This window comes from Pseudorhizobium halotolerans, from assembly GCF_902153235.2.
Classification (GTDB): domain Bacteria; phylum Pseudomonadota; class Alphaproteobacteria; order Rhizobiales; family Rhizobiaceae; genus Neorhizobium; species Neorhizobium flavum.
Window position 1 is genome coordinate 57672 of record NZ_CABFWE030000004.1, and the last position, 55369, is coordinate 113040.

Annotated in this window: 57 protein-coding genes (2 of these 57 only partly in view); 18 read left to right on the forward strand and 39 right to left on the reverse strand. The window is 62.3% G+C overall.

Annotation, left to right across the window (positions count from 1 at the left end):
- The 6 genes from FN060_RS03550 to FN060_RS03575 form a co-directional block, all read right to left on the reverse strand.
- On the reverse strand, window positions 1-43 hold the 5' portion of the coding sequence (locus tag FN060_RS03550) for a YfbR-like 5'-deoxynucleotidase (RefSeq protein ID WP_142587115.1). It extends 536 nt beyond the left edge of the window; 43 of the gene's 579 nt are visible here — the first part of the coding sequence; its start codon is at window positions 41-43; its stop codon lies off the left edge, out of view.
- A 32-nt stretch (window positions 44-75) separates the two neighbouring features.
- Entirely contained in the window at window positions 76-921 is an 846-nt protein-coding gene (gene ygfZ / locus FN060_RS03555; protein WP_142586895.1) for a CAF17-like 4Fe-4S cluster assembly/insertion protein YgfZ, read from the reverse strand.
- Between the two features lie 73 nt (window positions 922-994).
- A complete protein-coding gene (locus tag FN060_RS03560; RefSeq protein ID WP_142586896.1) occupies window positions 995-1723 on the reverse strand; it encodes a hypothetical protein in 729 nt (242 codons plus the stop codon).
- Between the two features lie 16 nt (window positions 1724-1739).
- Window positions 1740-1997: a hypothetical protein gene (locus FN060_RS03565; protein ID WP_052637754.1), complete on the reverse strand. Its 258-nt coding sequence runs from the start codon at window positions 1995-1997 to the stop codon at window positions 1740-1742.
- Window positions 1998-2098: 101 nt separating this feature from the next.
- The gene (locus FN060_RS03570; protein ID WP_142586897.1) at window positions 2099-2524 is read right to left on the reverse strand and encodes a TIGR02301 family protein; all 426 of its coding nucleotides are present in this window, start codon (window positions 2522-2524) and stop codon (window positions 2099-2101) included.
- Window positions 2525-2547: 23 nt separating this feature from the next.
- Window positions 2548-2976 (reverse strand): NUDIX hydrolase, encoded by a 429-nt coding sequence (locus tag FN060_RS03575; protein WP_142586898.1) that lies wholly within the window; start codon window positions 2974-2976, stop codon window positions 2548-2550.
- A gap of 73 nt (window positions 2977-3049) precedes the next feature.
- Here FN060_RS03575 and FN060_RS03580 point away from each other — a divergent pair, with 73 nt between their 5' ends.
- The 3 genes from FN060_RS03580 to FN060_RS03590 are packed head-to-tail and all read left to right on the forward strand — an operon-like array spanning window position 3050 to window position 4810.
- Entirely contained in the window at window positions 3050-3373 is a 324-nt protein-coding gene (locus FN060_RS03580; RefSeq protein ID WP_142586899.1) for a YnfA family protein, read from the forward strand.
- 42 nt (window positions 3374-3415) lie between these two features.
- Window positions 3416-4171: an SOS response-associated peptidase gene (locus tag FN060_RS03585; RefSeq protein ID WP_142586900.1), complete on the forward strand. Its 756-nt coding sequence runs from the start codon at window positions 3416-3418 to the stop codon at window positions 4169-4171.
- Window positions 4172-4198: 27 nt separating this feature from the next.
- Complete coding sequence (locus tag FN060_RS03590; protein WP_142586901.1) at window positions 4199-4810, forward strand: LysE/ArgO family amino acid transporter; 612 nt, start codon at window positions 4199-4201, stop codon at window positions 4808-4810.
- A gap of 6 nt (window positions 4811-4816) precedes the next feature.
- Here FN060_RS03590 and FN060_RS23350 read toward each other — a convergent pair whose 3' ends face one another.
- From FN060_RS23350 to FN060_RS03610, 6 genes are all read right to left on the reverse strand, one after another.
- Window positions 4817-4945, reverse strand: a complete 129-nt coding sequence (locus FN060_RS23350) for a hypothetical protein (protein ID WP_280514316.1) — start codon at window positions 4943-4945, stop codon at window positions 4817-4819.
- Window positions 4946-5093: 148 nt separating this feature from the next.
- Window positions 5094-5915 carry a CDP-diacylglycerol--serine O-phosphatidyltransferase gene (gene pssA, locus FN060_RS03595; protein ID WP_142586902.1) on the reverse strand — a complete coding sequence of 274 codons (822 nt, stop codon included), beginning with the start codon at window positions 5913-5915 and terminating at the stop codon, window positions 5094-5096.
- 16 nt (window positions 5916-5931) lie between these two features.
- Window positions 5932-6630 carry a phosphatidylserine decarboxylase gene (locus FN060_RS03600; protein ID WP_077547869.1) on the reverse strand — a complete coding sequence of 233 codons (699 nt, stop codon included), beginning with the start codon at window positions 6628-6630 and terminating at the stop codon, window positions 5932-5934.
- 123 nt (window positions 6631-6753) lie between these two features.
- On the reverse strand, window positions 6754-6882 hold the full coding sequence (locus FN060_RS23355; RefSeq protein WP_268877001.1) for a hypothetical protein: 129 nt from the start codon (window positions 6880-6882) through the stop codon (window positions 6754-6756).
- 13 nt (window positions 6883-6895) lie between these two features.
- Complete coding sequence (locus tag FN060_RS03605) at window positions 6896-8785, reverse strand: ABCB family ABC transporter ATP-binding protein/permease (RefSeq protein WP_142586903.1); 1890 nt, start codon at window positions 8783-8785, stop codon at window positions 6896-6898.
- A gap of 139 nt (window positions 8786-8924) precedes the next feature.
- Window positions 8925-10676: an Ig-like domain-containing protein gene (locus FN060_RS03610; RefSeq protein ID WP_142586904.1), complete on the reverse strand. Its 1752-nt coding sequence runs from the start codon at window positions 10674-10676 to the stop codon at window positions 8925-8927.
- A 162-nt stretch (window positions 10677-10838) separates the two neighbouring features.
- Here FN060_RS03610 and FN060_RS03615 point away from each other — a divergent pair, with 162 nt between their 5' ends.
- Complete coding sequence (locus FN060_RS03615; protein ID WP_142586905.1) at window positions 10839-11447, forward strand: LOG family protein; 609 nt, start codon at window positions 10839-10841, stop codon at window positions 11445-11447.
- 27 nt (window positions 11448-11474) lie between these two features.
- Here FN060_RS03615 and rarD read toward each other — a convergent pair whose 3' ends face one another.
- Window positions 11475-12386 (reverse strand): EamA family transporter RarD, encoded by a 912-nt coding sequence (rarD, locus tag FN060_RS03620; RefSeq protein ID WP_142586906.1) that lies wholly within the window; start codon window positions 12384-12386, stop codon window positions 11475-11477.
- Between the two features lie 137 nt (window positions 12387-12523).
- Between rarD and FN060_RS03625 the strand changes: the two genes are divergently transcribed.
- A complete protein-coding gene (locus FN060_RS03625) occupies window positions 12524-13399 on the forward strand; it encodes a protein-L-isoaspartate O-methyltransferase family protein (protein ID WP_142586907.1) in 876 nt (291 codons plus the stop codon).
- On the opposite strand, the gene cimA is transcribed toward FN060_RS03625, so the two are convergent.
- From cimA to FN060_RS03690, 13 genes are all read right to left on the reverse strand, one after another.
- Window positions 13400-15016 (reverse strand): citramalate synthase, encoded by a 1617-nt coding sequence (gene cimA / locus FN060_RS03630; protein ID WP_142586908.1) that lies wholly within the window; start codon window positions 15014-15016, stop codon window positions 13400-13402.
- A gap of 36 nt (window positions 15017-15052) precedes the next feature.
- Window positions 15053-16015, reverse strand: a complete 963-nt coding sequence (pip, locus tag FN060_RS03635; RefSeq protein ID WP_142586909.1) for a prolyl aminopeptidase — start codon at window positions 16013-16015, stop codon at window positions 15053-15055.
- A 147-nt stretch (window positions 16016-16162) separates the two neighbouring features.
- Entirely contained in the window at window positions 16163-16645 is a 483-nt protein-coding gene (locus tag FN060_RS03640; protein WP_210310722.1) for a GFA family protein, read from the reverse strand.
- Entirely contained in the window at window positions 16642-17124 is a 483-nt protein-coding gene (locus FN060_RS03645) for a GFA family protein (RefSeq protein ID WP_142586910.1), read from the reverse strand. The genes FN060_RS03640 and FN060_RS03645 overlap by 4 nt, the downstream gene beginning before the upstream one ends.
- Window positions 17121-18506 (reverse strand): cysteine--tRNA ligase, encoded by a 1386-nt coding sequence (gene cysS / locus FN060_RS03650; RefSeq protein WP_142586911.1) that lies wholly within the window; start codon window positions 18504-18506, stop codon window positions 17121-17123. Before cysS ends, FN060_RS03645 begins: the two co-directional genes overlap by 4 nt.
- A gap of 215 nt (window positions 18507-18721) precedes the next feature.
- Entirely contained in the window at window positions 18722-19462 is a 741-nt protein-coding gene (locus FN060_RS03655) for an SDR family NAD(P)-dependent oxidoreductase (RefSeq protein ID WP_142586912.1), read from the reverse strand.
- Between the two features lie 98 nt (window positions 19463-19560).
- The gene (purF, locus tag FN060_RS03660) at window positions 19561-21063 is read right to left on the reverse strand and encodes an amidophosphoribosyltransferase (protein ID WP_077547049.1); all 1503 of its coding nucleotides are present in this window, start codon (window positions 21061-21063) and stop codon (window positions 19561-19563) included.
- A 135-nt stretch (window positions 21064-21198) separates the two neighbouring features.
- Window positions 21199-21801 (reverse strand): CvpA family protein, encoded by a 603-nt coding sequence (locus tag FN060_RS03665; RefSeq protein WP_142586913.1) that lies wholly within the window; start codon window positions 21799-21801, stop codon window positions 21199-21201.
- Window positions 21802-21886: 85 nt separating this feature from the next.
- A complete protein-coding gene (radA, locus tag FN060_RS03670) occupies window positions 21887-23290 on the reverse strand; it encodes a DNA repair protein RadA (protein WP_142586914.1) in 1404 nt (467 codons plus the stop codon).
- 84 nt (window positions 23291-23374) lie between these two features.
- Window positions 23375-24535 carry an alanine racemase gene (gene alr / locus FN060_RS03675; protein ID WP_142586915.1) on the reverse strand — a complete coding sequence of 387 codons (1161 nt, stop codon included), beginning with the start codon at window positions 24533-24535 and terminating at the stop codon, window positions 23375-23377.
- A 99-nt stretch (window positions 24536-24634) separates the two neighbouring features.
- Window positions 24635-26137: a replicative DNA helicase gene (locus tag FN060_RS03680; protein ID WP_142587118.1), complete on the reverse strand. Its 1503-nt coding sequence runs from the start codon at window positions 26135-26137 to the stop codon at window positions 24635-24637.
- Window positions 26138-26354: 217 nt separating this feature from the next.
- Entirely contained in the window at window positions 26355-28403 is a 2049-nt protein-coding gene (locus FN060_RS03685) for a TRAP transporter permease (RefSeq protein WP_142586916.1), read from the reverse strand.
- Window positions 28404-28489: 86 nt separating this feature from the next.
- Complete coding sequence (locus FN060_RS03690) at window positions 28490-29464, reverse strand: TAXI family TRAP transporter solute-binding subunit (RefSeq protein ID WP_142586917.1); 975 nt, start codon at window positions 29462-29464, stop codon at window positions 28490-28492.
- A gap of 287 nt (window positions 29465-29751) precedes the next feature.
- On the opposite strand from FN060_RS03690, the gene ugpB reads away from it, so the two are divergent.
- The 4 genes from ugpB to FN060_RS03710 all read left to right on the forward strand — a co-directional run bounded on the left by ugpB (window position 29752) and on the right by FN060_RS03710 (window position 33923).
- Window positions 29752-31062: a sn-glycerol-3-phosphate ABC transporter substrate-binding protein UgpB gene (ugpB, locus tag FN060_RS03695; protein ID WP_142586918.1), complete on the forward strand. Its 1311-nt coding sequence runs from the start codon at window positions 29752-29754 to the stop codon at window positions 31060-31062.
- A 69-nt stretch (window positions 31063-31131) separates the two neighbouring features.
- Window positions 31132-32013: a sn-glycerol-3-phosphate ABC transporter permease UgpA gene (gene ugpA, locus FN060_RS03700; RefSeq protein WP_052637777.1), complete on the forward strand. Its 882-nt coding sequence runs from the start codon at window positions 31132-31134 to the stop codon at window positions 32011-32013.
- Window positions 32014-32022: 9 nt separating this feature from the next.
- On the forward strand, window positions 32023-32871 hold the full coding sequence (gene ugpE, locus FN060_RS03705; RefSeq protein ID WP_142586919.1) for a sn-glycerol-3-phosphate ABC transporter permease UgpE: 849 nt from the start codon (window positions 32023-32025) through the stop codon (window positions 32869-32871).
- Window positions 32871-33923 carry a sn-glycerol-3-phosphate import ATP-binding protein UgpC gene (locus tag FN060_RS03710; RefSeq protein ID WP_142586920.1) on the forward strand — a complete coding sequence of 351 codons (1053 nt, stop codon included), beginning with the start codon at window positions 32871-32873 and terminating at the stop codon, window positions 33921-33923. Before ugpE ends, FN060_RS03710 begins: the two co-directional genes overlap by 1 nt.
- Window positions 33924-34008: 85 nt before the next feature.
- Here the strand turns inward: FN060_RS03710 and rplI are convergent, their stop codons facing one another.
- The 6 genes from rplI to FN060_RS03740 form a co-directional block, all read right to left on the reverse strand.
- A complete protein-coding gene (gene rplI, locus FN060_RS03715) occupies window positions 34009-34584 on the reverse strand; it encodes a 50S ribosomal protein L9 (RefSeq protein ID WP_052637780.1) in 576 nt (191 codons plus the stop codon).
- 23 nt (window positions 34585-34607) lie between these two features.
- Window positions 34608-35576 carry a DUF2232 domain-containing protein gene (locus FN060_RS03720; RefSeq protein WP_425312135.1) on the reverse strand — a complete coding sequence of 323 codons (969 nt, stop codon included), beginning with the start codon at window positions 35574-35576 and terminating at the stop codon, window positions 34608-34610.
- A 155-nt stretch (window positions 35577-35731) separates the two neighbouring features.
- Window positions 35732-35980 (reverse strand): 30S ribosomal protein S18, encoded by a 249-nt coding sequence (rpsR, locus tag FN060_RS03725; protein WP_052637782.1) that lies wholly within the window; start codon window positions 35978-35980, stop codon window positions 35732-35734.
- A 22-nt stretch (window positions 35981-36002) separates the two neighbouring features.
- Window positions 36003-36464: a 30S ribosomal protein S6 gene (gene rpsF, locus FN060_RS03730; protein WP_052637783.1), complete on the reverse strand. Its 462-nt coding sequence runs from the start codon at window positions 36462-36464 to the stop codon at window positions 36003-36005.
- A 294-nt stretch (window positions 36465-36758) separates the two neighbouring features.
- Entirely contained in the window at window positions 36759-37031 is a 273-nt protein-coding gene (locus FN060_RS03735) for a hypothetical protein (RefSeq protein ID WP_142586922.1), read from the reverse strand.
- Window positions 37032-37231: 200 nt separating this feature from the next.
- A complete protein-coding gene (locus tag FN060_RS03740; RefSeq protein ID WP_142586923.1) occupies window positions 37232-38275 on the reverse strand; it encodes an aldo/keto reductase in 1044 nt (347 codons plus the stop codon).
- A 177-nt stretch (window positions 38276-38452) separates the two neighbouring features.
- On the opposite strand from FN060_RS03740, the gene fabD reads away from it, so the two are divergent.
- The 7 genes from fabD to gmk all read left to right on the forward strand — a co-directional run bounded on the left by fabD (window position 38453) and on the right by gmk (window position 44932).
- Complete coding sequence (gene fabD, locus FN060_RS03745; RefSeq protein WP_142586924.1) at window positions 38453-39397, forward strand: ACP S-malonyltransferase; 945 nt, start codon at window positions 38453-38455, stop codon at window positions 39395-39397.
- 23 nt (window positions 39398-39420) lie between these two features.
- Window positions 39421-40158: a 3-oxoacyl-[acyl-carrier-protein] reductase gene (gene fabG / locus FN060_RS03750; RefSeq protein ID WP_142586925.1), complete on the forward strand. Its 738-nt coding sequence runs from the start codon at window positions 39421-39423 to the stop codon at window positions 40156-40158.
- A gap of 276 nt (window positions 40159-40434) precedes the next feature.
- Window positions 40435-40671, forward strand: coding sequence for an acyl carrier protein (locus FN060_RS03755; RefSeq protein ID WP_029618457.1), 237 nt, complete (start codon window positions 40435-40437; stop codon window positions 40669-40671).
- Between the two features lie 106 nt (window positions 40672-40777).
- Entirely contained in the window at window positions 40778-42040 is a 1263-nt protein-coding gene (gene fabF, locus FN060_RS03760) for a beta-ketoacyl-ACP synthase II (RefSeq protein ID WP_142586926.1), read from the forward strand.
- Between the two features lie 128 nt (window positions 42041-42168).
- On the forward strand, window positions 42169-43350 hold the full coding sequence (mltG, locus tag FN060_RS03765; RefSeq protein WP_142587120.1) for an endolytic transglycosylase MltG: 1182 nt from the start codon (window positions 42169-42171) through the stop codon (window positions 43348-43350).
- 25 nt (window positions 43351-43375) lie between these two features.
- Window positions 43376-44266, forward strand: coding sequence for a YicC/YloC family endoribonuclease (locus tag FN060_RS03770; protein WP_142586927.1), 891 nt, complete (start codon window positions 43376-43378; stop codon window positions 44264-44266).
- Window positions 44267-44269: 3 nt separating this feature from the next.
- Window positions 44270-44932: a guanylate kinase gene (gene gmk / locus FN060_RS03775; RefSeq protein ID WP_052637791.1), complete on the forward strand. Its 663-nt coding sequence runs from the start codon at window positions 44270-44272 to the stop codon at window positions 44930-44932.
- Window positions 44933-44982: 50 nt separating this feature from the next.
- Here gmk and rsmA read toward each other — a convergent pair whose 3' ends face one another.
- From rsmA to FN060_RS03810, 7 genes are all read right to left on the reverse strand, one after another.
- Window positions 44983-45810 (reverse strand): 16S rRNA (adenine(1518)-N(6)/adenine(1519)-N(6))-dimethyltransferase RsmA, encoded by an 828-nt coding sequence (rsmA, locus tag FN060_RS03780; RefSeq protein ID WP_142586928.1) that lies wholly within the window; start codon window positions 45808-45810, stop codon window positions 44983-44985.
- Window positions 45810-46832, reverse strand: coding sequence for a 4-hydroxythreonine-4-phosphate dehydrogenase PdxA (gene pdxA, locus FN060_RS03785; protein ID WP_142586929.1), 1023 nt, complete (start codon window positions 46830-46832; stop codon window positions 45810-45812). Before pdxA ends, rsmA begins: the two co-directional genes overlap by 1 nt.
- 15 nt (window positions 46833-46847) lie before the next feature.
- Window positions 46848-47783: a SurA N-terminal domain-containing protein gene (locus FN060_RS03790; RefSeq protein ID WP_142586930.1), complete on the reverse strand. Its 936-nt coding sequence runs from the start codon at window positions 47781-47783 to the stop codon at window positions 46848-46850.
- A gap of 108 nt (window positions 47784-47891) precedes the next feature.
- Window positions 47892-50231 (reverse strand): LPS-assembly protein LptD, encoded by a 2340-nt coding sequence (locus tag FN060_RS03795; RefSeq protein ID WP_142586931.1) that lies wholly within the window; start codon window positions 50229-50231, stop codon window positions 47892-47894.
- Complete coding sequence (gene lptG, locus FN060_RS03800) at window positions 50231-51319, reverse strand: LPS export ABC transporter permease LptG (RefSeq protein ID WP_142586932.1); 1089 nt, start codon at window positions 51317-51319, stop codon at window positions 50231-50233. The genes FN060_RS03795 and lptG overlap by 1 nt, the downstream gene beginning before the upstream one ends.
- Window positions 51316-52485: an LptF/LptG family permease gene (locus tag FN060_RS03805; RefSeq protein ID WP_142586933.1), complete on the reverse strand. Its 1170-nt coding sequence runs from the start codon at window positions 52483-52485 to the stop codon at window positions 51316-51318. The genes lptG and FN060_RS03805 overlap by 4 nt, the downstream gene beginning before the upstream one ends.
- A gap of 90 nt (window positions 52486-52575) precedes the next feature.
- Complete coding sequence (locus tag FN060_RS03810; RefSeq protein WP_142586934.1) at window positions 52576-53403, reverse strand: phosphatase PAP2 family protein; 828 nt, start codon at window positions 53401-53403, stop codon at window positions 52576-52578.
- 140 nt (window positions 53404-53543) lie between these two features.
- Between FN060_RS03810 and FN060_RS03815 the strand changes: the two genes are divergently transcribed.
- Window positions 53544-55034 carry a leucyl aminopeptidase gene (locus tag FN060_RS03815; protein WP_142586935.1) on the forward strand — a complete coding sequence of 497 codons (1491 nt, stop codon included), beginning with the start codon at window positions 53544-53546 and terminating at the stop codon, window positions 55032-55034.
- A 3-nt stretch (window positions 55035-55037) separates the two neighbouring features.
- Window positions 55038-55369 carry the 5' portion of a DNA polymerase III subunit chi gene (locus FN060_RS03820; protein WP_142586936.1) on the forward strand. Its footprint extends 118 nt past the window's final position, so 332 of the gene's 450 nt are visible here — the first part of the coding sequence; it begins with the start codon at window positions 55038-55040; its stop codon lies off the right edge, out of view.

Here is a 55369-nt window from a genome sequence, read left to right on the forward strand (position 1 = left end):
GCGGCGAGGGGTCGAGCAGGTCGAGGCGGCGGCCGGACAGCATGCGCTGCCAGGCGCGGGGCGATCTGGTGCCGCTCACGAGCCAGCCTCTTGTTCATCGGAGGGGAAGTCCAGGCCGCTCCAGGCGGGAAGCCGGACGGTCACGGGCTTTCCCCCCGCAAACACGGGCGTGCCGGCGGCGATCGCCGCGCCGATGCGATCTGTTCGAAGGATGGCAAGGCCAGCGCGCCCGCATACCGTGCCGAGCGTGCCGGCGGGCTTTCCTCCGGCGATGATCTCCGTTCCCGTCGGCGGAAGCGGCTCGTCCGCCGCAATCTGCACGAGGCGGCGTCGCGCCGTGCCGCGATGCTGCATGCGGGACACGACCTCCTGGCCGACATAGCAGCCCTTGCGGAAAGAAAGCCCGCCGTTGAGGTCCATCAGGATATCGTGCGGAAACGCATCCTGGAGTGCGTAGTCCACGCCCGAAGCGGCGACACCGGCCTCCACCCTCAGTGACTCGTAGTCCCCGTCGGCGAAACCCGTGTCGACCAGCCCGGGCATACGCGTGAGCGCGATGGCGGCGTGATCGAAGCGCGAATCGGTAACGCCGCTCGCCACTTCATCCTCTCCCCAGACGACGGTCGCTCCCTGCTGCTCCAGGACCGCGATCTCGACGGCGGCCCGCAGCTTGTACATGGTCAGCCGACGCACGAGCGCGTCCTGCTGCACGGCATCCGTCTCGATCAGGAAGCCGTCGCCATCCCGCCAGATGGAGAAGTCGAACAGGATCTTGCCCTGGGGTGTCAGCAGCGCCCCGGGTTTTGCGACCCCGTCCGGCATCGAGACGATGTCGGTCGTGATGAGGTTCTGCAGGAAGTGCTCCGCCTCCGGGCCGGAAATGCGAAGGAAGCGTCGCTCGGGAAGATGGGCCGCTGGCATGTCAAAATCTCGGATTGTCAGACCCAAGAGTTAGGCGTTCAGCCCGGATGGGGCAAGACCGCAGGAGGCTCGATCAGTCGCCGCCGGTGAGGGACTTCCACTCCCCGTCGGGCGTGATTGCCAGGCGGTAGAAGTTGTAGTTGCCGCCTTCCTCCATTCCCATCAGGTCGCCGGCAGTCACAATCCGCAGCAGTTCCACCCGCTCCGGCGGCGTTAGGGATGCCAGCGGCTTTCCAGCAAAGTATGGCCACACATAGGCTTCCTCCTCCGTGCCGGCATCCATCCGGACCGCTCCGCTCGATAGGATGTCGAGGAGAATTGCGAGGATCTCCAGGCCTTCCGGATCGCCGGAATAGCTTCGCAACGCGTCGATGGGGTCGCTGATGTCGCCGTTGATGATCGTCTGCCGAGGACCGGTCGTCAGCGGCCGCAGCCGCTCGATGTCTCCGGAAGCCGCGGCCTCCACGAGCAGTTCGCGCATGCGGCGGACCGGTTCCGGCAGGAGTGCGGGATCAAGGATGATCTCGGCGGCGACGGGTTCGCCTGCCTCCGGCGGCTCCACGTCCTGCGCGTCGTCGTTGCGCGGCACGGACCGGTTGATCAGGGGCTCGGGAAGAGGCAGGCCAGGGGCCACATCCTCGCTCTCTTCCAGCGTTTGGTCGCGGCTATCCTGACCGCGATTGGTGCCGAATTCGGACAGTGCGACCGTGGAGACGGGGAAAAGAACAACAAGCAGCAGCGCGCCGAGCGCACTTATGCCGGCGGCAAGGCCTTTCTCGAAGCTTCCCGGTGCCTGGTGCATCGGAACGCCCTGCGCGTTATTGAAGACTGCGTTCCGGAGAGAATTCGCCCGCCAGCATCCGCTCGCGAAGGGTCTCCAGCATGGCTTCGGCGCCCATTTCGCCGTGGATGCGAATCGTCTCGCGCATGGCGAGCGCAAAAGCCGCATCGGCGATGATCTCGGGTTCGATCCCGTCCGCCATGCCGTCCGCCCAGGCCTCGTTCTGGTATTCCAGCGCAACCTGCATCTTCTCATGGACAATCATGTCGTCGATTTCGTTGCGGCCTGTCTGCATCATGTCTTCCTCGGTGACCCGTGGGTTACTTCGTCGTTAAGGACTCTAGCAGCCTTTTACCAAAACGACACGGTCTGCTGGCGAAGGAGGTAAATAATACCCTAATTTCCGAATCTGGCGGCAATTTCTCCGGCGAGTGTTGCGCCTTCGTTACGGTGGCGCTCTTCTGCCGTCCGTGCCGCGTCGGTGCATGTGGTATGAACGGCGGCGAAGGAACGGTAGCCGCGATTGAAGGCAGCCGTAAGGCGCTCCCGTCGTTTCGGCTCGCTTTCGGTATCTGCGTTCAGCAGATCCTGCATCGCTGTCCGCCAGTCATCCGAAGTATCTCCGCAAAGCGTCCGCAGGTAATGCAGGGAACCGAGGATTTCGGCGAGCCGTGAAAGCTGCTGGTCGTAAGGTGCTGGCTTGTCTTCCTGAGCGGGCGCGGTCGTGGCTGCGGGAGGCGCGGCCTCTTGCGCCGCCAGCGGCGGAATGACGAGCGTAATCAGGCTCAGGAGTGTCGCGCCGGCTAGCAGTCTTGAACGCATGGTTTCTCTCGCTGTGGCTCGGCTCAGCCCGGTCCTGCGGTTAGCTTCTCGACGCAATCGAGCACGCTTGCCGGAACCGGGAGCGCCCGAATCTCCTCCAGCGTATACCAGCCATGGTCGACGGCATCATCCCCGGCAATGGCTTCCAATGATGCGTCAGCTCTCACCCGGAAGACCGACAGCAGGAAATGCGTCTCGATCATGCCATTCGCTTTCTCGGTTTTGAGATCGTAGGTGGCGAAGAGCACGGGGTCGTGTGCTTCGATGCCGGTCTCCTCGAAAAATTCTCGAAGCGCCGTCTGCTCCGGGCTTTCGCCCTGCTCGGCGCGCCCGCCTGGAAAGGCAAACATGTCGGCCGCGGGCGGATTGCGCCGGCGGATCAGCAGGAAGCGGCCATTTCGCTCCAGGATGGCGGAGGAGGCAAGGGCGGGCTGCGCCGGAGGTGCTGTCATGCGAACTTGGTCCCTGATCTGCCCTAGCGTAGAACGAATCGCTGGAAACGGGAACGGAGCGGAACAGACATTGATGAAGGCATATCTTCTCTTTTCCGTGGCGGCGCTTGCGGAGATCGCCGGCTGCTTCGCCTTCTGGGCCTGGTGGCGGCTGGACAAGCCGGTGTGGTGGCTGGTGCCGGGCATGATGTCGCTTGCTGTCTTCGCAGCAGCCCTCGCGCTTGTGCCGAGCGAGGCCGCCGGCCGAACCTACGCCGCCTATGGCGGCATCTATATCGTCGCCTCCATTCTGTGGCTTTGGCTGGTCGAAGGGCGTCTCCCGGATCGCTGGGACGTTTCCGGCGGCCTTGTATGCCTCGCCGGAACCACGCTCATCCTGTTCGGACCCCGGCCCTGAGCCTTCCTTGACCGCTTGCGAAGGTGGTGCGATGACAATTGCATGTGTGGACGCTATGCGCTGACCGCGACGCCGGAAGATATCCTTCACTTCCTGAGCGTTATCGACATCGAAGACTTCCCGGCACGCTTCAACATCGCGCCGACGCAGCCGATTCTCGTCGTTGCCGCGGAGGACCATCACGAGCCGGGCAGCAACCTGCCGCCGCGACGTGCGCTCCTGGCGCGCTGGGGGTTCATTCCGGGCTGGGTGAAGGATGTCCGCAACTTTCCCCTGCTGATCAACGCCCGCGCGGAAACTGCCCAGGAAAAGGCATCCTTCCGCGGCGCCATGCGCCACCGGCGCATCCTCGTTCCTGCCTCGGGATTTTATGAATGGCGTCGGCCAGCCAAAGAAACGGGTCTGCCCGCGCAGCCGTATTGGATTCGCCCGCGCAAGGGTGGACTCGTGGCGTTCGGTGGGCTGCTGGAGACCTATGCATCGGCGGACGGGTCCGAACTCGACACGGCCGCGATCCTGACAACAAAGGCAAACGCAGCCATTGCGGGCATTCATGATCGCATGCCGGTCGTTATTCAGCCGGACGATTTCTCGCGCTGGCTCGACTGCAAGACGCAGGAGCCGAGGGAGGTGGCCGACCTGATGCAGCCTGCGCCGGACGACTTCTTCGAAGCCCTTCCGGTCTCCGATCTTGTCAACAAGGTCGCCAACATGGGTCCGGAACTCCAGAAGCCGATCATCCTGGCGGAACCCCAGGACCCGCCTCCCAAGGCTACAGCCCAGATGTCGCTCTTCTGATTCAATCCTGAAACTTGGACGTCTTCCATGCTCTCCGCAGCACTCTCGGGCTTCGCGCTCGGCGCCTCGCTCATCATCGCCATTGGCGCGCAGAATGCCTTCATCCTCCGGCAGGGCCTGATCCGCAGCCACGTCTTCATCCTGTGCCTGATCTGCGCGCTCTCTGATGCCTTGCTCATTGCCGCGGGCGTTGCCGGGGTGGGGACGATCGTGGCGCAATCGCCAACGCTGATCATGGTCGTCACGGTTGGCGGTGCGGTTTTCCTTGCCACTTATGCCTTCATGGCATTTCGCCGTGCCTTGCGGCCGACGGCCATGGCGGCGGGTACGCCGGAAGGACTGCCGCTGAAGACAGCGGTGGCGACCTGCCTGGCCTTCACCTTCCTCAATCCCCACGTTTATCTGGATACTGTGGTTCTGCTGGGAAGCCTGTCTGCCGCTTTCGAAGGATCCGAACGTGCGGCCTATGGCGCGGGAGCCGTCGTCTCTTCCTTCGTCTGGTTCTTCGCCCTGGGCTACGGCGCCCGCCTTCTTGCGCCGCTGTTTGCCAGACCCGCCGCATGGCGGGTCCTGGATGTTCTGATCGGACTCGTGATGAGCCTATTGTCGATCGGGCTGATCGTCAGCCTGGTCAAATAAGCCTGATCAGCCGGCAGGCTTCAGGACCTTCTTCGGCTTCAGCATAAGCGCTGCGGCGACAACCGCCTTCAGGGCCAGCGGGCGAAAGGGAGGCGTCTGCTCAGGTTTAGGGGCGGTAACGGGGTCTTTGCTCATGGTGGTCTCCTCGCCATGCGATCTGGTCTTGCGGCAGAGGATCTTGTCTTCAAACTCGGCGGAATAGTGGCGTAACGGCAGGCAACCTTTCACCTGCTCGCTTTGGTCGCACCTTGAAGCGAAACTGATGCAAACCTGCCGCAGTGCCTTAAACGGATGCGTTGTCGTCCTCGATCGTCAACGTTCCGTACCGTCGCTGCCAAAGCCGCGCGCTGAACGGCAGGAAGGCGAGGTAGGCGAGGACGCTGACGACGAGCACCTGCCATGTGTAGCTCATCAGCAGTGCGACATAGAGGACGACCACCAGAAGGATGGGAAACATCAGGTCTCGGCGCACCTTCGTCTGGGATTTGCCCGACCAGACCGGCAGGCGACTGACAAGCAGGTAGCCGATCAGGATCGTGTAGGCGACGCTGCCGTAGACGAATACCGGGGAGGGATCCACACCGAGGAAACCCAGGTAGACCGGCAGCAGCACCAGCACCGCACCCAGTGGGGCGGGCACGCCGACGAAGAATTCCGACTGCCAGGCCGCCTTTTCCTGACGCTCTTCCATGACGTTGAAACGCGCGAGCCGAAGCCCCGCGGCAATCGCGTAGATGAGGGCTGCGATCCATCCGAAGGAGCGGGCATGGTCGAGCAGGAAAGCATAGGAGACAAGCGCCGGTGCGACGCCGAAGTTAATGATGTCGGCGAGCGAGTCCATCTGCACGCCGAAGCGGGAACTAGCCTTGAGAAGCCGCGCGACCCGCCCGTCGATGCCGTCGAGGAAGGCCGCGAGCAGCACCATCGCCACCGCCAGTTCATAGCGTCCCTCGAAGCCGAGCCGGATTCCGGTCAACCCGGCGCAGATGGCAAGAACCGTGATGAGGTTCGGCACCATCAGCCGCACGGGTATTTCCCGCAGCCGGGGGCCCCGTCCGCTCGTGTCGGACCGCGGTGTCTCTGGCGGGGAAACGGGGCTCTCCATGCGCTCTCCTCTTGCTTTAGCTGCGGCGGCTGATGGTCGGACCCTTGATCGAGCCGAATTCGGCAATGACGGTCTCGCCACCATAAGTCATCTGGCCGACGGAAACACGCGGCTGCGCCGTCGCCGGCAGCAGGACATCGAGACGGGAGCCGAAGCGGATGAGCCCGAAGCGTTCGCCGGCGTTGAGCGGCTCGGTCGGCTTCACCCAGCAGACGATGCGGCGCGCGACGAGGCCGGCGATCTGGACGACGCCGATCTTGCCGTGATGCGTCTCGATGACCATCCCGTTGCGCTCGTTGTCTTCGCTCGCCTTGTCAAGTTCGGCATTGATGAATTGGCCCGCCCGATACTGGATCTCCGTCACCTGTCCGCGCATGGGGGAGCGGTTGATGTGGCAGTCGAAGACGTTCATGAAAACGGAAATGCGCAGCATTGGCTCGCTGCCGAGATTGAGTTCAGCTGGCGGCACCACCATCTGGACGGACGAGACGCGGCCGTCTGCGGGACTCAGAACGAGATCGTCATCCTGCGGCACGACGCGTTCGGGGTCACGGAAGAAATAGGCGCACCAGAGCGTCAGCACGAGGCCGATCCAGAACAGCGGCTCGGCAATCCAGCCGAGGATCAGCGATGCGATGAAGAAAGCCGCAACGAAAACGTAGCCTTCCTTATGGATCGGCACGAGCGTATTGCGAATGGTGTCGAACAGATTGATCAACCCGGATCTCCTCAAGATGTCAGCTTTCGCTGACTACAGGCAAACAGTTTGGGGGGCAATGCGGTTCCGCCGCATCCACCGGGGACATGGATCTGCGTATCGGATGCGCCTGCATGGCCCTCATTGTGGATCGACCCATCCAAGCCAGGTCGTGAGCGCCAGCAGCGGCGAACCGTAGAAGATCAGCACGAGCGCATAGGCAAGCGCGACGGCGCCGGCAATCATCATCCGCTTGGTCGAATATCTCATCCTATCCGGCCCTTCATTCTGCCGCGGGAGCGCCGCGAGCGATAACGCCCATGTCGTCGCTCTCCCGGACCTTCCTCAGCTGTTCTTCGGCCTGCGTTGCCTCACGCTGGCGGTTCCACATGGAGGCATAGAGCCCGTCCTGGGCGAGCAGGTCTGCATGGGTGCCGCGTTCGGCTATGCCGCCGTCGCGTAGCACGATGATCTCATCGGCATTGATGACCGTGGACAGCCTGTGGGCGATCACCAGCGTCGTCCGGTTCTTCGACACGACGTCCAGCGCCGCCTGTATCTCATGCTCCGTCGTGGTATCCAGCGCGGAAGTCGCCTCGTCGAGGATGAGGATCGGCGGAGCCTTGAGGATCGTCCGGGCAATTGCCACGCGCTGCTTTTCGCCGCCCGAAAGCTTCAGTCCCCGTTCGCCGACCATCGTGTCGTACCCATGCGGCAGGCTCTCGATGAACGTCCCGATTTGCGCCACCTCGGCAGCGGCGGTGACCTCATCCTCGGTTGCCCCCGGGCGGCCGTAGCGGATGTTGTAGGCGATGGTGTCGTTGAAGAGGACCGTATCCTGCGGCACCATCCCGATCACAGCCCGAAGCGACTTCTGGGTCACTCCGCGGATGTCCTGACCATCGATGGTGATGGCGCCCGCCTGGACGTCGTAGAAGCGGTAGAGCAGGCGCGAGATCGTCGACTTGCCGGCACCCGAGGGCCCGACGATCGCGACCGTCTTTCCGGCCGGCACCTCGAACGAGATGCCCTTGAGGATCGGCCGTTCCGGATCATAGGAAAAGTGGACGTCGCGGAAGGCGAGGGCACCCTGGCGGATCTGCAACGGCTGGGCGTCCGGCTTGTCGACCACTTCCGCCTCGACCTCCAGGAGGTCGAACATCTGCTCGATATCTGTCAGCCCCTGGCGGATTTCGCGGTAGACGAAGCCGATGAAGTTGAGCGGCACGGAAAGCTGCAGCAGCAGTGCATTGACGAAGACGAAATCGCCGATGGTCTGCTCGCCCCGCTGGACGGCCATGGCAGACATCACCATCATCACCGTCATGCCGAGGCCGAAGATGACGCCCTGGCCGAAGTTGAGCCAGCCAAGCGAGGTCCAGACCTGTGTTGCCGACTTCTCGTAGCGCGCCATGGAGGCATCGAAGCGCCGTGCTTCCATCTCCTCGTTGCCGAAATACTTCACGGTCTCGAAGTTGAGGAGCGAATCGATTGCCTTGGTATTGGCGTCCGTGTCGCTGTCGTTCATCGACCGGCGGATGGCGATGCGCCAATCGCTCGCCCGCACCGTGAACCAGACATAGGCCCACACTGTCACGGCGGTGATGGCGACGTAGGAGAAGCCGTAGCTCAGCCAGAAGATCACCGCGGTCAGCAGGAACTCGATGAAGGTGGGCACTGAGTTGAGAATGGTAAAGCGGACGATGGTCTCGATGCCCTTCGTGCCGCGCTCGATGATGCGCGACAGGCCGCCGGTCTTGCGCTCCAGGTGGAAGCGCAGCGACAGCTTGTGCATGTGCACGAAGGTCTTGTAGGCGAGCTGCCGCACGGCATGTTGGCCGACGCTGGCGAACAGCGCATCGCGCAACTGGTTGAGGCCCACCTGGAATATGCGGGTGAGGTTGTAGGCGATCACCAGCACGACGGCGCCGAGAAGGAAGGCCGGCAGTATACCGGCCATGTCAAGTCTGCCATTCAGTGCATCAGTGGCCCACTTGAAGAAGTAGGGGACCCCGAGCAGGACGAGCTTGGCGAGAAACAGGAAGACGGTTGCCCAGATCACGCGGCGTTTCAGGTCGCCGCGCCCGTGTGGCCACATATAGGGCCACAGGTTCACCAGCGTCCCAAGCGGATTGCTGGAATCCGCCGAAACGGTCTTCTTTGCTATTGCCATCTAAGTCTCCGGAGGGCGGCTTCCGCCTGTTGCGGACTTAAGGTGCGGGCACAGGCGATGCAAGAGGACGCGACCGGGAGCGGGTCTGTGCAAGGCCGGAAAGGAAATGTCCCGACCTTGAACATATCAAGGTCGGGGGTTAGCGCTGCTGCTTCTGCAGGCGCTTGCGGTGCAGTTCTTCCGCATCCGGGAGCGCCTCGTCCGGCACGCCGAAGATCTGGCCGGGCTCGATCAGGTCCGGATTGTTGATCTGGTCCTGGTTGGCGAGGTAGATCGTGGTGTAGCGGACGCCCTGGCCGTAGACCCGCCGTGAAATCTGCCACAGCGTGTCGCCGCGGCGGATGATGACGGAATTCCGCGCCTGCGTCAGCGGTGCCTGCTCAATGGTCTTAGGGCCTGTCGCCGCCGCCTGTTCGGAGGCTCCGTTACCGATGTCACCACTCTCGGCGATCACCGGTCCTACGGCGGCTTCGATTGTTGAAGCGAGCTCGGGAAGCGCAGTTCCGACAGCCTCTGGCTGAGCCGGAAGGCCATCGATCGCCGCTAGCGCCTCGCCGGCCTGTCTTGCGGCTTGGTCGACTATGTCGCGCGCATCCGCGCTTGCCCCGGCCGGCAGCCGGTATTCGGATAGCGACTTGAGCGCGATGACGGTGCCTGACCGTGCCGCGGCGAGTTCTTCCGCGGAGGGCTGCCTTCCGTTCTCATAGAGTCCCTTCAGCAGGGCGAATGCCCGTGCTGCTTCGTTGCGAAGTTTGTCGAAAGCGCCGTCATCGATCGCCGAGACCGAGCCTGGGCCATTCTGCCCGGCTACGGCCGCGACCTGGGCACCAGCCGGCCGGTTGAACGGAACCTCGACGCGAAGCGCGGTCTTGCCTGCGCCGTCCATCAGTTCGACCGCGATCGTATGATTGCCGACCGGCAGATCGATGACACCCTCGATGACGAAGTTGCCGTCATTCGTGGCCTTGGCCCGCCCGACGGTCTGGTCGTTGGCAAAACCGAGAAGGGAAGCGCCGGAGGGGGCGCGACCGGCGATGAACAGGCGGCTGCCTTCGATCTCGACGGCGCTGATCTGAATATCGGCCACAGGAGTCTGAGCACGGGGCGATTCGGGCGCGGCGGCCGGAAGGGTCGGTGAGATCGGTGGCGCCGTAGCAACGAGGTCGGAGGCGGCGCCGGGCAGTTCGGGAAATGCAGGCGACGCGTTGCCGGTATCGACGGACGCTAAATCCGTATCCGTGTTGCCCGCTGCCGGAACGTTTATCAGGCGGCTGGCCTTGCCCGGCTTGGTGACCATGGCGAGCAGCTTGCCATCCTCGGTTTCCGGTACCGAGACGGTCGCTGTTTCATCAGAGAGTACCGTCTCGCCATTCTTGCCGGTCGCGCGCAGGACCAGTTGATGGTCGCCGGCCGGCAAGGGCTGATCGAGCACAATCGCGAAATCTCCGCTTGGGCCTGCCTTGATGGCGGCGATGATCTTGTCGCCGGCTGCGACCTCGACCGTCGCATCGGGTTCAGCACGGCCGGCGATCACGGTGGACCCGTTCGGCTCGACACGCAGGACATCGAATGCGGGTGCGGCGGAAGTTGCGGGTGCCTGCGATGCCGCCTCGGGGACGGGAGCAGAGGCAGGCGGCTGTGGGGCGTCGGCAGGGGTGGCAATCGGCGGCGCCGAGGCGACGTCGGTCGAGGCGCCCGTCGCCGGTGCAGCGCTTCCGATCTCCGTCTCCTGTTTCTGGGTCACCGCCTCCTTGACCATCTCGCCGGCTTCGTTGATCTTGTCGGTGAGTTGCTGGCCTTCGTCGGAGATCCTGGGCAGCACGAAGAAGACCATCAGCAGCGTCGCGACTGCGAGTACGGAAAGAGCCAGCCAGCCGGCGCGGTTTCTCATGTTCATTCGTCTCCGGGCGGATGTGCCACCAGTTCGGATTACCCGTTTCCTACTGGCTTAACAAGCTTTTCGCTCTTCGCGGGCTTGCCGTTCCGGCCGTTTCCCGCCACTTTTGCAGATGACCGCATTCGCGGCTCGCTCTCATGTTCGTTTCTGGAGTCGATGGTGTCCATTCAGTCAATCTGCGTCTATTGCGGTTCCCAGCCTGGCCGCGACCCTGCCTACATAGCGGCCGGCCACGCGCTCGGAAAATCGATCGCCGCCCACGGCCTGCGCCTCGTCTATGGCGGCGGTACCAAGGGCATCATGGGCGCAGTCGCCGCAGGCGTGCTAGCCAATGGCGGGCAGGTGACAGGTATTATACCAGAGTTTCTCGTGGATATGGAGGCCACCCGTCATTCTCTCGGCCAACTCGACGAACTGATCGTCACGGAGGACATGCATGCTCGCAAGCACGCCATGTTCGAACGTTCGGATGCGTTCGTTACCCTTCCGGGCGGCATCGGCACTCTTGAGGAGATCGTCGAGATCATGACCTGGGCGCAGCTTGGCCGGCACGAGAAGCCGATGGTCTTCGCCAATATCGGCGGCTTTTGGAATCCGATGCTCGATCTCGTCGACCACATGCGGGAGCAGGGGTTCATCCACCGCGCGCACCTCGTCCAGCCTCTGGTCATCGATGATGTCGAGGACATCGTACCCGCGATCCTGGATCGGGCCAGCGACGTCACCCTGACCCCTGGGGAGGAAGCGGTGATTTCAAGGCTCTAGGGAAGCATTGGTCCCCAGGTTGGGTCCTCAGTTGCCGCGGGCCTGCATCAGCATCGACCAGCTGTAGATGGCGAGCGCCGACCAGATCAGAACGAAGGCGCCGAGCTTCACCATGCTGAGCGGCTCGTGGAACACGAAGACCGCGATCAGGAAGATCATGGTCGGCGCGATATACTGCATGATGCCGATGGTCGAGAGCCGGAGCAGCTTTGCGCCATTGGCGTAGATCATCAGTGGTCCCGCGGTGATGACGCCGGTCGCCGCAAGAAGGAGCGTGTCCGACGTGCTGGAGTGGATGAGATGCCCGCTGCCGGACATTTCTGCATAGACGATGTAGGCGAGGGCGAACGGCGTGAGGATCAGCACCTCGAGGAAGAAGCCCTGGTTTGGCCCCACGGGAAGCGTCTTGCGGAAGAAGGCATAGAACCCCCAGCTGACCGTCAGGACCAGCGAAGCCCAGGGAAGCCCTCCGGCGTCGTAGGTCAGGATCGCGACAGCGACGACCACCAGGGCGATCGCGACGAGTTGTACGGGCTGCAGGCGCTCCTTGAGCAGCGCGGCCGCCAGGAAGATGCTGAACAGCGGGTTAATGAAATAGCCGAGCGCGGTGTCCAGCGCGCGATCGACCGAGATCGCCCAGACATAAACGCCCCAATTGACGGTAATCAGCGCCGCGGTCAACCCAGCCATCATAAGCGTCCGCGGAGACCGGAACGCAGCCTTCAGCTCCGATGTCCGGCGCAGGATCAGCAGCACGATCCCAGCGACCGGAACTGACCAGACCACCCGGTGCGCCAGGACTTCGAAAGGCGACATGTGTGCAACCGCCTTCATGTAGATCGGCAGGAAACCCCACAGCAAATAGGCCGTCAGCGCGAAGGCGAAGCCGCGGGCGGAATCCTCGTTCTCGGCCGGGGCGGGCGCGTCTGTGGTGGCCATGGATGTTTCCGATCGTCTTTTCTGCTTATGGTTGCCATCTACTCCTCACACCAAGAAGGAACCAATTCATTTGCGTGAAGAGTTGATCGAAGTCATGAATTCCAGGCAGTCGCCATGCCAGCAAAACAGGAGGCCTCATGAAATTCGAAGAGCAGCCCCCTCATCGCCAGCTATTTGCGCGGCAGGTGCTCGCGAAGGCTGGGGTGGCCAACGACCCTCGCCTGCTCGATGCTCTGGCATCCGTCGAACGGGAGCCTTTCTTCGGACCTCCGCCGTGGTTCTACAGTGATTTCTCGACCTACCGCGAACTGGCCTCGCACGACCCAGTCGTTCTCTACCAGGACATGCTCGTGGCGCTGGATCCGGCGCGCCACGTCAACAACGGGGTCCCCTCCCTCCACGCCGGTGCGCTGAACCAGCTGGGAGTTCGACCGGGGGAACGGGTCGCCCATCTCGGCGCCGGGACCGGTTACTACACTGCGATACTCGCTGAACTGGTCGGGCCGTCAGGTCATGTCACCGCCGTTGAGTACGACGGGGAGTTGGCCGGCAAGGCAGCAGGGGCCCTCCATAACCGAGCCAATGTCACGGTCATTCACGGTGATGCCCTAGTATTTCCGCAAGCGGCTGTCGACGTCGTCTATGTCAACTTCGCGCTGGACCATCCGGCTGCGGCCTGGGTCGATCAACTTGCGCCCGGCGGTCGCCTCCTGTTCCCGCTGGGGATCCCGGCCCGTAGTGCCAACGGGGAGCAGTTGCCGTTTACGAGCATGGCCGGGTTTCTCCTGATCGACCGGCGCCCGGCAGGCTACGGTGCCCGCTTCCTGCAGCCGGCGTCTTTCGTGTTTGCCGAAGGGCAAGAGCCGCCGCCGGCCAGCCGTCGGGAGGGCCTGGAGGCGGCCTTCCGGCGCCGCATCGCGGACCAGGTGCGGCAGTTGCGGTGGCGCCGTCCGCCGGAGGACGACGAGTGGTATTCGGAAGAGGGTTGGGGCCTCTCGAAGCGCGAGCCGTAGCTATTCCGCTGCGATCCGCCCCGCCATGTGGCGGTTCTTCATCAGCTTGTAGACGATCGAATCGGTCAGTGCCTGGAAAGAGGCGTCGATGATGTTTTCCGACACCCCGACCGTCCACCAGCGCGTTCCGTCGCCATCGGTCGATTCGATCAGCACGCGCGTGATGGCGGCAGTGCCGCCGTTGAGGATACGCACCTTGAAGTCGGCGAGGACGAGGTCGGAAATCTCGGCCTGATATTTTCCGAGATCCTTGCGCAATGCCAGGTCGAGCGCGTTTACCGGGCCGTCACCCTCGGCGACCGACATGACCTGCTCGCCATCGACATCGAGCTTCACCACCGCTTCCGAGACAGTCTTGATGCGGCCATTGGCGTCGAAGCGTCGCTCCACCATCACCCTGAAGCTGTCGACGGTGAAGAATTCCGGAATGGTGCCCAGCGTCCGGTGGGCGAGAAGCTCGAAGCTGGCGTCGGCACCCTCATAGGCATAGCCGGTTGCCTCTCGCTCCTTGACGACGGAAATCAGCAGGTCGAGCTTCGGGTCGTCCTTGCCAACCTCGATGCCGCGTCGCTTCAGGGCATTGATGAAGTTCGACTTGCCGCCCTGGTCGGAGACCATCACCTTGCGGAAGTTGCCGACGCTTTCAGGCGCCACGTGTTCGTAGGTTCTTGGGTCCTTGAGCAGTGCGGAGGCATGGATACCGGCCTTCGTCGCAAAGGCGGAGGCGCCGACATAGGGTGCCTGATGGTTCGGCGACCGGTTCAGCAACTCGTCAAAGGCATGGCTGAGATTGGTGAGCCCCTCAAGCCGCACCGCGTCGATCCCGGTCTCGAAGCGGCTGGAATAGCCCTCCTTCAGCGACAGGGTGGCGATCAGCGTCACCAGATTGGCGTTGCCGCAGCGTTCGCCGATGCCGTTCAGCGTTCCCTGGATTTGCCGACAGCCCGCCTCGACGGCGGCGAGCGAGTTGGCGACCGCCTGGCCGGTATCGTCATGGGCGTGGATGCCGAGGGATGATCCCGGAATGCCTACTGCGATGACCGCGCCGACGATCTCCCGAATCTCTGCCGGCTGGGTGCCGCCATTGGTGTCGCAAAGCACGACCCAGCGCGCCCCCGCCTCGTAAGCCGTCCTTGCGCAGGAAAGCGCATAATCGGGATTTGCCTTGTAGCCGTCGAAGAAATGCTCGCAGTCGACCAGTGCTTCCTTGCCAGCGGCTCGTGCCGCCTCGACGCTCTCCTGGATCGACTGAAGGTTCTCCTCGTTGGAGCAGCCGAGGGCGACGCGGACATGGTAGTCCCAGCTTTTTGCGACGAAACAGATCGCGTCGCTGCGAGCCTGCAGCAGCGTTGCAAGTCCAGGGTCATTGGAGGCGGAAACGCCGGCCCGCTTGGTCATCCCGAACGCGACAAAGCTGGCCCTCTGCGTCCGCTTATCCGAAAAGAAGGCGGTATCGGTCGGATTGGCCCCGGGATACCCGCCTTCGACATAATCGAGACCGAAATTGTCGAGCATGGCCGAAATCGCAATCTTGTCCTCGACGGAAAAATCGACGCCTGGTGTCTGCTGCCCGTCCCGGAGCGTCGTGTCGAAGAGATAGATGCGTTCCCGCGTCATGTGCCGTCCTCCGCCGCCTGTTGCGGCCATTGAACCCTATGCCGTCTTTCCGGCGAACCGGTCCGTCGCCCTGATCAGCTGGTCGGTGATGCCCGGTTCGAGATAGGCATGGCCCGCACCTTCTACGATGTGGAAATCAGCCTGGGGCCAGGCCTTGTGCAACTGCCAGGCATATTTCAGCGGGCAGGGCATGTCGTAGCGCCCGTGAATGATGACGCCCGGGATATTCTTGAGCTTGTGCGCGTCGCGCACGAGCTGACCTTCCTCCAGCCAGCCCGCATGCACGAAATAGTGGTTCTCGATGCGGGCGAAGGCGATTGCGTAGTCGGGGTCGTGAAACTGCGCGGAATAGTCCGGATTCGGCAGGAGGGTGATCGTCTCGCCTTCCCAGGTGCTCCAGGCAAGGGCGCATTCGCGCTTCTTCGCCTCGTCATCCCCCGTAAGGTACTTGCGATAGGAGGCCATCAGGTCGCCGCGCTCGGCTTGCGGGATCGGCGCAATGAAGCGCTCCCACTTGTCGGGAAACATCTCCGAAACGCCGAACTGGTAGTACCAGAGGAGTTCGGCGCGGGTCAGCGTGTAGATGCCGCGAAGCACAAGTTCCGTCACCCGTTCCGGATGCGTTTCCGCATAGGCAAGGGAAAGCGTCGAGCCCCACGAGCCGCCGAAGACCTGCCAGCGCTCCACGCCCATCATCTCGCGCAGCTTCTCCATGTCGGCGACGAGGTGCCAAGTCGTATTGGCCTCCAGCGATGCATAGGGCGTCGATTTTCCGCAGCCGCGCTGGTCGAACAGCAGGACGTTGTAGAGTACCGGATCGAAGAGACGCCGGTTGCCCGGCCCGAAGCCGCCACCAGGGCCGCCATGCACAAATACGGCAGGTTTGGCGCCTCGCGTGCCGACGCGCTCCCAGTAGATCGAATGGCCGTTACCAACATCGAGATGACCTGACTCGTAAGGCTCGATTTCCGGGTAAAGGGTGCGAAGGACCTGCGTCATGTCTAAGCTCTTTTGGAGGTAAGGTACCCGGCACTGTTCAGCCGAGGAATGCGTAAGCGAGGATGGCGGCAGTGATCAGCGTCACCAGCAGGCCTTTTCCAATCAGCCCGTAGAGCAGCCATTTCGGCATCTTGTTCGGGTTGTCGGTCATGGCTTGTCTCCTTCGGGCCAAGTCTCGGTATCGTGGTCGGGATGCTGGTAGGAGACGATCTCGGCGAGAAAGGGCGCTGCTTCGATATCATCCGTTGTGTGACGTTTCGGCAGCTCGTGCAGCCGATCCACGAAGCCCAGCTTCCCCTCGGTGCCGTACTGAATGGTCGGTGGAAGCCCTGACGGATCGTCGAACGCCCCTGTCGCGATCGCCACGCCCTCGGCAGCCTCGTAGGTGAGGGGAGTGCCGCACCCTGGGCAGAAGCCGCGCTTGACGTGGTTCGACGACTGGAAATGCTTGGGCTCACCGCGGGTCCACGCGAGTTTCGCTTCACCGATATCGATCAATGGTGCGTAAAAGGCTCCGAAAGCCTTCTGGCACATGCGGCAATGGCAGATCGAGGACCCCTTGACCTGCCCGGTGATCCGGAAGCGGGTCGCACCGCACTGGCACCCGCCGGTGTAAACGGGAATTGTCATGAGCGTCCCTCCGATGACCACTTGTCCGTATCGTGATCGGGATGCTGGCGGCTGCTCGCTGCAATGTCGGCATCGTCCTCTGCCGATGTGTCCATGCGCTCGTCGTGGGGCAACGTGTCGAGCTCGCCGAACCACCGCATCTTGCGAACGAGGTTCGTCTGCAGTTCAGGCTTCACGCTCTCCGGATCATCCAGCGAGCCCAGCGTGATGCTGATATGGTCGTGCCCGCCGTCATAGAAGAGCGGCGTTCCGCATTGTCGGTAGAAGCCACGGCGGACGGTGGCGGAGGACTGGAACCAGGTGGGCTCGCCGCGGGTCAGCGTGAAGTTCTCGTACTTCACGCCTCCGAACGGCATGAAGTAGTTTCCTGCCGCCTTCTGGCACATGCGGCAATGGCAGACATGCGGAAAGCCGATCTCGCCCTCCGCGCGGTACCGTACGGCGCCGCATTGGCAGCCGCCCATGTGAACCTGCGTCATCTCCTGACCTCCCAGGTCGTGACCCGTTCTCCACTCGCCGGGTCCTTGCCGTCCTTGAGCTGGATGCCCTTGGCTGACAGATCATCGCGGATCTTGTCGGCCTCGGCAAAATTCTTCGCCTTCAGCATTTCAAGCCGCATTTCGACGAGCGCATCGACGGCGGAGGCGACCGCCTCGTCGATTTCCGTCTTTTTCGGAACGACGCCAAGAAGGGCGGCGCTCGCTGCGAAGGCAGGCAACTTGGACGGATCAGCTTTGGCGGCATGAGCCAGGGCATGGAGTTCCTGCACTGCTGCAACCGTGTTCAGATCATCCGAAAGCGCATCGAGGATCGTCGGATCGGGTTCGCCTTCGAACGCCTCCGGAATAGGCCACTTGGCGATCAAACGCTCCGCCTCCTCCAGCCGCTTGACCGAGAAATCAATCGGCTCCCGGTAGTGGGTCATCAGCATGGCGAGCCGCAGCACCTCTCCGGGCCACTGGCGCCCGCCAAACTTATCCGTGTGCAGGAGGTCATGGATGGTGATGAAGTTGCCTTCCGACTTCGACATCTTGCGGCCTTCCACCTGCACGAAGCCGTTGTGCATCCAGACATTCGCCATCACGTCCGTGCCGTGGGCGCAGCGTGATTGGGCAATCTCGTTCTCGTGGTGCGGGAAGATCAGGTCCAGCCCGCCGCCGTGGATGTCGAAAACCTCGCCGAGATAGCGGCCGCTCATGGCGGAGCACTCAATATGCCAACCGGGCCGACCGCGGCCCCAAGGGCTGTCCCAGCCCGGCTCGTTCTCGGAGGAAAGCTTCCAGAGCACGAAGTCGCCCGGGTTCTTCTTGTGCGCGTCGACGGCGATGCGGGCGCCGGCCTGCTGCTCGTCGAGCGGGCGCTTCGAAAGCTGGCCGTAATCACTCATCGACTTCGTATCGAACAGCACTTCGCCACCGGCCACGTAGGCGTGGCCCTTGGCGACCAGCCGCTTGATGATCTCGATCATCTGCGGGATGTTGTCGGTTGCACGCGGCTCGATGTTCGGTTCGAGGCAACCGAGAGCCTTCGCGTCTTCGTGGAACTGGGTCTCGGTCTTTTCCGTCACGAGCCGGATCGCCTCGTTCAGCGGCAGTCCGGGATGGTCGCGCAGAGCCCGTGCGTTGATCTTGTCGTCGACGTCGGTGATGTTGCGGGCATAGGTGACGTGATCGGCACCATAGACATGGCGCAGCAGGCGGTAGAGCACGTCGAAGACGATCACCGGTCGCGCATTGCCGATATGGGCATAGTCGTAGACCGTCGGGCCGCAGACATACATGCGGACATTCTTCGCGTCGATCGGCCGGAACTCGGCCTTCTCGCGGGTCAGTGTATTGTAGAGCTTGAGCGCAACGCTCATCGAATTCTCCTGACAGCAAGCCGCCGGCGGGACCGGGTCGTTTGTCTTCAGGCTTTTCGAGAGACGAAAACGGCCGGGCCAGCGCGGTGCGCTAGCGAATAATGATCCCGCAAATGGAAATCGCCGTTTTCATGCGTGTGTTATGGCGCGCGGCGAGGCGACGGTCAAGGCAGTCGGAGGCAAGTATTGCGCTCCGGCCGCCCCTGCCGCAACGATCATTCCGGCATGCGGTAGTCGACGAACCTGTTCTCGCGCACCACGAAGAGCCGCCCGGTCTCCTTCATCTCCGGAGAGGCGAGGGGCAGGATGGCCTGCGCCACATCTGAAGGATGTGGAAGCGTGTTCGGGTCTTCGCCCGGCATCGCCTGTGCACGCATGGAGGTCCGCGTCGCGCCCGGATCGATGGAGTTGACGCGCAGAGCCGTTCGCTGCTGTTCGGCGGCCCAGGTTCTGGCCAGTGCCTCGACGGCCGCCTTCGACGCGGAATAGGCGCCCCAGAATGGCCGGCACTTGTGGGCCGCGCCGGAGGAGAGGATCAGCGCCCGTCCGGCGTCCGATTTCAGGAGCAGCGGCTCGACGGAGCGGATCAGCCGCCAGGTGGCCGTGACATTAGTCAGCATCACCTTCTCGAACACTTTCGCTTCGATATGCCCGATCGGCGAGATCACGCCCAGGATGCCGGCATTGGCAACGAGGATGTCGAGCTTGCCCCAGCGTTCGAAGATCGACCCGCCGAGCTGGTCGATGGCCTGCAGGTCGGTCAGATCGAACGGTACGAGCGTGGCGGATCCGCCTTCGGCCTTGATTGCATCGTCCAACTCTTCCAGTCCGCCGACGCTGCGGGCGCAGGCAATGACATGCGCCCCCGCCTTTGCCAGTTCCAGTGCGGTGAAATAGCCGATGCCGCGCGAAGCGCCGGTCACCAGAGCGATCCTGTCCTTCAGGTTGATCGTCATGTGCTGTCCCGTTTCCTGCCGCGGCAAGGAAAGAGGCCGCGTTGCCGCAGCCTTCTAGTGCCTTTGGGCTCAGATGGAAACAGGCGAGTTGCCGCGGTTCAGCCGTTGCTGGCGAGCATCGAGACCTTGTTGCCCATGGCTTCGCCGTTCTTGTCGAGGAGCCGGGTGGGGTAGTCGCCGGTGAAATAGTGGTCGGTGAACTGCGGACGGGCCGGATTGCGCGGCTCGCCGCCAACGGCGCGGTAAAGTCCGTCGATCGACAGGAACTGCAGCGAATCGGCGCGGATGTATTCGCACATCGCCTGCAGGCTGTCATACTGGTTGGCGAGCAGCTTGTCGGCGTCCGGCGTGTCGATGCCGTAGAAGTCGGGATAGTAGATCATCGGGCTGGCAACCCGGATATGCACTTCCTTCGCACCGGCATCTCGGATCATCTGGACGATCTTCAGCGAGGTGGTTCCCCGCACGATCGAATCGTCCACCAGCACGACACGCTTGCCCTCGATCATCGCCCGGTTGGCGGAGTGCTTTAGTTTTACTCCGAAGGCGCGGATCTGCTGCGTCGGCTCAATGAAGGTGCGGCCGACATAGTGGTTGCGGATGATCCCGTATTCGAACGGGATGCCGCTCTGCTGAGCATAGCCAAGCGCCGCTGGCGTGCCGCCATCGGGCACGGGGACGACGACATCGGCCTCCACCGGCGCTTCCTTGGCGAGGTTCATCCCCATGTTCTTGCGCGCCACATAGACGCTGCGTCCGCCGACCACCGAGTCCGGCCGTGCGAAGTAGACATATTCGAACAGGCAGAGGCGTTCCGGCTGCTGGTTGCCTGCCTTGCGCGCGTCGATCTCGATCGAGCCGTCCGGCTGGACTTCGCAGATGATGACCTCACCGTTCTCCACGTCGCGGATGTACTTCGCGCCGATGATGTCGAGCGCACAGGTCTCGGAGCAGAAGATCGGCTTGCCGTCCAACTCGCCCATGACCAGCGGCCGGATGCCGGTCGGATCGCGGGCGGCGATCAGCTTGGTCCGGGTCATCGCAACCATCGAATAGCCGCCCTCCATCTGCCGGATCGCGTCGATGAAGCGGTCGGCCGTCGAGGTATAGCGCGAGCGGGCGATGAGGTGGAGGACGACTTCCGTGTCGGAGGTCGACTGGCAGATGGCGCCGCCGGCGATCAACTGGCGACGCAGCGTCAGGCCGTTGGTAAAGTTGCCGTTGTGGGCAATCGCAATGCCGCCCACCTCGAGTTCGGCGAACAGCGGCTGGACGTTGCGCAGCGCCACTTCGCCGGTGGTCGAATAGCGGACGTGGCCGATGGCGATGGTGCCGGGCAGTTTCGCGAGGGTGACCGGGTCGGTGTAGTGGTCGCCGACGAGGCCCATGCGGCGTTCCGAGTGAAAGCGCTGGCCGTCGAAGGAGACGATGCCGGCTGCTTCCTGGCCGCGGTGCTGCAGGGCGTGCAGACCGAGTGCCGTCAGTGTCGCTGCTTCGGGATGGCCGAGAATGCCGAAGACGCCGCATTCCTCGTGAAGCGTGTCACCGTCGAGATCACCACGAAGGTCATCTGCGGTTGTCTGCGAAACCGGCTCGTTCATCTGCTGGCCCTTGCCTCTCGGAAAAATGGAAGAGCCGGCCGGGGAGGAGGTCCCCCGTCGCCAGCTCGGTCCAGTGTATTCATCAATACTAGCACAAGTGGTGATGCCTGGCCGCGCATCAAGCGCGAGAAAACGTCAATTATTTGTCGCAGGGGCGTCTTCGGCCGGAGCGGTCTCCGCCGGCGGTTGGCCCTGGGCAGGTGCGCCATCGGCCGGTACCTCCTCCTGACCGGTGATGCGGGCACGGATCTGCGGCTCGATATCTTCCGGCAGCACGGCCTGCAGGCGCCCAACCAGCGTGTCTAGGAAGGGCTTCGACTTCGACTGGCTCACCCATTCCGGCTGTGAGCGGACATCGACCAGCCAGTTCCAGAAGGCGACGGCGACGACCAGCAGCAGGATGCCGCGCGCGGCGCCGAACAGGAAACCGAGGCTACGATCCAGCGCGCCGATGCGGCTGTCGATGATGAAGTCGGCGATCCGCGAAGTGATGAAGGAAATGATGATCAGCGCGACGAGGAAGATGATGCCGGCAGACCCGGCGATCGCGATGCGGTCGTCCGTCGTGTAGTTCTGCGCGTAGGGCACGAGCAGTGGATAGAGGTAGTAGGCGGCCGCCACGGAGCCGACCCAGCTTGCGATCGACAGCACCTCGCGGGAAAAGCCGCGAACCATGGCAAGCACGGCAGAAAACAGCGTGACGCCGATGACGATGCCGTCAAAGATCGTGATGGGCATGTAAGATGTACTCCAAGACTTGGCCGTGGCCACGGCCCCCCGCGTTCCGGCTGTCTCTTACAACAGTGGTGCGGGTAACGGAAGATCAATCATCTTCTTGCGTTTTCGCAAGCCGGGTAGCGGAGCCAGCGATGCGGCTTACGAGGTCGGGCAGATCCTCGATCTCCGTCCAGCGGCTCGCGGAGGACTTCGGAAGTTCGGCAGAGCTTGCCGGCAACAGGGCACCTGCGAAGCCGAGTTTCTCCGCCTCCTTCAGGCGCTGCGCGGTCTGGGAGACCGGCCGGACGGCCCCCGAGAGGCTGATCTCGCCGAAATAGACGCAGTCGGAGGGGAGGGCGGTCCCGGCGAGCGACGAGACCAGTGCCGATGCCACGGCGATGTCCGCAGCCGGCTCGGTGATCCGGTATCCGCCTGCGACATTGAGGTAGACGTCATGCTGGCCCAGCCGCACGCCGCAATGTGCCTCGAGCACGGCGAGAATCATCGCCAGCCGCGACGAATCCCAGCCCACGACCGCGCGTCGTGGCGTTCCGAGCGATGTGGGTGCCACCAGCGCCTGAACCTCGACCAGCACCGGACGCGTTCCCTCCATCCCGGCAAAGACGGCAGCACCCGGAGACTTTGCGTTCCGCTCCCCGAGGAAGAGCTCGGATGGATTGGTGACCTCGCGAAGCCCTATGTCGGACATTTCGAAGACGCCGATCTCGTCAGTCGGGCCGAAGCGGTTCTTGACGGTGCGCAGGATGCGGTAGTGGTGGCCGCGGTCACCCTCGAAGTAGAGCACCGCGTCGACCATGTGCTCTACGACACGTGGCCCGGCGATCTGGCCTTCCTTGGTGACATGCCCGACGAGCACCATGGCCGCCCCTGTCTGCTTGGCGAAGCGGATCATCGCCTGCACGCCGGTGCGAACCTGCGTGACGGTGCCGGGAGCGGAATCGGCTGTGTCGCTCCAGAGCGTCTGGATGGAATCGATGATGACGAGGTCTGGCCGCTTGCCTTCGGCTAGAGTGGCAAGAATGTCCTCCACGTTGGTCTCCGCCGCGAGCAGCACCTCCGTGTCCGCTGCACCGAGCCGCTGTGCCCGCAGCCGCACCTGTGCAACGGCTTCTTCACCCGAGACATAGATGACCCGATGGCCTCGTCGTGACAGGGCAGCCGCGGCCTGCATCAAGAGCGTAGACTTGCCGATCCCCGGATCGCCGCCGACCAGCACCGCCGAGCCACGGACAAAGCCGCCACCGGTGACGCGGTCGAGTTCGGATATGCCGGAATGGATGCGAGGAGCTTCCTCCGTCTCGCCGGAAAGCGTGGTGAGCGCAACAGGTCGGCCCTTCTTCGGCGCCCGCGATGGGCCGCCGCCGATCCCGCCCATCGGGTCTTCCTCGACGATGGTGTTCCATTCGCCGCAGCCATCGCATTTCCCGACCCAGCGCGAGTGGACGGTGCCGCAGTTCTGGCACACGAATTGGGTCTTGGGCTTGGCCATGGATCTGTCGCCGCTCAGCTTACGAAAGGAACAAAAAAGGAACAAAAGCTGTAGCGTAGCAGGCTGGCCTTGGCAAGACCGCCGTCATTCCGCTTCGAGGTAACGGCGCTCGTGGCGCAGGCCGAGGCTCGTCAGCATTTCGTAGCCAATTGTTCCCGCGGCGCGGGCGACCTCATCGACCGGCATGTTCGGGCCGAACAATTCGATGTAGTCGCCACTGCGCACAGCGCCGTCTGGGACGTCGGTCACGTCGAAGATTGTCAGGTCCATGGTGATGCGTCCGACGACCGGCACGTGATGACCGGCAATGAAGCCGAAGCCGCCCGCGATCCCGCCGGTACGAAGGGGGATGCCGGATCCGGACAGCGCGCGGAGGTAGCCGTCTGCATAGCCCACGGACGCGATCGCAAGCCGGCTGGCGCGTTCCAACTGATGGGTGGCGCCGTAGCTGACGGTACCTCCGACTGCTGCCTCCCGGATCTGTACAATCCTCGCTTCCGCTGTCGCCACCGGCCGCAACGGCTTCATGCCGTTCACGGCCTCGCCGCCGTAGAGCGCGATGCCGGGCCGGGTCAGGTCGAAATGGTATTCGGGGCCGAGGAAGATCCCGGCCGACGCCGAAAGACTTGATTCGATACCTTCGAATGCGGCGCTAACCTGCCGGAAAGATTCGAGCTGTGCCTTGTTGCTGGCCGCCGATGGCGTATCGCCGCTGTGGAGGTGTGACAGGACCAGCACTGGCGAGAAGCTGGCGGGACGCGACACATCTTCCGCCAGCGCCAGCGCGTCCTGCATCGGGAGGCCGAGACGATTGAAACCGGTGTCCACCTGCAGCGCGCAGGGGTAGTCCCCGTATTCCGCAATCACGCCCATCCAGAAGGCAAGCTGTTCCTCGGAGGCGATTACCGGGACCAGGTCGTTCTCGAAGAACATCCGCTCCTGCCCGGGCCATATTCCCGAGAGCACGAAGATGCGGGCCTCGGGTGCGTATGCGCGCAGCGTCACGCCTTCCTGCACGATCGCGACGAAGAAATCGCGCGCGCCGGCCTCGTAGAGCGTCGCTCCGCAGTCCTCCAGGCCCAGGCCATAGGCATCTGCCTTGACCACGGCGGCAGTGCGCGCACTACCCGAGCGTTCCGCCATGTCCCGCCAGTTTTCGGCAAGGGCCCCGAGATCAACAGTCAGTCGCACCGGGGCGATGTCGAACGGATCTGGAAGTTCAGGCATTTCATCTGGATCGATCATGAAAGTCACGTGAAGCTGGAGACGATGCGTGGTTGGGCGCGGCTGCAGGGCTAGCCGCTGCCGCCACTCTTGTCCACCTGCTAGCTGCTGGCTTTCGTCTCAGTGCTCTTCGTATTGGGTGAAGCTCGGGTCGGCGAGGTCCGCAAAGCGCGTGTATTCCGACTGGAAGGCGAGCTTGACGGTGCCGGTGGGACCATGGCGCTGCTTGGCGATGATCACGTCAGCCGTGCCCTTCACCTTGTCCATGTGGGCTTCCCATTCCGGATACTTGGGGTCATGCGGATCCCGCGGCTCCATGTTCTTCACGTAGTATTCCTCGCGGAACACAAAGAGCACCACGTCGGCGTCCTGCTCGATCGAACCCGATTCACGAAGGTCGGAGAGCTGCGGGCGCTTGTCTTCGCGGCTTTCCACCTGACGCGACAGCTGCGAGAGCGCGATGATCGGCACGTTCAGTTCCTTGCCGAGCGCCTTGAGGCCCGTGGTGATCTGGGTGATCTCCTGCACGCGGTTGTCGCCGCCCTTGCCGGAGCCGGTCATGAGCTGGATATAGTCGACCACGAGGCAGTCGAGGCCGCGCTGCCGCTTCAGGCGACGCGCACGGGCGGAAAGCTGGGCAATCGAGATACCACCCGTCTGGTCGATGAAGAGGGGGACCTTCTGCATCATCTGGCTGCAGGCCACGAGCTTTTCGAAGTCAGCTTCGGTGATGTCGCCGCGGCGGATCTTGGAGGAGGAGACTTCCGTCTGCTCCGAGATGATACGGGTCGCCAACTGTTCGGCGGACATTTCGAGCGAATAGAAGCCGACGACGCCGCCATTCTTCGCCTTGGAGCTGCCGTCGGCCTGGACCTCCGGCTCGTAGGCGGCGGCGATGTTGTAGGCGATGTTGGTTGCAAGCGAGGTCTTGCCCATGCCCGGACGTCCGGCAAGCACGATCAAGTCGGACCGCTGCAGGCCGCCCATCTTCCCGTCCAGCGACATGATGCCTGTCGAGATGCCCGAAAGATGCCCGTCGCGCTCGAAGGCGGCGCCGGCCATGTCGATCGCCTGAGCGACGGCATCGTTGAAGGACTGGAAACCGCCGTCGTAGCGGCCGGTCTCGGCCAATTCGAAAAGCCGCCGCTCCGTATCCTCGATCTGTGTCTGCGGCGGCATGTCGAGCGGCGCGTCATAGGCGATGTTGACCATGTCCTCGCCGATGGTGATCAGCGCGCGGCGAAGCGCCAGATCGTAGATCGCGCGACCATAATCCTCGGCGTTGATGATCGATACGGCCTCGGCCGCCAGACGGGCGAGGTACTGAGCCACCGTCAGGTCGCCGACCCGCTCGTCGGCCGGCAGGAAGGTCTTGATGGTGACGGGGTTTGCCGTCTTGCCCATGCGGATGATGTCGCCGGCAACCTCGAAGATCTTCCGGTGCAGCGGCTCATAGAGATGCACCGGCTTCAGGAAGTCGGACACCCGGTAATAGGCATCGTTGTTGACGAGGATGGCGCCCAGCAGCGCCTGCTCCGCCTCGATGTTGTTGGGGGCTTCCCGGTAGTGGGGCTCGGCATCCTTGTTGCTGAGCGCCGTCAGCTTGCGTACTGCGTCCTGCATGGCATCCATTCAATGTCTTCGGGTTCGGCGCGATCATACAGAAGATTGCGGCGGAGCGAGGGACGACCGGCGAACTAATCAGCGCCATAGCCGATCTCCACAGCCTGCGTCCGCCTGTGGAAAACTAACGCGCCGAACCGAACGAGATGATTTGACCGTGGCAGATCTGCCGGGGATCGCCACGGGTATTGATCATGATACTTGCCCGGCTGATTCGCTACAAGGCGAGAGCGCCGCTCCGGTAGGCCGTGAACTGCCGGAAGAGCACCGGCAGGGCGAGCGCCACGCCGACAAGCGAAGACGTCAATTCGGGCACCACGAGCAGAATGGCCGCAAGAATCAACAGGGGCCGCTCCCATGAGACCGTTCGGACCAGCATGTAGCCGGAGAGGGCGGCACCCAGGAAGGTGATGCCGAGCGTGCAGCCGATGAAGGCAACGAGGAAATTGCTCCAGGTGAAGTCCGCGGTCACCAGCAGCAGCGACGGCGAGAAGACGAAGACGAAGGGGACGAGGATCTTGCCGAGCCCGAGCCTGAACGCGGTATTGCCCGTCTTGAAGGGGTCAGCCCCGGCCATCCCCGCAGCCGCGTAGGCGGCAAGCGCCACCGGCGGTGTGATGTCGGCGAGCACCCCGTAGTAGAAGACGAAGAAGTGCGCCACGATCGGCTCGACGCCGAGCATGCCGAGCGTCGGGGCGGCGATCGTCGCCATGATGATGTAGTTTGCGGTGGTGGGGATGCCGCAGCCCATCAGGATACAGACGACACCCGTCATGATCAGGGTGAAGAGCAGCGTCAGCGCCTGCGGCCCGAACCAGTCGGCCGGCATGAACGTGCCGATGAAGGTAGCGATCTGGGCGGCCGTGGTCGTCACGATGTAGGAGATCTTGAACCCGACGCCGGTGAGCGTAACGACGCCGACGACGATGCCGACAGTCGCCGCCGCGGCACCGACCGCAAGCGCATACTTGGCGCCGTCGCGAAGGCTTTCGAAGAGCTCCGTGAATGACATGCGGCGACGCGGATTGAAGAGGCCGACGAGAACGCAGAGGGTAATGCCCCAGAAGGCGGCGAGGTATGGTGTGTAGCCGGACAGCAGAACCCCGATCAGCACGACGAGCGGGATTACCGTCGGCCAGTCACGCTTGAAGGCTTCCGTGAGGTCCGGCATCTCCTCGCGCGTCATGCCGCGCATGCCGCTGCGCTTTGCTTCGAAATGCACCTGCACCAGAACGCCGAAGAAGTGCATGAAGGCAGGAACGATGGCTGCAAGGATGATCGTCGTGTAGGGAAGGTTGAGGAACTCGATCATCAGGAAGGCGGCAGCCCCCATGATCGGCGGGGTGATCTGGCCCCCGGTGGAGGAAGCCGCTTCGACTGCGGCCGCGAAGGGACGCTTGTAGCCCATGCGGATCATCGCCGGGATGGTGAGCGAGCCAACCGTCACCGTATTGGCGACGGAAGAGCCGGAGATCATGCCAAATAGCGCGGAGCCGAAGATGGATACCTTGGCGGGGCCGCCGGCATAGCGCCCCGCTACCCATGCAGCACAATCCAGAAAGAGCTGGCCAAGGCCGATGCGGGTCGCGAAGACGCCGAAGAGCACGAAGTGAAACACGTAGGTCGCGACGACGCCGAGGGCGATGCCGTAGATGCCCTGGCTCGTCAGGTAGAGATGGTTGATGAGTTGCGAGACCGTGGCGCCCGGATGCACCAGGATGCCGGGCATGGATGGCCCATAAAGCGAATAGGCCATGAACAGGATGGCGATGATCGGCAGCGGCCAGCCGACGGACCTGCGGGTTGCCTCCAGAAGAACCAGGATGAGGATGCCGCCAAGAACTACGTCCGTCGTCGTTGGATTGCCGACCCGGAAGGCCAGATCATCAAGTGGAATGAAGGGGACATGCATGACGGCGACCACGGCGCCGATGGCGAGTGCCCAGTCGAAGAGCGAGATGCCCAGCGGCCGGATCAGGCCCGCATTGGCGGGTTGGTCATAGCCTTTGCGGGAGAAGGGAAAGACCAGGAAGATGAGGCCGAGCACGAAGGAAAGGTGGATGCCTCTGTGCAAAACTTCCGACAGCAGTCCAAAACCGGCTGTGTAATAGTGGAAGATGGATAGCGCCACCAGAAGCGCCCCGACGAGCCGTGCGGCGAGGGGAGCAAGCGGCCGGAAACGGATCTCCGAATCGAACTGCTCCTCCAGCTCGCGAGCTTTCGCTTCGTCCAGTTCCATCGGAGCGATCTTGTCGCCGTCGGCCATCGGTCTTCCCCCGGTTCTTGTCTTTCAACGGAAAGCGGCGGTCAGCTCTGGGCAGACCGCCGCTGTCTCTGTCAAGCGCGATGCGCTTACTTCAGGACGCCCGCTTCCTTATAGAAGCGTTCTGCACCCGGATGCAGCGGAATGCCGAGGCTGGTCGTGGCATTTTCCAGGGTGATCATCTTGCCCTTGGCATGACCGGCATCGAGTTCCTTGCGGGAGTTCTCGTTCCACAGCGTCTTGGTGATGTTGTAAACGAGATCGTCCGACTGCTTGGCGCTGGTTACCCACTGCGCAGCAACCGAGATCGTCTGCGTTTCCCCGACGCCGCTGTAGGTTTCGGCCGGTACTGTGTCCTTCGAGAAGAAGCTGTACTCTTCCAGCAGCTTGTCGACTTCGGGGCCGCTGATCGGCACGAGCGAGATGCCCGCCGAGGTGGCGAGCTCGGAAACCGCGCCGGTCGGATAGCCGCCGACGAAGAAGTAGGCGTCGAGGCCGCCGTCGCGCAGCAGGTCGCCGGCGGGGCCGGGCTTCAGGTGCTCGGCCTGGATGTCGTCTTCGGTGAGGCCGTAGGCGCCGAGAACGATGCGGGCATCGACGATCGTGCCGGAGCCAGGCTCGTCGATCGACACGCGCTTGCCCTTCAGGTCGGCAATCGAGTTGATGCCTGCATCCTTGCGGGCCACCACATGGATCGTCTCGGGATAGAGCGTCGCGATCAGACGCAGATCTTCGACCTTGCCCTTGCCTTCATAGAGGCCGGTTCCCGTGTGGGCCCAGTAGGCGACGTCGGACTGGGTGAAGCCGGACTCCATCGAGCCGCCCTGGATGGCGTTGATGTTGGCGACGGAGCCGTTCGAAGCGACCGCCGTTGCGACCAGTCCTTCGACACCCTTGCCCTCGGCGCCGGAGATCGCGTTGGCGATCAGGCCGCCGATCGGATAGTAGGTTCCTGCGGTGCCGCCGGTGCCGATGCGGAAGAAGGCGGGCGATTGCGCGAGCGCGACACTGGCGCCGATTGCCACTACGCCGGCGATGGCGAGAAAACTCTTCTTCAGTTTCATTGGGGTTCCCTTTCTCCTGTTTCCGCCACCATGGATAAGGTCACGCCCGGATGTCAACTCTTGGCACCTCGCTGGCGCTCTATTCAGGTCCATAGGTGCGAACAGGGTAAACACGAGCCCGTTCGAAAAAGAAACGAAAGGGAATCGAAAGTCGCTAGCGATTATCCCATTGTCAAAGCGCGCGTTTTTGAGTTAGCTGATTTAGGTTTGAACGATTACGGTGAGGCAACAGGTGAAAACGGGCCCCGCCGTGAAAAGCCAGTCAGTCATCGAAAGGGAGGAAGACCATGAAAACTACGAAGATCGCTGCTTCGGCAGCCACTGCGAGCCTTGCGCTGCTCTGGGGATCCAGTGCGCTGGCCGTGACGGAACTGCAATGGTGGCATGCCATGACGGGCGCCAACAATGAGGTTGTTGACACGCTCGCCAAGGAATTCAACGAGAAGCAGAGCGACTACAAGATCGTTCCCGTGTTCAAGGGCACCTATCCGGAAACACTGAACGCTGGCATCGCCGCTTTCCGCGCCAAGAACGCGCCGGCAATCATCCAGGTCTTCGACGTCGGTACGGGCGTCATGATGGGCGCTGAAGGTGCGGTCGTTCCGGTTGCCGAAGTGCTCGAGAAGGGCGGCTATACGTTCGACAAGTCCAAGTATCTTCCGGGCATCGTCGCTTACTATTCCAAGCCTGACGGCACGATGCTGTCCTTCCCCTACAACTCGTCCTCGCCGATCCTCTATTACAACAAGGACGCCTTCGAGAAGGCCGGGCTCGATGTCGACAACCCGCCGAAGACCTGGCCGGAAGTCTGGGAAGCTGCCCGCAAGATCAAGTCGAGCGGCGCTGCCGAATGCGGCTACACCTCGACCTGGCTGACCTGGATCCAGACCGAGAACTTCTCGGCGTGGAACAACCTTTCCTACGGCACCAACGAGAATGGCCTGGCTGACACCAATGTCGAGCTGAAGTTCAACGCGCCGCAGTTCGTCGAGCACTTCCAGTCGATCGCCGATCTCGCCAAGGAAGGCGTCTTCCGTTATGGCGGCCGCACGTCTGAAGCGAAGAACCTCTTCCTCTCCGGCGAGTGCGCCATCCTGACCGAATCCTCCGGCGGTCTCGGCGACATCGTCAAGAGCGGCATGAACTACGGTATCGGCCAGCTTCCCTATTACGAGGGCGAAGGTCGTCCGCAGAACACGATCCCGGGTGGCGCCAGCCTCTGGGTCTTCGGCGGCAAGACGGACGAAGAGTACAAGGGCATTTCCGAGTTCTTCAACTTCCTGTCACAGGTCGACATCCAGGCGCGGCTGCACCAGGTTTCCGGCTACCTTCCGGTGACGATGGAAGCCTATAACGCCACGAAGGATTCGGGCTTCTATGAAAAGAACCCGGGCCGCGAGACGCCGATCCAGCAGATGATGGGCAAGGAGCCGACGGAAAACTCCAAGGGCGTGCGTCTCGTCAACCTGCCGCAGGTTCGCGACATCATGAACGAAGAGTTCGAAGCCATGCTCGCTGGCCAGCAAGACGCGCAGGCAGCGCTCGACAAGGCAGTCGAGCGCGGCAACGCCGCCATCCAGCAGGCACTCGGCAACTAAGCCCGCCAATGACATGCCGTCCGGACAGATCGTCCGGACGGCACTTCTGTTTTCTGAAGGGCCGCGCTTTTGCAGAACGTCGTCTTCCCCAACAAGATACTGCCGTATTTCCTGGTCGCTCCGCAGATCATCCTGACGGTTGTCTTCTTCTTCTGGCCCGCTAGCCAGGCACTCTACCAGTCCGCCATGCGCGAGGATCCCTTCGGCTTGCGGAGCACTTTCGTCGGCCTTGCCAACTTCACGGCGATCTTCAACGATCCCAACTACCTTCACTCGCTCCAGGTCACCGTGGTGTTCAGCCTCCTGACCGCCCTGTTGGCGATGGGGACGGCGCTTCTGCTGGCAACGGCGGCCGATCTTGTCGTGCGGGGCCGCGGCTTCTACCGCACCTTCATGATCGTTCCCTATGCGGTCGCTCCCGCGGTGGCCGGCATGCTGTGGCTTTTCATGTTCAACCCGGCCATGGGCACATTCGCTTACCTCCTCCGCCGCAATGGCGTGATGTGGGACCCGCTTCTCGACGGCAACCAGGCAATGCTGCTCGTCGTCGTCGCGGCGGCGTGGAAGCAGATCAGCTACAATTTCCTGTTCTTCGTTGCGGGCCTGCAGGCGATCCCGAAGTCGTTGCTCGAGGCGGCGGCAATCGATGGCGCGCGCGGCACTCGGCGCTTCTGGACCATCATCTTTCCGCTACTTGCCCCGACCACGTTCTTCCTGCTGGTCGTCAACACGGTCTACGCCTTCTTCGACACGTTCGGCATTATCCATGCCGTCACCGGTGGCGGCCCCGCCAAGGCCACGGAAACGCTTGTCTACAAGGTTTATAATGATGGCTTCGTGAACCTGAATCTCGGCTCTTCCGCCGCCCAGTCGGTCGTGCTGATGGTGATCGTGATCGCGCTCACGGCCTTCCAGTTCCGCTTCGTCGAGAAGAAAGTGCATTATGGTTGAGGCCCGCGCATGATCGAGAACCGCCCCGTCGCGAGGCTGATGGCCCATTTGATGCTCGTCATCGGCATCATCATCGTCGCTTTCCCCATCTATTACACCTTCGTCGCCTCGACGATGACGTCCGTGGAGATCATCCGCCCGCCGATGTCGCTGCTGCCAGGCGACCATCTGGTGGAGAATTATACGGGCGCCATGTCCGGCGGCCTGGAGCAGGTCGTGGGCGTCAGCCTGGAGCGGCTGCTGTTCAACACCTTCGTGGTGGCGATGGCGATCGCGATCGGCAAGATCATCATCTCCTTCCTGTCGGCATTTGCGATCGTCTTCTTCCGCTTTCCGTTCCGGATGGGCTTCTTCTGGATGATCTTCATCACCCTGATGTTGCCGGTGGAGGTTCGCATCCTGCCGACCTACAAGGTGATCGTCGATCTCGGGTTGCTGGATACTTATGCAGGCCTGACGCTACCGTTGATGGCATCCGCGACGGCCACTTTCCTGTTCCGGCAGTTCTTCCTGACGATCCCGGGGGAAATGGTCGAGGCGGCGCGCATCGACAACGCAGGGCCCTTCCGCTTCATGAAGGATATCCTGCTGCCGCTGTCTAAAACCAATATCGCAGCGCTCTTCGTGATCCTCTTTATCTACGGCTGGACGCAGTATCTCTGGCCGCTCCTCGTCACCAACGACGCGAAGATGAACACGATCATCATCGGGCTGCGGCGCATGGTCGATTTCACCGACGCGTCCACCCCGTGGAACTACGTCATGGTAACCGCGGTGCTCGCCATCATCCCGCCTGTGCTGGTGGTGATTCTGATGCAGCGCTGGTTCGTCAAGGGTCTTGTGGAGACTGAAAAGTAATGGCCGGAATTGAACTGAAGGATGTCCGCAAGGTCTATGGCGGCAATATCGAGGCGATCAAAGGCGTGTCGCTGAAGATCGAGGACGGCGAGATGATCGTCCTGGTCGGCCCGTCCGGCTGTGGTAAGTCAACGCTCTTGCGCATGATCGCCGGCCTGGAGAGCATCTCGGGCGGCGAGATCGTTATCGGTGACAGGGTCGTCAACCAGTTGGAACCGTCGCAGCGCGACATCGCAATGGTCTTCCAGAACTACGCGCTCTATCCGCACATGTCCGTCAGACAAAACCTCGCCTACGGCCTGAAGAACCGCAACACGCCGAAGGACGAGATCGACCGCCGGATTACAGAAGCGGCGAGGGCGCTGGAGATCGAGCAGTTCCTCGAGCGCAAGCCGCGCCAGCTGTCGGGTGGCCAGCGGCAGCGCGTGGCGATGGGACGTGCGATCGTCCGCAAGCCTGCGGCCTTCCTGTTCGACGAGCCGCTGTCGAACCTCGACGCCAAGCTGCGCGTCCAGATGCGTGTCGAGATCCGTCGCCTCCAACGCTCTCTCGCGACGACCAGCGTCTACGTGACCCACGACCAGATGGAGGCGATGACGCTCGCCGACCGGCTGGTGGTGCTCAATGGCGGAAAGATCGAGCAGGTCGGCACGCCGATCGAGCTCTATGAGCGCCCGGCCTCGACCTTCGTCGCGACCTTCATCGGTTCGCCGTCGATGAACCTCCTGAAGCGCAAGGCGGTTGAAGGGAGTGGCTGGTCGCTCTCCAGCGGTTCGGGCGTGGCGGTGAACGTGGATACCGTGGGTATCCGCCCCGAAGACATCGTCATCGCCGACGAGAATGCGCCCTCGGATTTCGTGGGCGAGGTGAAGGTGGATGCCGTCGAGTTGGTGGGTGCCGAGAGCTACGTGCATGCCTCGCTCGCCGACGGCAGCCCCATCGTGTTCCGCGTTGCCGGTCGTTCCCAGATCGGCATCGGTGAAACGATCCGCATCGCCGCGGCACAGGCCGACATCCACATGTTCGACGAAGCCGGAAAGCGCCTCGCCTAGGCAACTCCCAGCCTTTCGGAACCGGAATGAAAAAGCCCTCGGCGGAGTCTCCGCCGAGGGCTTGTTCTTCACGTCGCTCTGAAGATTATTCTTCGTCGCCTTCGCGATCGGCGTCCGGATCGAAGAAGTCTTCCGGACGAAGTGCGTCTTCGTCGACACCGTAGATGGCATCTGCAGAGGTGAGGGTCTCGCCCTTCGCCTGGCGCTCGGCTTCTTCGACCGTACGGGCGACGTTGATCTCGATCTCGATCTCGACTTCCGCGTGCAGCAGGAGCGTCACCTTGTGCAGGCCGATTGTCTTGATCGGCAGGCTGAGGTCGACCTGATTGCGGCCGATGTTGAAGCCTTCGGCAGCCAGCGCCTCGATGATGTCGCGAGCAGCGACCGAGCCGTAGAGCTGACCGGTTTCGCCGGCGGAACGGACCATGACGAAGGTCTTGCCTTCAAGAGCGTCGGCAACCTTCTGGGCTTCCGAACGGCGCTCGAGGTTGCGGGCTTCGAGGGTTGCACGTTCTGCTTCGAAGCGCTTCTTGTTGGCGTCGTTGGCGCGTAGCGCCTTGCCCTGCGGCAGGAGGTAGTTGCGGGCGTAGCCGTCGCGGACCTTTACAGTCTCGCCCATCTGGCCGAGCCGGGCAATCCGTTCAAGGAGAATGACATCCATGGGTTTGTCCTTTCGAGTTTCAGTTAGCTTGGATTTTCGGGTTGATCGTCGCGTGCCGGCGTGAGCGCAACCGCCCGCCGGGTATCGGCCAGGCCGAGCACGAGGATGAGGAATGCCGGCAGAACCAGCAGCGAGGAGATGTAGGCGAGCACCAGCACCGGCAGGCGCCAGTCCTTGCCCTTGCTCCGGAAATGTAGTGACGCGAAGCCGGCCATCAGGAAGCCGCCAGCGAATGCACCGAAGACGGTGGCGCCGATCATGGCCGGCACGCCGCCTAGGAACGTCAGGAGGATGCCTCCGAGGAGCACGAAAAGCGCATTGCGGTTCATCCTGAGCGCCGACGGCATGTCCTCGCGTGGACGAAGGGCGCGGGCGGAGCGAGAAACGACGCGAATGGCGATGTAGAAGGCAGCAAACAGCATCAGCACCCATAGGCCCGCCTGGACCATGGGAAGCATGAGCACGAACATCTGCTTGGTCTGCTCAAGGCTTGCCGGGTCAGGCGCAAAGGATGGATCCTGCGCCTGGAAAGCCGTGGTCATCATGTCGACCAGTTCGTTGGTCAGGTCCGGGCCGTAGCCGATGACGACGCCGAGCGCGATCATTCCCAATGTGACGAGGCCGCAGAGATGCAGCAGAATGTCCGACAGCGGATACCAGGCGAGCAGCCGGTCGGGGCCACCGATTTCAGAAGCGGGGCGGGCAAGATTTGCCAGGTGCGACAGCCACCCTGCGGGAACGAGGGTGAAGACGGCCATGGTTGCAGCAAAGGGAGGGGAGACCATAAGAGCCCCGAGGGCACCGGCCGTGATGATTGCCGTGATGGCGGCGCGATTACCCCAGCCGAGGCCGGCAATCAGGATCGGCAGGGCCGATGCGGCATAGATGACGACGGCAAAGGACAGCTGTGCCATCGCACCCAGCGCGAGCAGCGTAGCAACGACGCCGGCGAGGATGCCGACTGGCAGTACTGTCTGGTTCGAAGTTTTCACGGTCTCGCTGTCCTGCCACATCAAGCAGTTAGGGGACTGGCCTGAATCGATCTCTCAGGTCCTTCATCCCCAACATGGGATCTCGATTATTCCGATCCGCGCCCATCGCGGAAGGGAGGAGATCCGCCGACGATGACGGCGGATCTCGAAGTCTATTATGCTACGACGTAGGGCAGCAGGCCGAGGAAGCGGGCGCGCTTGATGGCCTTGGCCAGTTCGCGCTGCTTCTTCTGGGAGACGGCCGTGATGCGGGACGGTACGATCTTGCCGCGCTCGGAAATGTAGCGCTGCAGGAGACGGACGTCCTTGTAGTCGATCCGCGGTGCGTTGGCGCCCGAGAAGGGGCAGGTCTTGCGACGGCGGTGGAACGGGCGGCGTGCGGGAGCAGAGGATGCTTCAGCCATTGTGTTTTCTCCTTAAGCTCGATTACGCGCGGTCTTCGCGCGGACGACGCTCGAAGCCGCCTTCACGCGGGCCACGATCTTCGCGAGGGCCACGGTCCGGACGGGGGCCGCGATCGCGGTCACCGAAGCCGGGGCGGTCGCCACGCGGACGGTCGTCGCGGTCACGCTTCTGCATCATCGCGGACGGGCCTTCTTCGTGCTTCTCGACGGCGATCGTCATGTAGCGAAGAATGTCTTCGTTGATGCGCATCTGGCGTTCCATCTCGTGCACGGCAGCAGCCGGTGCGTCGATGTCCATCAGGGCGTAGTGAGCCTTGCGGTTCTTGTTGATGCGGTAGGTGAGGGACTTGAGGCCCCAGTTCTCGATGCGCCCGACTTTGCCGCCGTTAGCTTCGATGACGCCCTTGTACTGTTCGACGAGGGCATCAACCTGCTGAGCGGAAACATCCTGCCGGGCAAGGAATACGTGTTCGTAAAGAGCCATGTAAGCTTTGCCTTTTCTTGCGGTTGTGTTCACCCGGACCTCGGCGGCTAAGCCTCAACGACTGCTCCTGAGAGGCGTTACGCCCAGCAAGAAAAGTTGTTTGATCGAGACGGTCGAGAGCGGAGACACGGGAGGCCTGAACCCTGTGGTTCATGCAGCCCGGTTGCCCGGGCCTGCCCTCCGTTCAGCCACCAGCCAGAAAGACCGGGTGTTTCGAACAGGCGCGCTTATACGGATTTCTGGCGGGAAAGCAAGCCATCGGTCGTCGTTTCCCTGAACCCGCCGATCGACTCGTCAGCCGTTGGCTGAGGACGGGCCACTCCATTCATCTGAAGAATGGCGTGGCGGGGCAGTGTGCGGTAGTTTGCCGAGCAGGTCGCCGTCTTCCACGAGTTCGCTTGCCATCTCGGCCAGCGCCAGCACGATCTCTTCCGGTTTCCAGCCAGCATTGACACACCTGGCGATGTGGGCCCGCAGTGGCGCTCGTACGCTGAAGTCGAATTCCAAGGCACGATCGCCTGCCGGGATGGTGGCAGTCGGCTGATCTTCGTGAATTTCCTGAGTCATGGCACAAGGAAGCCGCATCACCGTCGGGTTGGCAACTGAAACCCGGAAACAGGGTTGCGGGGTAAGGTTAACGTTCTCATTTCAGGCGTACGTCGCCTATCCTTCGCCGGCTCCGGATGGTTAACGTCCAGTCTGGAGTAGAAGCAGCGCCAAGGGCTCCGTCCGTGAGCCGAGGAGGTGGCCGAACGGAGCCTGCCGTTTTACATCGGCATCGGATACTGCCGGTGCGCCTTTGCGATGTCCTTCAGTACGTCGTCGCTCAACTTGAGATCCTTCGCGCCGATCGCCGTCTGGAGCTGTTCCATGCTCGTCGCCCCGATGATCACGGAAGCCATGACGGGACGACTGAGACAGAAGGCGAGAGACATCTGCGTCAGATCCAGGCCATGCTTTCCGGCGATTTCCTTGTAAGCCTTGACCGCAGGCTCCTGGTGTGGCTGCAGGCGGCCGCCGAGATCGCTGTTGATCGTCGCGCGCGATCCCTCGGGGCGGGCGCCGTCGAGATACTTGCCGGTTAGCAGGCCGGCAGCCAGTGGCGAATAGGCGAGCAGCCCGACATCCTCGTGATGCGCCACCTCCGCGAGATCGAGGTCGAACTGGCGGTAGAGGAGGTTGTATTCGTTCTGAATGGAGGCGACGCGCGGCAGGCTCTTTTCCTCGGCAAGTCGCAGATACTTGAGCGTGCCCCAGGCGCTTTCGTTCGAGAGGCCGACGGCCCGCACCTTGCCCTCGTTCACCAGGTCCCCGAGGGTGGAGAGAATAGCGTCGATTTCCTCCGCAGCCTTGGCGCGATCCTGCTTCGACGCATCGAAGCTCCAGCACTGGCGGAAGTGATAGCTGCCACGGTTCGGCCAGTGGATCTGGTAGAGATCGACGTGGTCCGTCTGCAGGCGGCGCAGGCTTGCCTCGAGCGCCTCGCGGACGCTCTGGCCGTCCAGATCGCGGCCGTCCCGGATGTGCGGGCGCCCGCTTCCGGCGACCTTCGTGGCGAGCACGACATCATTCCGCCGGCCGCTCTTCTTGAACCAGCTACCGATGTATTCCTCAGTCCGCCCGTAGGTCTCCGCGCTCACCGGCGTCGTCGGATAGAGCTCGGCCGTGTCGAAGAAGTTGATGCCGGCATCGATGGCATGGTTCATCTGTGCGTGTGCTTCGGTCTCGCTGTTTTGCGAGCCCCAGGTCATCGTGCCGAGGCAAATTTCCGACACGGAGATGTCCGTGCGTCCCAATCTGTTGAATTTCATGAAGTCAGTCCTGTCTTGGAAGGTGGCAGGAGTTTAAGCAGGATTTGCGCTTTCGCAAGGCGGCATGGCGGCCGGCGGTACACCGCCCCGACAATCTCCCTTTGCGCTCTTCACCTTGACTCGCGCCACTGGAACGTGAATGGGAAGGCAAAAATGACAAGGGAAGGAAATCATCCCATGAGCATAGCGTTTACGTTCCCGGGCCAGGGAAGCCAGTCTATCGGCATGGGCAAGGACCTTGCCGATGCCTTTCCGGAAGCCCGCGCAGTCTTCCAGGAAGTCGACGATGCGCTGGATCAGAAGCTCTCCGAGATCATGTGGAATGGCCCGGAGGAGACGCTGACGCTGACGGCGAACGCCCAGCCGGCGCTGATGGCCGTATCCATTGCCACCATCCGCGTCATGGAAGCACGTGGATTGACGTTGGCCGACAAGGTTTCCTATGTCGCCGGCCATTCGCTCGGGGAATATTCCGCTCTCTGCGCGGCCGGCACATTCTCGCTTGCCGATACGGCGCGGCTCCTGCGCATCCGCGGCAATGCCATGCAATCGGCTGTCCCCGTCGGGGAGGGTGCCATGGCTGCGATCATCGGACTTGAGCATGGGGACGTGGAGACCGTCTGCCGTGACGCCGCGGCCGCTGGTGCCTGCCAGATCGCAAACGACAATGGCGGTGGCCAGCTTGTCATCTCCGGTTCGAAGGCCGCCGTCGAAAAAGCCGCCGCTTCGGCAACGGAGAAGGGCGCCAAGCGTGCGATCATGCTGCCGGTATCAGCTCCGTTCCATTCCGCCCTCATGTCTCCGGCAGCAGATGCCATGCGGCACGCGCTGGCTCAGGTAGACAAGCGTGCTCCGGTCGTGCCGTTGATCGCCAACGTCCGTGCAGCACCGGTCACCGATGCGAGCGAGATCGTTGACCTGCTGGTCAGCCAGGTGACCGGTCAGGTCCGCTGGCGCGAGACGGTCGAATGGTTTGCTGCCACTGGCGTCACCGATCTCTACGAGGTAGGCTCGGGCAAGGTGCTGACCGGGCTTGCTCGCCGCATCGACAAGACCGTATCCGGCACCGCGATAAACACGCCCGCCGATATCGAGACTGCACTCGCCGCCATTCTCGGCTGACCAACTCCAAAGGGGATAGGACCATGTTTGACCTGACCGGCCGAAAGGCACTGGTGACCGGCGCGACGGGCGGACTGGGCGAAGAGATCGCCCGTCTTCTCCACAGGCAGGGCGCGACCGTCGGCCTGCACGGCACGCGCGTCGAAAAGCTCGAGGCGCTGGCGTCGGAGCTGGGCGACCGCGTGAAGGTCTTCCCGGCGAACCTCTCCGACCGGGACGAGGTTAAGGCGCTGGGTGAGAAGGCCGAATCCGAGCTGGAAGGCGTGGACATCCTCGTCAACAATGCCGGGATCACCAAGGATGGCCTCTTTGTCCGCATGAGCGACGAGGACTGGGACAATGTTCTCGAGGTCAACCTGACCTCCATGTTCCGCCTGACGCGCGAACTCACGCATCCGATGATGCGTCGCCGCTTCGGCCGCATCATCAACATCACCTCGGTCGTTGCCGTGACCGGCAATCCGGGACAGGCGAACTACTGCGCATCGAAGGCCGGAATGATCGGCTTTTCGAAGGCGCTGGCGCAGGAGATTGCCACCCGCAATGTCACGGTCAACTGCGTGGCACCCGGCTTTATTGAAAGTGCGATGACCGGGAAGCTGAACGACAAGCAGAAGGACGCTATCCTCGGTGCCATTCCCATGAAACGCATGGGGGCAGGGGCTGACATTGCGGCTGCGGTGCTCTATCTCGCCTCCAATGAAGCTGGCTATGTCACCGGCCAGACGCTGCACGTCAACGGTGGCATGGCGATGATCTGAGGACGGCGTTGCCGCTGAAGACACTCGCCTGTGGGTGCTTTCAGCGGGAACAAATTCTGGCTTTGCGGAACATGGAAAGCATGTTAAGCGGGCCATGACTGTGGACAGTCGCCCCGAAACGCAGGGGATCATTGCGCTTTCGCTGCCGTGATCGGAACCTGCAGAGGGTTGAACGGGTTTGCCCGCGTAGCCTGCTTTTCGGAGGCCGGCGCAGGTTTTCAACAGGGTGCGGATGCCATCGCGGCATTCGAGAAGATAAAGGTCGAGGAAACCGACATGAGCGATATCGCAGAACGCGTTAAGAAAATTGTTATTGATCACCTCGGCGTTGATGCCGACAAGGTTGTCGAAGGCGCAAGCTTCATCGACGATCTCGGCGCGGACTCGCTCGACACTGTCGAACTTGTCATGGCCTTCGAAGAAGAGTTCGGCGTCGAAATCCCGGACGACGCGGCCGATTCCATCCTGACGGTTGGCGACGCCATCAAGTTCATCGAGAAGGCCCAGGCCTGATTATCTCGACACTGTTGCGGAACTGATCCCTCGGTTCCTTTGGCGGCCCGCTCGTTCGGGCCGTTTCATTTAACTAGAACAAGACGACTAGGGTGGGACGCTGGCGATGAGACGTGTCGTTATCACCGGTACCGGCATGGTATCTCCTCTCGGATGCGGGACAGAGGTCAGTTGGCAGAGGCTGCTGGCCGGCCAAAACGCGGCGAGAAAGGTGACGGAGTTCGAGGTCGAGGACCTTCCGGCCAAGATCGCCTGCCGCATCCCCACCGGCGACGGCTCCGATGGCAGCTTCAATCCGGATGACTGGATGGAGCAGAAGGACCAGCGCAAGGTCGATCCTTTCATCGTTTACGGCATGGCTGCCGCAGACATGGCGCTCAACGATGCCGACTGGCATCCGCAGACGGATGAGGACCAGATCGCCACTGGCGTGCTGATCGGATCCGGCATCGGGGGTCTCGAAGGCATCGTGGAGGCGGGCTATACGCTGAAGGAAAAGGGGCCGCGCCGCATTTCGCCCTTCTTCATTCCCGGTCGCCTCATCAACCTGGTCTCCGGCCAGGTCTCCATCCGCCATAAGCTTCGCGGTCCCAACCATTCCGTGGTGACGGCCTGCTCCACCGGCGCCCATGCCATCGGCGACGCAGCGCGCCTGATCGCACTCGGAGATGCCGATGTGATGGTCGCCGGCGGCGCAGAATCGCCGATCTCACGCATTGCCCTTGCCGGGTTTGCCGCCTGCAAGGCACTCTCCACGCAGCACAATGAAGAGCCGCAGAAGGCTTCACGCCCCTACGACCGTGACCGTGACGGCTTCGTCATGGGGGAGGGCGCCGGCATCGTCGTTCTGGAAGAGCTGGAACACGCAAAGGCTCGCGGGGCAAAGATCTACGCCGAGGTCGTCGGCTACGGCCTCTCGGGCGATGCCTTCCACATCACCGCTCCTTCCGAGGACGGTGACGGCGCGTTCCGCTGCATGACCATGGCGCTGAGGCGCGCCGGCCTTGCCCCTGCCGATGTCGACTACATCAACGCCCATGGCACCTCGACAATGGCTGACACCATCGAACTTGGTGCGGTGGAGCGCCTTGTGGGCAATGCCGCCTCGAAGATCTCCATGTCGTCGACCAAGTCCGCAATCGGCCACCTGCTCGGAGCCGCCGGAGCGGTCGAGGCGATCTTCTCCGCGCTCGCAATCCGCGACAACATCGCGCCGCCGACACTGAACCTGGACAATCTGGACGTCGAGACGGCCATCGACCTCGTTCCGCACAAGGCGCGGTCGCGCGACATCAATGTCGCGCTGTCGAACTCCTTCGGATTCGGCGGCACGAACGCATCTCTCGTTCTGCGCCGCTACGACGCCTGACACTGCCCGGGCTTGGGCATCACGCATGCCCGGCCACCTGTCAACGAACCTGTTTTTGCCGTATTGCTTGGCCAATAAGCGGTAACGACCGTGCATTCTAGGGGGGCACAGTGAACAACGACAGTCATATGGCCGACACGCCGCACAACCCCGGCAACGGTCACGGACCGATCATTCCGAAGTCACCCAACGAGGCCCTGAAGCCGGAGCGCGTGCCGGAGCCTCCGCGGCGGTCGCGCAAGGCGCGCAGCCAGCTTGTGATCTTCCTGAACTTCGTCATGACCATGGTGGTGATCGTCTGCGTCGTCGCGGTTGCCGGCTTCTACTACATGATCTCAAGCTTTCAGAAGCCAGGTCCGCTGGAAGCCAATACCCATTTCATGGTCCGCGCCGGCAACGGTCTCGCGGAGATCGCCAACAACCTCGAGCGCAACGGCATCATCTCCGATGCGCGCGTCTTCCGCTATGTCAGCGCCACCTATCTGCGCAATGGCGGCACGCTGAAGGCCGGGGAGTACGACATCAAGGCCGGAGCATCGATGAAGGAGATCATGGAACTCCTGGAGTCCGGCAAGTCCATCCTTTATTCCGTCGTGCTGCCCGAAGGCCTGACGGTCCGTCAGATGATGCTTCGGCTCGCGGAAGATCCTGTCCTGGAAGGGGAACTGCCGGCAGAACTGCCTCCCGAAGGAAGCCTTCGGCCCGATACCTATAAATTCTCCCGAGGCACCAAGCGTGCCGAGATCGTCCAGCAGATGCGCGTGGCTCAGGAAAGGCTGATCGACCAGATCTGGGAGAAGCGGGATCCTGACCATCCGATCGAGACGAAGGAGGAGTTCGTCACGCTGGCTTCGATCGTGGAGAAGGAGACGGGCGTGGATGATGAACGCGCGCGTGTCGCCTCCGTCTTCCTCAACCGCCTGCAGAAGGGCATGCGATTGCAGTCGGATCCGACCATTATCTACGGGCTTTTTGGCGGTGACGGCAAGCCGTCCGACCGGCCGATCTACAAGTCGGACCTGCAGAAGGAAACGCCTTACAATACCTATGTCATCAAGGGCCTGCCGCCGACGCCGATCGCCAATCCCGGTCGTGCCGCGCTGGAAGCCGTGGCCAACCCATGGCGCACGAAGGATCTCTATTTCGTCGCCGACGGCACCGGCGGCCATGCCTTTGCCGAGACGCTCGAGGAGCACAACGCCAACGTCCGCCGCTGGCGCAAGCTGGAGGCGGAACGCGCCGACAGTGCCGAAGCCGAGTTGGGCGACGGCCAGCCGGGCGGCGACGAGGCTGAAAAGCCGACCAACTGAAACGCGGCGCTGGCTGGAGATTCCGATGACCCTGCAGTCTATGACCGGTTTTGCCCGCAACGAAGGAAGTTTCGGGCGTTACCGCATCGTCTGGGAACTGCGCTCCGTCAATGGAAAGGGGTTGGATCTCAGGTTGCGCCTTCCGCCTGGTCTCGAACGACTTGAGCCTGAGGTCCGGCGGTTGGTCGGGGAACAGGTGACGAGAGGCAATATCCAGGCCTCGCTGACGCTCGCCGCCTCGGAGACGAAGCTGGAAGCGGTGCTCAATCGCGAGGCGCTGGATGCTGTGCTGTCGCTTCGCGCGGAGCTCGGCGATATCATCGATCCCGCACCGTTGCGGCTCGACACGCTTCTCGGCATCCGCGGCATTGTCGACATTCGTGAGGCGGAGGAAAGCGCTGAAGAGGCAGATGCGCGCGACGCGGAGATAGTCGAATGTCTTGCGCGGGCACTCGCTCATCTGAGGCAGATGCGCGAGCAGGAAGGTGCCGCACTTGCCGATGTTATGGCGCGCCAGATCGATAGGGTCGAGGAACTCGCCCTGATCGTGGAAAAAGATCCGTCCCGGTCTGCCGAGGAGATTGGCCGTCGGCTCCAGCAACAAGTGGCAGCACTCCTCCAGGACAACAGCCAGTCGCTCGACCCGATTCGTCTCCACTCGGAAGTTGCGCTTCTGGCGACCAAGGCTGATCTGCGTGAAGAGATCGACCGACTGAAGGCTCATGTGGCCGCTACGCGCGATCTCCTGGGGAAGGGTGGTCCGGTAGGCCGTCGTCTCGACTTTCTGGCGCAGGAATTCAACCGCGAATCGAATACCATCTGTTCCAAATCGAACTCGAGCGCGGTCACCGCCGCGGGTGTCGAACTGAAAGTCGTCATCGACCAGTTCCGTGAACAGGTCCAGAATCTGGAGTGATACATGAGACCTGCAGCATCCAGCCCGTCCAAGATTGCGCGCCGCGGCCTGATGCTGGTGCTGTCATCGCCATCCGGGGCGGGTAAGTCGACGATCGCCCGCAACCTGCTGGATGACGACCACTCGCTGGAGATCTCGGTCAGCGTGACAACGCGCCAGAAGCGGCCGAGCGAGATCGCCGGGAAGCACTACCATTTCATCACGGTGCCGCAGTTCGAGCGGATGCGGGACGCGGGCGACCTCCTGGAATGGGCGGAGGTTCATGGCAACTACTACGGCACCCCCCGTGAGCCGGTCGAGCAGGCCATGGCCGAAGGCCGCGACATGCTCTTCGACATTGACTGGCAGGGTGCCCTGCAACTGCAGGAGAAGATGAAGGCGGATGTCGTCTCCATCTTCGTCCTTCCGCCTTCGATGACCGAGCTCCAGTCACGTCTGCACCGGCGCGCTGAGGACACCGAGGAAGTCATCCGTACGCGCCTCCTGAACTCGCGGGCAGAGATCGAGCACTGGCGGGAGTATGACTACGTGATCGTCAACGATGATCTCGATGAAGCCTTCGGATATGTCAGTTGTATCGTGAAGGCAGAGCGGATCCGCCGCGACCGTCGGCACGGTCTCTTCGACTTCGTCCAGGGACTGCTGACGGAAGAGCCTGCACTCTAGCCGGAAGCAAGTGCTCCAAAAGGGGAAGCTGGCTTAGTGGCCGATCTGCTCTAGAGCACGTTGGCGAGGGTAACGAATTCCTCGACAGACAGAGTTTCTGCTCGCCGGACCGGGTCAATGCCCGCCTTCGATAAAAGCGCCTCGCCACCCAGCGCCTTCAGGCTCTGTCGCAGCATCTTGCGCCGCTGTCCGAAGGCTGCCTGCGTGACGGTTTCCAGCTTCTTGACGTCGCAGGGCAGGGGCGCCTGCCGCGGCGTCAGATGCACGACACTTGAAGTAACCTTGGGCGGCGGCGTGAACGCCTGCGGCGGCACGTCGAACACCATCCGCGCCTCGGTCCGCCAGCCGGCGAGTACGCCGAGGCGCCCGTAATGGTCATCGTCTTCCCGCGCGACGATGCGCAAGCCAACTTCCTTTTGGAACATCAGCGTCAGGGAATCCCAAAAGGGCGGCCATGACTTGGGGAGAAGCCAGTTGAGCAGCAACTGCGTGCCGACATTGTAGGGCAGGTTCGCGATGATCTTGACCGGACCGTCGGCGGCAAGCGCATCGAAGTCGACCTTCAGTGCATCTCCCTCAATCACCTCTAAACGTCCCGGATAATGCTCGGCAATCTCCGCAAGGGCAGGCAGGCAGCGGGAATCCCGTTCGATCGCAATCAGTTTCCTCGCGCCGAGAGATAGGATTGCACGGGTCAGCCCGCCGGGGCCGGGCCCGACCTCGATGACGGTTGCATCCTCCAGCGGACCGGCACTGCGCGCTATCTTTTGGGTCAGGTTGAGGTCGAGCAGGAAATTCTGGCCAAGTGCCTTCTTCGCATCCAGCCCGTGCCGCTGGATGACCTCTCGCAGGGGCGGCAGCCCATCCAGTGTCGCCATTATGCTGTGACCTTTGCGGATTTCTCCGCGAGCTCGGCCGCAAGCCTGAGCGCTTCTACCAGACTGCTCTCGCGGGCCACGCCCTGCCCGGCGATCCCGAAGGCGGTGCCGTGATCGGGGGAGGTGCGAATGAATGGCAGGCCGAGCGTCACGTTCACGGAAGTGTCGAAGCCGAGCGCCTTGGCCGGGATGAGCGCCTGGTCGTGATACATGCAGACGGCCACGTCGTAGCGGCTGCGGGCCTCGTCGTGGAACATCGTGTCCGCAGGCAGCGGTCCGAAGGCATTGACCCCCTCCCGGCGCAGCCGGGTGACCGCCGGATGGATGATTTCTGCATCTTCCCTGCCGATCGTCCCGTCTTCACCCGCATGAGGGTTGAGCCCCGCGATCGCGAGGCGCGGCTGGCTGATCCCGAAGCGGCTCCTGAGGTCCCGATCCGCAGTCTCGCAGGTCTCGACAATCAGGTCTTCCGTCAGGACCGCCGGCACATCCTTAAGGGGGATATGGATCGTGACAGGGATTGCCCTGAGCTTCGATCCGGCAAGCATCATCACCGGCGTCACCTTCTCTCCCGTCGCGCGGTAGGCAAGTTCGGCGAGGAACTCAGTATGCCCCGGAAATCCGAAGCCCGAGGCATAGAGGACTGACTTCGCAATCGGGTTGGTGACGACTGCGGCCACTGTACCTTCGAGGGCAAATGCAACGGCCTTCTCTATCGCTGCGATGGTCCCGCCTGCCGTCGCGCCATGGGGCTCGCCCGGTGCCACAAGCGCACCCGCAGCGACGGGATAGACTGGCAGGCTTGCGTCGAACGATGCCAGCGCCCCTGCGGCGTCGGTTTCGGAGATTGGAACATCCAGTTCAAGGAGCCAGGCGCGTGCAGAGAGGACCTCGGGGTCTCCGATGTAGAGGAAGGGTGGCAGCCCATATTCCCGTCGCTTCAGCCAGGCGGTAAGTGCGATATCCGGACCTATGCCGGCTGGATCGCCCTGGGTAAGAGCAAGTGGGCGATCAAGTGGCATGCCGTTCCTCAAAAGTCAGCGGAGGTCGATCTGCGCCTTGTTGCGCAGTTCCTCAAGGTATTTCTCCTCGTTCGGGTTCGCGTCGCTCTTCTGCTTGCCAAGATCCTCGGCACGGAAGACCACTTCCGCGGCGAAGTCGTCGGACACCTGCCGCTGGTTGCAGATCGCAAGGAATTCCACCCCGCGCTCGGTAACCCGCGTCCCAGTCGTTCCACCCGAAGCCTTTTTGATGAGCGGCTTCCATTCCTCCGGCAGTTCCGGAGCAAGCACCCGTCCGAGGCTGCGGACGGAAACATCGAGCATCGTCGCAGCAAACTGCTTGGACTGCTCACACCCCGGGAATTTGGTGCGCGAGGCCTCTGCTTCTGCCTTCCGCTTTCCGAGGATCGCATTGCGCTTGGAGTCCGGCACCACGAAGATGACTTGCTGGAGGAAGTACTCGGTGGTAACCGGCTTTTCCTTGTTTTCCATCATTCGCGTGACGAGTTCCTGCGAAGACATCCGGCCCCGGCTGCCGTAGCGGGCATTGACGAGACGCGGCCAGCTCATCTGTACCGCGATGTATTCCTTGAAGTGCTCGGCGCCCACACCCGCCTGTCCGAGGATTTTCGTCAGTTGCTCGGGAGACAGCTTGTTGCTTGCGGCAAAGCGGGCAAAGGCCTTGTCGACGTCATCGGTGCTGACCGACATCTTCACCCGTGCGATCTCTTCCCGTTTCAGGGCCTCCTCGACGAGTTGGTCACGCGCGGTCTTGGCGTCGCTCTTCTGTCGCTGGAGCCGCAGGAAGGCGGCGCGGCGGCTGACGTCGCTGCTGGTGATCGGCAGGCCATTGACGACGGCGACCACTTCGGTGGCCGCAACGGCCTGGTGATGGGCTGGTTCGATCACCACGGCGGCGGCAAGAGCCGCCACGGCGAGGAGAAGCCTGCGTGTTGCATTCATTGCCAACATGATCACGTCCTTCTGCGCGACCGCTCCATCCGGGCCGTCGCACTCCCCTGTCTAACAATCAGGCACCGGTTGCACAATTCTTGCGGCGAAACAATGACGCCCCATAGGCTATTCAAGGCTACCGGATCCGAGATCGATGTCGCCCAGAGTTCGGAAGGTGATCCGTGCACTGACTGTCCAGTCGCTGGCATTAGTGCTGCTGGGGCCTTCGTCTGCGTAGGCAAGAGTGAAGATTGTGCACTCGTCCGCATAGGAGAGACCCACATTGCGCTGGATGACCTCCTGTCCGTTGAGGTCCCAGATCGCCCCCCCGCTCACGGACCAGTTCTCGTTGATGCGGAAGCTGCTCGACGATTGCAGGAGGTCCGTATCCTCACTCGACCCGTATTCCGGCTGGGCTTCGATCTGCGTATAGATCAGCGAACTGCTCAGCCTTGCGGAACTGTAGGAGACGGATGTGTCGGTCCGCTCCAGGTTAAATGAATCGTGGTCGAACCGGGCTCCCGCTTCAACCGAGACACCGAAGGGAAGGCTGATTCCCGCCATCCCCACGTAGTCTGACCGGTCAGTCTCCAATCCCGAGTTCGCACCGGCATTGACGAGATCGTCGGTATCAAAGGAGTTCAGGCCGGCAAGGTGATAACTTTGACCGAAGATCCCGTGAAGCCCGACCCCGTTGTCGAACGATCCCGTATAACGAATGCCAACATTGGCGCGCGTCCCGCCTTCGATACGGTCGTAGCCTGAGAACTTATCACGCTCGAAGAGCGTGGTCGCGTCGAAGACGAAGCTCTGCGCGTCCTCGTTCGGCAGGCCACCGGCCAGCGGCTCGTCTGGTCGGACGAAGATCTGGGCGATCGGCTCGATGATGTGGCTGCTGCTGTCGGTGCTGATGAGGAACGGATAGCGAGCCTCCAGGCCAGCCGTTACCATGTAGCGACCATAGGCACCCGAGTCTTCGAGGCTGTAGTAGCTATAGGTATTGCCGTCCCACGTCAGTGTGGGCGTGCCTGAATTGTGCCGTAGGGCATCACCCCTGGCGGCGAGGAGTGGCGTTAGCAGAAGGCCGCCGGGTGTGGTAAAGGTGCGTTTCCACTCCGCTTCGGTCGAGAAGCGGGTGTAGTTACCGTCGAGGCCAGGATAGCGGGCAGTCGTTCCCTGGTAGTAGAAGTCCTCTTCCCTGCGGGAGAGGTTGGTGAAATTGGTCGTGATCGACAGTTCGCCGCCTGCCACTGACTCGGGTGCGATGTACTGGTAATCCAGCGAGGGATAGACGATCGCCTGACGGCGTTCGAGCAGGTTGTCTGCGGCCGTATCCTGGACATTGAAATAGAAGGCACGCAAGTCGAAGTAATTGCGCTTGCCGAGACCGGTCAGGTAGACCTCGTTTCGGAATACGTCGTCGCTAACGCCATCGAGCGTATAGGTCTTCGAGAAGTTGTTGTCGCTCTGGACCATGACGTCCCAGCCGAAGGTCCAGCGCGGATTGATCTCGAACCGGCCTTCCGACGCAGCCATGAACCGCGTCTCGGCATTGTAGTCGCTTGTCCCTGTATCGAATGCACCTGGATCGCGCTGGTCGATGCCGGCAAATCTGAACTTGTGCTCCCCGGTCTCGAAACGGTTACGGACTTCGCCCTGCAGCAGAACGCCTTGGCCGGTATAGTAGGTCGGGCTCAGCGTCGCATCCATGTGCGGCGCGAACACGTGATAATAAGGAACTGTAATCCCGAAGCCGAGCTTGTCGCTCAGGCTCATGGTGGGGAACAGGAAGCCGGACTTCCGCTCCACGGTGTGGTCGGGCACCTCGATGAACGGAAGGAAACCGATCGGCATTCCGAACAGTTCGAAGCGCGCGTTCTCAAGTCGAACCGTGTGGGTCTGGCCGTTCTGGACGACCCGCTCCGCCTTCACCTGCCAGAGAGGAGCGCGGCCAGGCTTCTTGGCGCAGGGAAGACAGGCGGTATAGACGCCATTGTTGAGCACCATGAGGTCACCGGGAAGGCGCTCGGCACTTTCCGCTGCAATGCGTGTATTGTCCGTTGTCTCTACCCTGAGGGCGTTCAGGAAGCCCTCACCGAAGTCATCCGTAACGTCGAGTTCGTCGGCGTAAATCCGGTTGCCGTCCGGCTCGATCAGTTCGATGTTGCCGCGAGCGATCACGCGGCCGGATTGCTGGTCGTACTCGACCCGCTGCGCCACCATGCGGTAGCGGTTGTAGTAAATCTGCACCCCGCCTGAGGCGGTAATCCTTTCGACGTCGCGATTGTAGACGAGTTCATTGGCGCGCAGAAGCATCTTGGCGTCGTCGTCCGCTACGGCCGACAGACCCACGCTGCTTCCTTGCGCGCGCACGGAAAGCGGATGCACGCCATTCACGCACACAGCCACACTCGCCAGCAGGACCGCAAGGCGCCGTCTGATATTCTTGCGGTCGTTTACCGCCACTAGCCATCCTCCTGGTGGAGCAGAATCGTTGCGCCGAGAGCCGTTGCGACGATCACCGGCACCCAAACCGCCACGAGAGGCGGGACAGCGCCGCTGCTCCCGAATGCTTTTACGAGAACCGTCACGACATAAAGCACGAAGCCGGAAACGATTCCACCCAGAATCACCGAGCGTGATTGTGCGAAGCGACTGAATTTCAAAGAGACTGTGGCTGCTATAAGCGTCATCGCCACCAGCAGGACGGGCAGAGAAAGTAGTGAGTGGAACTGCGTCTCGAGCGCCTTCGTCGAAAGCCCGAAAGAGCGACCGACTTCGATCTTCCGCAAAAGATCATAAAATGCAACGCTTTCAGGCTGGGAAAGGCTCTCTTGCAGATACTCTTGCCTCAGATTGGTATCGAGTCGCGCGCTTTCGACACGGCTCGGAATTTCGCCCGGGCGAATCTCCTGGACATCGGTAAGCATCCAGTAACCATCTTCCAATTTGGCTTTCGCCGCGTCCTGGCGAAGCGTGACCCGGCCGTCCTCATCGAAGTGAAAGATGACGACGTCAATCAGTTCCGCACCGTCCTCGCGGTAGCTCTTCGCGCCGATGATCGTGTCCTTGCCACCAGAGATCTGCCGGATCCAGGGGAGGAATTCCGATTTCGGCGCCCTGCCGCTCGCCTCCCGCCAGGAAGCCTCCATTGAAAGCGATTCACGTTGACCCCAGGCAGCCAGCGGATTGACAACCAGCATTGCGAAAAGTCCGATCAGGAGAGCTCCGGCCGCGAAGGGAGTGATGAACTGCCAGACTGAAATCCCGGCGGCGCGTGTGACGACGAGCTCATGGCGGCGGTTGAGAGCGATGAGTGCGGTCATCCCCACAAACAGCGTAAGCGTCGGTATAGTCTGCTGGAAGATCAGCGGTGTACGCATCGCCGTGAACAGCAGGGCGGCCGGTACCGAGTAGCCCTCCAGGCCGGAGAGCCTGCGGCTGGTCTCGCTGAAGTCGGCCAGAAAGATGATTCCGCAGACGCCCAGGAAAAACCAGCCAGCTGTGGAAACATACCTTCGGAAGAAGTATCGCGATAGGGTGGTGGCGATCATTGGCTGCCTCCCATCGAGGCCCTCGGCGAAAGCTTTTGCCGCACCCACCGCTGCGCCCGGTTCGCGAAGCCGGACACCGCCCGTGGAACTTGAATCGCTCTGTGGGTGGCGAGCAGATAGCTGCAGATCACGATGGTGACCGACGGCAGCAGGTACAGCAGGTAGGTGTTGGCCTCATCCTGCTTGACGAGGTTCTTGAACGAGAAGCCCATCCAGCGGAGCCCGAACGCCAGCACCAGGGCAATCACCATAGGATGCAGCCGAGCCTGTCGGTGAGAGCGTGAATCGCCGGCAACGACCAGGGAAACGAGAGCGAACATGAACGGGAAAAGCCATTCCGTCAGGCGACCATGCAACTCGGCACGATAGCTTCCGGGGGAATGCCGCACATGCGGATCTTCGGGGTCGGGATTGAGTAGGAACTCGAGACTGCGGTCGACAGCAGTAAAGGATGGCGCATCGGCTCCAGACATCGCTGACAGATCGAAGGCGTAAGACACAAATTTGATGACCGATACGCGACCTTCCGGCGTCTTCCGATGGACTTCGCCGTCGCGCATGGTGAGCGAAGTGCCGCTCTCGTCGATGGATCCCTCGCGGGCATAGTAGATAAGGTCGAAGTTCGGATCCCGCTGGTCGACCACGAACAACCCGGTCAGGATGCGGCCGGAATGGCGTTCCGAAATCTGGACGTAAAGCCCATCCTCGATGCTTCGGAAGGTCTTTTCCTCGATGACGGATGAGAGGAGGTCGGCATAGGCCGCTGCCACCATCTGCCGTGCGGCGACACGAGAGGGCGGCTCGACGAAATTGGCAACAACGAACGTGAATATGCTGAGAGCTGCGGCAAGCAGGAGAACGGGCCGATAGATGATGCTGCGTGACGAGCCTGCTGCATCGATAACCGGCAGCTCCGAGTCATTGTTCATCGCTGTCAGCGTTTGTGTGATGCCGATCGCGAGCGCGAAGGGAAGGACGACGGGCACGATGGTCGGCAGGATATACGTCGCAAGGATGACGAAGGATCCCATCGACTGACCAGTGTCGGTGACCAAGTTGATGCGTCCCAGCACCTGTATGGTCCAGATGATGGTCAGCACCGGTAGGAGCGCGACCAGGAACATCTGGAAGATACGACGCAATATGTAAATTTCGAGAAGCTTCATCACGTTCCGCTGCAGCGATTCGGGGTCCGGTACCCATCGAATGGCCGGCCTATCTAAGCGATCGCGCTGATATTTACGACGGCTCTGGGTTTATAAAGTCGCCGGTGAATGTGATTTTATGACGGACTGTGTCATTTGAAAAAGTGCCGTGATCCCGGCATAGACCACGATCGGAAGCAGGAAGCCGAGCGTTATGTCTGATAGATAATGACGCCCGAATGACATGCGCATCGCCGCGGGGAGCATTGCTATTGCCACCAACGGAGGGCCGAGCACCGGTCGCAGATGTGGCGGCATGAGGATTACCAGGCAGGCCAGCCAGCCGCCGCCTGCTGCTTCCCCGGACAAGAACGAGCAGTTGTTGGTGCATGCCCCATCAAATGCCGCTGCCGGCTTGAATTCCATCACGCCGCCGAACAAGTCTGTCTGGGCTGGACGGGGACGATCCGAAACTTGTTTCAAGAACAGGTTGACGAGGATGTAGGGCCCGACGATCATGGAAGAAATAGCGATGCCGTAATCGCGCACGCGACGGATGGACGGCGCTGATCGAATCATGATCTCCCTGATCAAGAGTATCAGCATTGCAATTGCGACCGCAGCCGGCAGGTAGAAGAAAAGCTCTCTCAGGAACACCAGCGGCGCGTCGTCACTGTAGGGGAAGTGGCCGCAGACAACGCTGACTGATGTACCGGCGGCGCAGGCCTCATAGTAGAAGAACGATCGCGCCACGGCGATGTCGATCTGAGGATTGAGATGAAAGAAGGCGAGCAGCGTGAACCATGCCACCAGCAGGGTCGCGAAGACGCGGCGTGCACTGCCAAACAGCTGTGTTCGGATCTGAAGCACCATCGCCTTTATGTTCTGCAAGAGCATGAGTTGGATGTTCTCTGATCTGACTTGCAGGAAACTAGCCATCAGAATCCGACTTTTGCAAGTCGCGCCCGGATCAGGGCCACTGCATGGGGCGAATTATCACGAAATTTCGCATTCGGGTTGCCATGCCGGATGAAACGGCGATGATCTGCGCAAATGGTATAACGAGCTTCGGGGTTAGAATGTCTGGAAAGTATGAAATCCGTTTCGCAACGTCGGCTCCTCTGGAGAAGACGCTGGCCGTGATGCTGCAGGTCGCCGATCAGGGCGCTCTCGCCGGTCTTGCGGAGGCGGACCCGCAAGGGGTATCGGCACGCGCCGCCGAGATATCTGGGTTCAAGGCCAAGCCTATGGGCACGCTCGAGTTGATAGCGCCGGGCGGATCCGCGGCGGATCGGCTGCTGCTTCTCGGCCTCGGGAAACCGGAGGCGCTCACGGCGCATGACTGGTTGCGCGCGGGCGGTGCCGCGGCGGCGCAGTTCAAGTCATCGAGCAATGTGGTGGTCTTCCTTGATGCCCCCGGACTGGAGGTCTCGGCCCGTCAGGCTGCAGATTTTGCACTGGGTATGATGCTGCGCGGCTACACGTTCGACGCCTACAAGACAAAGAAGAAGGACGATGAGGAAAAGCTGCCGAAGAAGGTTGCCGTCACCATTGTGACCGAAAGCCACGCCGAGGCCGCAAAAATGCTTGATGATGCCAACGCCGTCGCTGGCGGCGTCCTGCTCGCTCGGGACCTCGTCAACCTCCCGCCGAATGTGCTGGGCCCGGTCGAGTTTGCCGACAAGGCCAGGCAACTGGAAGACCTTGGTGTCGAGGTCGAGATCCTGACCGAGAAGGACATGAGCAAGCTCAAGATGAATGCGATCCTCGGCGTGGCACAGGGTTCCGCCCGTCCGCCGAGGATCGCCGTCATGCAGTGGAAGGGCGGAAAGGCCAAGGATGCGCCCATCGCCTTCGTCGGGAAGGGCGTCGTGTTCGACTCGGGCGGCATCTCCATCAAGCCGGGCGCCGGAATGGAGGAGATGAAGGGCGACATGGGCGGCGCAGCCGCTGTCGCCGGCCTCATGCATGCGCTGGCGGCGCGCAAGGCCAAGGTGAATGCCGTTGGCATTATCGGACTGGTCGAGAACATGCCGGACGGCAATGCACAGCGCCCCGGGGATATCGTGACGTCGATGTCGGGCCAGACCATCGAGATAATTAACACGGATGCGGAAGGTCGGCTCGTGCTGGCCGATGCGCTCTGGTATTGCAACGACCGCTTCAAGCCGCGGTTCATGATCAATCTCGCGACCCTGACGGGCGCAATCCTTGTGGCGCTGGGCAATCAGCATGCCGGGCTCTTCTCCAATGACGACGAACTCGCCGCCCGGCTCAGCGCAGCCGGCGAGGCGACGGGCGAGAAGCTCTGGCGCATGCCGCTCGGCAAGGAATACGACAAGATGATCGATTCCAAGTTTGCCGACATGAAGAATTCGGCCGGGCGTCATGCGGGGGCGATTACGGCGGCACAGTTCCTGAAGCGTTACGTGGGCGACACGCCCTGGGCGCATCTGGACGTGGCCGGTACGGCGATGAACTCGCCGTCCAGCGAGATCAGCCAATCATGGGCCTCCGGATATGGCGTGCGCCTTCTCGACAGGCTCGTGCGCGACCATTACGAAACCTGAGCCATGAGCGAAGTCCTTTTCTACCACCTGACGGAATCGAAGCTCGAGGATGCGCTGCCGGCGCTCCTCGAGAAGTGTGTCGAGCGCGGCTGGCGGGTGGTGGTGCAGACGCGTGAGGAGCAGCGCCGCGACAGCCTCGACGAACATCTCTGGACCTACAGGGAAGAGAGCTTCCTGCCCCATGGCACGGATGACGGCGAGCACGCTGCTCGCCAGCCGGTGCTGATTACGACCGGTTCCGGCAACGTCAACGACGCCACCGTGCGCTTTGTCGTCGACTCCGCAGAGCCGCCGCCGCTGGATGCCTATGAACGCCTCGTCTTCATGTTCGACGG

What these genes read in the sequence shown, in the direction of transcription:
- ygfZ (WP_142586895.1), bottom strand. Translation starts at nt 921, where the DNA reads ATGCCAGCGGCCCATCTTCCCGAGCGACGCTTCCTTCGCATTTCCGGC.
- FN060_RS03560 (WP_142586896.1), bottom strand. Translation starts at nt 1,723, where the DNA reads ATGCACCAGGCACCGGGAAGCTTCGAGAAAGGCCTTGCCGCCGGCATA.
- FN060_RS03565 (WP_052637754.1), bottom strand. Translation starts at nt 1,997, where the DNA reads ATGCAGACAGGCCGCAACGAAATCGACGACATGATTGTCCATGAGAAG.
- FN060_RS03570 (WP_142586897.1), bottom strand. Translation starts at nt 2,524, where the DNA reads ATGCGTTCAAGACTGCTAGCCGGCGCGACACTCCTGAGCCTGATTACG.
- FN060_RS03575 (WP_142586898.1), bottom strand. Translation starts at nt 2,976, where the DNA reads ATGACAGCACCTCCGGCGCAGCCCGCCCTTGCCTCCTCCGCCATCCTG.
- FN060_RS03580 (WP_142586899.1), top strand. Translation starts at nt 3,050, where the DNA reads ATGAAGGCATATCTTCTCTTTTCCGTGGCGGCGCTTGCGGAGATCGCC.
- FN060_RS03585 (WP_142586900.1), top strand. Translation starts at nt 3,416, where the DNA reads ATGTGTGGACGCTATGCGCTGACCGCGACGCCGGAAGATATCCTTCAC.
- FN060_RS03590 (WP_142586901.1), top strand. Translation starts at nt 4,199, where the DNA reads ATGCTCTCCGCAGCACTCTCGGGCTTCGCGCTCGGCGCCTCGCTCATC.
- FN060_RS23350 (WP_280514316.1), bottom strand. Translation starts at nt 4,945, where the DNA reads ATGAGCAAAGACCCCGTTACCGCCCCTAAACCTGAGCAGACGCCTCCC.
- pssA (WP_142586902.1), bottom strand. Translation starts at nt 5,915, where the DNA reads ATGGAGAGCCCCGTTTCCCCGCCAGAGACACCGCGGTCCGACACGAGC.
- FN060_RS23355 (WP_268877001.1), bottom strand. Translation starts at nt 6,882, where the DNA reads ATGAGATATTCGACCAAGCGGATGATGATTGCCGGCGCCGTCGCGCTT.
- FN060_RS03605 (WP_142586903.1), bottom strand. Translation starts at nt 8,785, where the DNA reads ATGGCAATAGCAAAGAAGACCGTTTCGGCGGATTCCAGCAATCCGCTT.
- FN060_RS03610 (WP_142586904.1), bottom strand. Translation starts at nt 10,676, where the DNA reads ATGAGAAACCGCGCCGGCTGGCTGGCTCTTTCCGTACTCGCAGTCGCG.
- FN060_RS03615 (WP_142586905.1), top strand. Translation starts at nt 10,839, where the DNA reads ATGGTGTCCATTCAGTCAATCTGCGTCTATTGCGGTTCCCAGCCTGGC.
- rarD (WP_142586906.1), bottom strand. Translation starts at nt 12,386, where the DNA reads ATGGCCACCACAGACGCGCCCGCCCCGGCCGAGAACGAGGATTCCGCC.
- FN060_RS03625 (WP_142586907.1), top strand. Translation starts at nt 12,524, where the DNA reads ATGAAATTCGAAGAGCAGCCCCCTCATCGCCAGCTATTTGCGCGGCAG.
- cimA (WP_142586908.1), bottom strand. Translation starts at nt 15,016, where the DNA reads ATGACGCGGGAACGCATCTATCTCTTCGACACGACGCTCCGGGACGGG.
- pip (WP_142586909.1), bottom strand. Translation starts at nt 16,015, where the DNA reads ATGACGCAGGTCCTTCGCACCCTTTACCCGGAAATCGAGCCTTACGAG.
- FN060_RS03640 (WP_210310722.1), bottom strand. Translation starts at nt 16,645, where the DNA reads ATGACAATTCCCGTTTACACCGGCGGGTGCCAGTGCGGTGCGACCCGC.
- FN060_RS03645 (WP_142586910.1), bottom strand. Translation starts at nt 17,124, where the DNA reads ATGACGCAGGTTCACATGGGCGGCTGCCAATGCGGCGCCGTACGGTAC.
- cysS (WP_142586911.1), bottom strand. Translation starts at nt 18,506, where the DNA reads ATGAGCGTTGCGCTCAAGCTCTACAATACACTGACCCGCGAGAAGGCC.
- FN060_RS03655 (WP_142586912.1), bottom strand. Translation starts at nt 19,462, where the DNA reads ATGACGATCAACCTGAAGGACAGGATCGCTCTGGTGACCGGCGCTTCG.
- purF (WP_077547049.1), bottom strand. Translation starts at nt 21,063, where the DNA reads ATGAACGAGCCGGTTTCGCAGACAACCGCAGATGACCTTCGTGGTGAT.
- FN060_RS03665 (WP_142586913.1), bottom strand. Translation starts at nt 21,801, where the DNA reads ATGCCCATCACGATCTTTGACGGCATCGTCATCGGCGTCACGCTGTTT.
- radA (WP_142586914.1), bottom strand. Translation starts at nt 23,290, where the DNA reads ATGGCCAAGCCCAAGACCCAATTCGTGTGCCAGAACTGCGGCACCGTC.
- alr (WP_142586915.1), bottom strand. Translation starts at nt 24,535, where the DNA reads ATGATCGATCCAGATGAAATGCCTGAACTTCCAGATCCGTTCGACATC.
- FN060_RS03680 (WP_142587118.1), bottom strand. Translation starts at nt 26,137, where the DNA reads ATGCAGGACGCAGTACGCAAGCTGACGGCGCTCAGCAACAAGGATGCC.
- FN060_RS03685 (WP_142586916.1), bottom strand. Translation starts at nt 28,403, where the DNA reads ATGGCCGACGGCGACAAGATCGCTCCGATGGAACTGGACGAAGCGAAA.
- FN060_RS03690 (WP_142586917.1), bottom strand. Translation starts at nt 29,464, where the DNA reads ATGAAACTGAAGAAGAGTTTTCTCGCCATCGCCGGCGTAGTGGCAATC.
- ugpB (WP_142586918.1), top strand. Translation starts at nt 29,752, where the DNA reads ATGAAAACTACGAAGATCGCTGCTTCGGCAGCCACTGCGAGCCTTGCG.
- ugpE (WP_142586919.1), top strand. Translation starts at nt 32,023, where the DNA reads ATGATCGAGAACCGCCCCGTCGCGAGGCTGATGGCCCATTTGATGCTC.
- FN060_RS03710 (WP_142586920.1), top strand. Translation starts at nt 32,871, where the DNA reads ATGGCCGGAATTGAACTGAAGGATGTCCGCAAGGTCTATGGCGGCAAT.
- rplI (WP_052637780.1), bottom strand. Translation starts at nt 34,584, where the DNA reads ATGGATGTCATTCTCCTTGAACGGATTGCCCGGCTCGGCCAGATGGGC.
- rpsR (WP_052637782.1), bottom strand. Translation starts at nt 35,980, where the DNA reads ATGGCTGAAGCATCCTCTGCTCCCGCACGCCGCCCGTTCCACCGCCGT.
- rpsF (WP_052637783.1), bottom strand. Translation starts at nt 36,464, where the DNA reads ATGGCTCTTTACGAACACGTATTCCTTGCCCGGCAGGATGTTTCCGCT.
- FN060_RS03735 (WP_142586922.1), bottom strand. Translation starts at nt 37,031, where the DNA reads ATGACTCAGGAAATTCACGAAGATCAGCCGACTGCCACCATCCCGGCA.
- FN060_RS03740 (WP_142586923.1), bottom strand. Translation starts at nt 38,275, where the DNA reads ATGAAATTCAACAGATTGGGACGCACGGACATCTCCGTGTCGGAAATT.
- fabD (WP_142586924.1), top strand. Translation starts at nt 38,453, where the DNA reads ATGAGCATAGCGTTTACGTTCCCGGGCCAGGGAAGCCAGTCTATCGGC.
- fabG (WP_142586925.1), top strand. Translation starts at nt 39,421, where the DNA reads ATGTTTGACCTGACCGGCCGAAAGGCACTGGTGACCGGCGCGACGGGC.
- FN060_RS03755 (WP_029618457.1), top strand. Translation starts at nt 40,435, where the DNA reads ATGAGCGATATCGCAGAACGCGTTAAGAAAATTGTTATTGATCACCTC.
- fabF (WP_142586926.1), top strand. Translation starts at nt 40,778, where the DNA reads ATGAGACGTGTCGTTATCACCGGTACCGGCATGGTATCTCCTCTCGGA.
- mltG (WP_142587120.1), top strand. Translation starts at nt 42,169, where the DNA reads ATGGCCGACACGCCGCACAACCCCGGCAACGGTCACGGACCGATCATT.
- FN060_RS03770 (WP_142586927.1), top strand. Translation starts at nt 43,376, where the DNA reads ATGACCCTGCAGTCTATGACCGGTTTTGCCCGCAACGAAGGAAGTTTC.
- gmk (WP_052637791.1), top strand. Translation starts at nt 44,270, where the DNA reads ATGAGACCTGCAGCATCCAGCCCGTCCAAGATTGCGCGCCGCGGCCTG.
- rsmA (WP_142586928.1), bottom strand. Translation starts at nt 45,810, where the DNA reads ATGGCGACACTGGATGGGCTGCCGCCCCTGCGAGAGGTCATCCAGCGG.
- pdxA (WP_142586929.1), bottom strand. Translation starts at nt 46,832, where the DNA reads ATGCCACTTGATCGCCCACTTGCTCTTACCCAGGGCGATCCAGCCGGC.
- FN060_RS03790 (WP_142586930.1), bottom strand. Translation starts at nt 47,783, where the DNA reads ATGTTGGCAATGAATGCAACACGCAGGCTTCTCCTCGCCGTGGCGGCT.
- lptG (WP_142586932.1), bottom strand. Translation starts at nt 51,319, where the DNA reads ATGATCGCCACCACCCTATCGCGATACTTCTTCCGAAGGTATGTTTCC.
- FN060_RS03805 (WP_142586933.1), bottom strand. Translation starts at nt 52,485, where the DNA reads ATGAAGCTTCTCGAAATTTACATATTGCGTCGTATCTTCCAGATGTTC.
- FN060_RS03810 (WP_142586934.1), bottom strand. Translation starts at nt 53,403, where the DNA reads ATGGCTAGTTTCCTGCAAGTCAGATCAGAGAACATCCAACTCATGCTC.
- FN060_RS03815 (WP_142586935.1), top strand. Translation starts at nt 53,544, where the DNA reads ATGTCTGGAAAGTATGAAATCCGTTTCGCAACGTCGGCTCCTCTGGAG.